Origin of the sequence: Antarctobacter sp., assembly GCF_965277915.1 — a bacterium.
Taxonomy (GTDB): domain Bacteria; phylum Pseudomonadota; class Alphaproteobacteria; order Rhodobacterales; family Rhodobacteraceae; genus Antarctobacter.
This window is the reverse complement of sequence record NZ_OZ255849.1, coordinates 1425233-1480188: the sequence shown is the minus strand read 5'-3', so window position 1 is coordinate 1480188 and position 54956 is coordinate 1425233. Positions and strand designations below refer to the sequence as shown.

The following is a 54956-nucleotide window of genomic DNA, read 5'->3' as shown; positions in this document are numbered from 1 at the left end:
TGTCTCGGATCGCAGTGGCCCGCTTCGAAACGCGACTCGATTTCTCGATCCGGGTGCGGCTGGTGCTGGATGACGGGCGCCGCATCACTCTGCCGCAGGACAGCCTGCCGCCACATCCCCGGCTGCAAAAGGCGTTGGAGACGCGGGACATCAAGACGGAGCGGCATCATTTCGGGCTGATCTGACGCCTCAACAAATCGTCGCGCAACATACTGTTTAATTGAAATAATTTCAATCTCAGCCCGCCAGAACCACATCCCCTGACCCTAGCTTTTCCAAGGACAGACAGGCCTGAAACCGGCAACGACACCCCGCTGTCTGGACCGCCGAATGGCAAGCCATCGCCGAAACCCTATGTCATGGGCGTGCACCCGCCGCAGCTGTGGTGTAAACTGCTCATGTAAGAGGCGCGCCCGTCATGGAAGTGTCACTAAATTATGATCTTGGGGCTAGAATGAAAGACCGCATCGACCCGCTGATCGCCGAACGCGCGCCCTGGTTGTTTTCCAGTTCTCCGGTTGTCCGGCCTGCCCGGGCCGTGCTGAACCGCATGTTGGGGTATGAAAAGACCATCGAGATCGGGACGCTCGTCAAGGACATGACCGCTGACCAGATCATGCAGGTCATGGCCGAGATGCTGGCCAAGGACCTGGAGTTCACGGGGCTTGAGAACGTGCCGCGACAGGGGCCGGCACTGATCGTGTCGAACCATCCGACCGGCATCGCCGACGGGATCATGCTGCATCACGTCATCGGCAAGATCCGGCGCGATACCTATTACTTTGCCAACCACGACATCATGCGCGTCCTGCCGCAATACGCCGAGATGATCGCCCCCGTCGAATGGCGCAAGGAAAAGCGCAGCCACGGCAAGACACGCGAGACGATGGCCTATACCCGCAAGGCGGTGGATGAAGGCCGGCTGGGTGTCATCTTCCCCTCGGGCCGCTTGGCGAAACGGCGCGGTCTGTCTCTGCATGAACGGCCCTGGATGGCCAGCGCGGCGATGATCGCGCGCAAGTTCGACCTGCCGGTCATCCCGGTGAACATCCGGGCCCGAAACTCGGTCCTGTTCTACCTGTTCGACCTGCTGCACCCGACGCTGCGCGACATCACCCTGTTCTACGAAACGCTGAACAAGGCCCGCCAGCCCTACCGCATCACCGTGGGCGAGGCGATCTCTCCCAAGGCGCTGCCTGCCAAGTCCGAGGACGGGATCGAGATGCTGCGCCGGGCAACCCTTGCCCTGGGGGGACCCAAGGCACCGGCGGTGTCGCTGGTGGATGCGACGCGCCGGCCCAGCTGGCTGAAGGCCTGAGCCTCAGTCCTCTGCCGGCACCGGGGCGTCCGCGACGTCCTGGACAGGGCCCAGCCCCTCGGGGCGTAGAACAGGGCGCAGTGACCGCGCAAGGCCCGTGCAATAGCTTTGCGACCGTGTCCAGGACTTGATGTCCTCGCGCTTGCGCCGGGAATGGAACGGCCCCCAATCCGCCGCCACACCCCGCATGCCGCGGCTTATGACCTTGTCGCGCGGCACGGTGACCGCCATGATCCGCAGCGCACAGGACAGGTTGTCCTCGGGGTCTTTCAACGCCGCGCCACTGCGCGCCTTGCATTTGTAGAAGCGCGCGGTTGGTGGATAGATCTGTACCAGCCCGAACCAGCGCCCGCCACCGCCCACGGCCCAGGGGCGATGGGTGCTTTCGTGCCAGGCGAGGGCCGAGATCAACCCGACCCAGAAAGCCTCTCTTTGAGTGCGGCCTGCACTGGGATAGGCCGGGCAGTACTCGGCGATGTCGCGCGGCACGAGGTCCGGCAATTGGCTGGCCTGCGCACGCAACCCCCGCAGGGCCGCGATGCTCCAGCTACGGCTGCCCTCGATATTGTCCCAGCGCGCCTTGGGCACGACGATCGTCTTGCGCGCCTTGGGCCGCAAGGACTCTGGAACCGCGAGGCGCGAAATCTCTGCCGCGGGTGGGCTGACCGGCGCATGCAGGGCAACGGCCCCGGCGGGATCGGGATTAGCGAAAGCAGCCTGACCCGCAAGGGCGAGACCGCAAAGAATGGCAGCAGCTTTTTTCATTTGTCCTGAAATGTCGCCCGGGGCGCTGAACGTTGCAAGCGTAGCTGCCGCCGCAGGGCCATGAACCACCGAAAAACAAGGCGGATCTCTGCCAATCGCCCCAGCCTTGGCGATGCACTGTTCGCCCGCCCGCAACATGTTGTCCCCCGCCCGGCACCAAAGCCCGGCCTTCGCCGGCAGAAAGACAGCGCAATTCCCGCAAGCCGCCGGATTTTGGCCGCGAATCGCGGGCAGTTTGAGGTCATGACGATACATCACCTGTTTCCCTCGGTACGCGCCGTACGCGCTCGTTTGTCGCCCCGTTTGGCGATCCCCGCCACCATCCCGGCCACGATACCCCCGGCGCCTCGGCATCCGCCGGTCCACATCCCCCTGTGCGATCCCGGCCCCGATGCGCTGGCCTGTGAGCATCTGCGCGCACGCGGGCAGTTTCTGGCCCGGCAGGAGGACTGGGAACAGCTGGCCACGGAAATCGCCACGGCAGAGGCCGAGCGGCGCCTGACTCCGGGACTGCGCTCGGCCGCGTCGATGCTGGCCGAGGGCGCGCGCCGCGACGTGACCGCGGCCATCGCCGAGGCGATCAACCGGGGCCAACCGCGCGAGGTGCAGGCAACCGTCGCCTCGCTGGACCCCTTGCTGGCCGAGATGCCCGCCTGCCCTGTGATCGCCCAGATCGTCGCGACGGTTCATGTCGAGACGGCTCGTGCCTGGCGCGCCGCCGACGATGCAACAGCCCCCGCGACCGACCGCCTCAAGGCTTTTGCCCGGCATATGGCCACCGCAACGCGACTGAACGACCGGTTCGACCCTTTCGAGCATCAGTCACCGCTCTGGGCGGTGGTGCGTTGCGCGGTGCTGGAGGCGGATCCGGCGCCGCGGGACCGCGTGGCCGACGATTTCGAGGATCTGATCGATCTCGACCCCGGCAACCCCTGGCACATGTGGCAGTTCGGCAAGGCCCTGCGCCCCACGCGCTTTGGCAGCTGGGAACAGCTGGATGCGCAGGCCCGGCGCACCGCGGCGCGGACCGGCGATCTCTGGGGCAGCGGCGGCTATGCCTGGATCTACCTTGGCGCGCTCTGCAAAGAGGCCGGCGCATTTTCCCGACTGGATGCCGAGCTCTTCGTGGAAGGGCTGCACGACATTCTGACGCGTCATCCGACGCAGGACATGGCCAACCGGATGGCCGCCCTGATCGGGCACACGCTGGGCGGGCCGACCCCGACGGGCAGCACGCGGCGCCGGGTCGCGGATTGCCTGGGCTGGATTGCGCAGGATCACCTGCGAGAGTTGCATCCCGAGATCTGGGCCAAGGTTCCTGAACGCCAGACAGGCGGAACCCCTCACCACCGCGCGGCCCATCCGGGCGAGGCGCGCGCGTTGGACTGCCTAGCAGAGTTCTATGCCCCCGCGCTGGACACGGGTCGGCGGTTACACTTCGGGCCGGATGGAATGCGGATGATCAAGGAGGACTGACGGGCGGGCCTTGCCCCCTGCCCCGCGCTGTTCTAGACCGCTCGGCAACCCGTTTTCCGATGAGGACCGCCATGCTGGATCTGACCTATGAAGCGCCCAAACCCAAGGTGATCGCCGGGGCCAAGCACGACTGGGAGCTGGTCATCGGGATGGAGGTGCACGCGCAGGTGGCCAGCCAGGCCAAGCTGTTCTCGGGCGCCTCGACCAAATTCGGTGCCGAACCCAACTCCAACGTCTCCTTCGTGGATGCGGCCATGCCCGGCATGCTGCCCGTGATCAACGAATACTGCATCGAACAGGCGGTGCGCACCGGGCTGGGCCTGAAGGCGGAAATCAACCTAGTCAGCGCCTTCGACCGCAAGAACTACTTTTACCCCGACCTGCCGCAAGGTTACCAGATTTCCCAGCTTTATCATCCGCTTGTGGGTGAGGGGGAGATCATCGTCGACATGGAGCCTGGGATCGCCCGCAAGGTGCGCGTCGAGCGCATCCACGTCGAACAGGATGCGGGCAAGTCGATCCACGACATGGATCCGCACATGTCCTTCGTCGATTTGAACCGGACCGGCGTGGCACTGATGGAAATCGTCAGCCGCCCCGACATCCGCGGGCCGGAAGAGGCCGCGGCCTATATCGCCAAGCTGCGGCAGATCCTGCGCTACCTGGGCACCTGCGACGGCAACATGCAGAACGGCAACCTGCGGGCCGACGTCAACGTCTCAGTCTGCCTGCCGGGGCAGTATGAGAAATACATGGAAACGCAGGATTTTTCGCATCTCGGCACGCGCTGCGAAATCAAGAACATGAACTCGATGCGGTTCATCCAGCAGGCCATCGACTATGAGGCCAAGCGCCAGATCGGGATTCTCGAGGCAGGCGGAGAAATCGTCCAGGAGACCCGCCTTTACGATCCGGACAAGGGCGAAACGCGGTCCATGCGGTCCAAGGAAGAAGCCCACGATTACAGGTACTTCCCCTGCCCCGACCTGCTTCCGCTGGAAATCGAACAGGGTTGGGTGGACGACATCGCCGCCAGCCTGCCGGAACTGCCGGACGAGAAAAAGGCGCGGTTCGTCAAGGACTTCGGCCTGTCGGAATACGATGCCAGCGTGCTGACCGCAGAGGTGGTGAACGCCACCTATTTCGAGGAGGTCGTGACCGCCTCGGGCGATGGCAAGCTCTCGGCCAACTGGGTCATCAACGAGCTGTTCGGCCGCCTCAAGAAAGACGACACCGAGATCACCGAAAGCCCGGTCAATCCCGCTCAACTGGCCGGAATCATTAGGCTTATCAAGTCGGATGCCATCAGCGGCAAGATCGCCAAGGACCTCTTCGAGATCGTCTATACCGAGGGCGGCGACCCGGAAAAGATCGTCGAAGAGCGCGGCATGAAGCAGGTGACAGACACCGGCGCCATCGAAACGGCGGTGGACGAAATCATCGCCGCCAACCCGGCGCAGGTGGAAAAAGCCAAGCAGAACCCGAAACTTGCGGGTTGGTTCGTGGGCCAGGTCATGAAGGCCACCGGCGGCAAGGCGAACCCCAAGGCCGTCAACCAGATCGTCAGCGCCAAGCTGGGATTGTAAGGCGTCTTTCGACCTTTGGGCCCTGTACAAAACGTACCTTTTGTACGGCGTTTTCCGCAATTTGTACAAAACATGCGACGCGGCCCACCGGGGCCGCGTTTCGCGTTTCCGCACGCCGGTCCTTGCGGGCAAGGCCCCAACCTGCCCCAAGGTAAGGAATCCCTTACTGCCGTCGCGTCAACGCAATTTGTTAACGTTCTGTTACCGGGGGTTGATAGATCTCCAGAGCGTCAGGATTGATCGGCGCGACACGCAAAAGATTGAAACGGGGGCTTTCATCCGTTTGTTGACTGAAAGTTGGGGCGCGGTCCGCAAGGACCACGCCCCTTTTCCGTTCCCCCCTGATCGTGGCGGGCCGCAGCTCAGCCGTCGAGGTCCAGCGACAATGCGTGGATTTCCGCCACAAGATCCGGCCCGAGCGCCTTGTGCACTGCCCGGTGACGGGCGATGCGGCTTTTGCCTGCCAGTTCCGGCGCGCGCAGCACGACGTGGAAATGGCTTTCTCCGCTGCCATCGTCGCCCGCATGGCCGGCATGGCGCGCGCTGTCGTTGCGCACCTCGATCAGGCTCGGCTGAAAGGCCGCCTCTAGTTTCATCTGGATTTCATCGGCTCGCGACATTTTTCGCAGGACCCCCTGTATCTCGTTCCGCGATAGTCTATGCTCCGGTGTCCGAGTCGAGAAGAGGTGCGAGATGAGCAAACCTGACCCCTTCGGTTTCGACATGTCCGTTAAGTCCGCGAAAAAGAAAAACCCACGCGGACGGAAGGGCATGACTGGCGCACAGGAGACATCCACGCGCATCTGCGACCATGACGGTTGCGAGGAACCGGGCAAATTCCGCGCGCCCAAGGCGCCTGACGTGCTGGATGATTTCTACTGGTTCTGCAAGGACCACGTCCGGGAATACAACGCCAAGTGGTCCTTCTTCGACGGCAAGACCGAGGCGGAGATGAACGCCCAGGAATCCTCGGACAAGGTCTGGGAGCGCAAGACCAAGGACTGGCGCGACCCCGAGGCCAAGGCTTGGGCGCGGCTGGGCATCGAGGACCCGCACCAGGTTCTGGGCGACAAGGCCACGCGCAACCCCGGCCGCAACAAGGCCGGCGGCGGCCGCAAGCTGCCCCCGACCGAACGCAAGGCCTTGGATATCCTCGACGCCAAGGACAACATGTCCAAGGCCGAGATCCGCAAGGTCTACAAGTCGCTCATCAAGGTGCTGCACCCGGACATGAACGGCGGCGATCGCAGCCAGGAAGAGCAGTTGCAGCAGGTGGTCTGGGCTTGGGACCAGATCAAGGACAGCCGCAGCTTCAAGTAGGCGGCACCCGGGTCGGGACGCGGGTTGGACATTTCTTTGAGTCAGAGGCTGGGTCCGGGTATTCCGGACCCATTTTCGTCGGGTTCCGGTGCTAGACTGGGTCAAACCGCCAGGAGTTCGATTCGCATGTCCGCCACCCGCCGCCGCCTGACCCTTTCGGCGCAGCACCTGCCGCTGGTTCCTTCGATTTCGATCCGGACCGGCACTCCGGCCTGCCGCTGATCGTCATCGGCCACCCGATCGAGATGGCCCAGCACATCAGCCGCAAGGGATGCCGGGCGGCGGCGCGCAATCTGCTGGCGAACAACCGGCTCCGCCACACCTGTGACACGCTGCGCGGCAATTCCGGCTCGCCGGTGATCGGCGAGGACGGTCGCAAGGTCGTGGCTCTGCATCACGCCGGGGATTCGATCAACGGCGTCAATTTTGCCGTCCCGATTGCAGCCATCGCTGAACAATCGCCTATCCTGGCCGCGCTGACCGAAGACGCGAAACCTGTCACGGCCAGGCCGCCGCGCGGATCGGAGTCACCGCCGAGACGCTGTCGCGGCTGGAACGGGGACGGCAGGCGACGCTGACCATCTACCCGGCGGCAGCCCCGGATACCCCCGTGGCGCTGCCCATTTCCCTACGCGGTTTCACCCGTACTCTGTCGGAGGTTTCCACAATGAACTGAGCAAGTCCGGCAGGCCCCTTCGACCGGGTTGCAGAATTCGCTGGACAGGAAAATTGACGCCACGTAACGTCGGATTCGGGCAATTTTTCAGCCCTTAAGACCCACCAACGGAAACGGGCGCGTGGCCCTAGTCCAGCCACACGCCCGTTTTTCTTTGTCTGCCGCGCCGCCCCGTCAGGCCGGGCGGAATTTCAGGCTGACACCGTTGATGCAATGGCGTTTGCCCGTGGGCGGCGGACCATCGTCAAAGATGTGCCCCAGATGCGAGCCGCAACGGCGACAATGGCATTCGGTCCGGGTCACGAAGAGCTTGCGATCGGGCTTGGTCTCGATGGCGTTCGGCAGGGCCTGATAGAACGAGGGCCAGCCGGTGCCGCTCTTGAACTTGGCTTCCGATGCGTAAAGCGGCAGGTCACAGCCCTTGCACAGAAAGGTGCCCTTGCGCGTTTCGTCGTTGAGCGGCGAGGTGAAGGCGCGTTCCGTCCCTTCCTCGCGCATGACGCGGTATTCCGCATCGGTCAGCATGGCGCGCCATTCCGCCTTGCTGCGGGTGATCTCGAAATTGCCGTCGGCGGCCAGGGCGCTGCGCGTGAAGAACGGCAGCACAGCCCCGGCGGCGATAAAGTTGCGTCGTTTCATCGGGGCCTCCTCTTTTGCGGGAAAGATTGCGCACCCCGGCCTGCGGGGGCAAGCACGGGGCGCGCACGATTGCGCGAGGCGCGAACTGGGGGTTGCTTTGCCACGCGCAACCGATCGCTTTACTGCTTGGGCAGCAAGACGCGGTCGATGACGTGGATCACGCCGTTCGACTGCTTGACGTCCGCGATGGTGACGGTCGCGGTGCGCCCGTTCTCGTCGGTCAGGGTGATCTCGTCGCCATCCATCTTGGCCTGCAGGGTGCAGCCGCCGACCGTGGGCACCGGGTGCATGCCGCCGTCATCGGCGATCATGCCGGCAATGGCGTCGGACATGGCGTTGGCCGCCACGACGTGACAGGTCAGGATCGTGGTCAGCTGGTCCTTGGCCTCGGGCTGCAGCAGCGCGTTCAGGCTTTCGGGCTTGATCTTGCCGAAGGCGTCATCGGTCGGCGCGAAGACGGTGAACGGGCCTTCGCCGGACAGCGTGTCGACAAGGCCGGCCGCCTTGACCGCGGTGACGAGCGTTTCGTGATCTGCCGAGTTCACGGCGTTTTCGACGATGGTCTTGTCGGGGAACATCGGGGCGCCACCCACCATCGGGTTGCCGGTATCGGAATGGCTGGCCGCAAAGGCGGCGCCGGACACGGTCACGAGGGCAACTGCTGCGAAGGTCTTGAGGGGTTTCATTTGGTGTTCCTTCCTGTTTCTTTGTCGTTTCGGGGGCTGCACCTCCTTGGTGCGGCTGACCGGAGTCACGAGACAGCGAGACGAAAGTTTCGCGCCGGACGATCACAAGCCGTTCACGGAACCGTGAGCACCCCGGTGCCAAGCGCGCCTTTGATGGACGTCATGTCGTTTTCGGCAGCGGCATCGGTGGTGAGCTGCGCTACATGAGGCGCAAGAATACAAGGAGCGCAGATGTTTCTTTCGGTCTTCGACATGTTCAAGGTGGGGATCGGCCCGTCGTCCTCGCACACGATGGGCCCAATGGTCGCGGCGGCCCGTTTCCTGGACAAGCTGCGCGCCGCGCCCTTCGCGGTTCACGGGCTGCGCGCCTCGCTGCACGGCTCGCTGGCCTTTACCGGGGTGGGCCATGCCACCGACCGCGCCACGGTGCTGGGGCTGGCCGGTTTCGTGCCGGAAACCTACGACAACGACAAGGCCGAGGCAGCACTGGCTGAGATCGCGAAAACCCACAGCGTCACGCCCGAGGGCCTGCCCGCGCTGCGGTTCGACCCGTCCCGGGACCTTGTCTTCGATTACGACGAGACGCTGCCGGGCCATGCCAATGGGATGATCCTGCGGGCCACGGACGCGCAGGGCGACGTGATCCTGCAAGAGGTCTACTACTCGGTCGGCGGCGGCTTTGTCCTGACAGAGGCGGAACTGGCCGCCGGCAAGGACACGGATGAGGGTGCCCCTGTCCCCCACCCTTTCAAGACCGCCGCGGAAATGCTTGACATGGCGAAGAAATCCGGGCGCAGCATCGCCGAGATGAAACGCGCGAACGAGGTGTCGCGCGGGTGTGCCGACAGCCTGGACAAGGGGGTGGCCCGGATCTGGCAGGTGATGGAGGACTGCATCGACCGGGGCCTGACCTCGGACGGGGTGCTGCCCGGCGGGCTGAACGTGAAACGCCGCGCCAAGAACATCCATGACCAGTTGCAGGCCGAACGGGGCATGAACCTCAGCGCGCCGCACACGATCAACGACTGGATGAGCGTCTACGCGATGGCGGTGAACGAGGAAAACGCCGCCGGGGGCCAGGTGGTCACGGCCCCCACCAACGGTGCGGCAGGCGTTGTCCCGGCGGTGATCCGCTACTGGCTGGACCATGTGCCCGGCGCCACGCGCGCCCGCATCCCCGAGTTCCTGCTGACCGCTGCGGCAATCGGCGGTTTGGTGAAATACAACGCTTCGATCTCGGGCGCCGAGGCCGGCTGCCAGGCCGAGGTCGGCAGCGCCAGTGCAATGGCGGCGGCGGGGCTGTGCGCCGTGATGGGCGGGACGCCGGAACAGGTTGAAAACGCCGCTGAAATCGCGCTGGAACATCACCTTGGCATGACCTGCGACCCGGTCAAGGGGCTGGTCCAGGTGCCCTGTATCGAACGCAACGGTCTGGGCGCGATCAAGGCGGTCTCGGCCGCCTCGCTTTCGCTGCGGGGGGACGGCACCCACCTTGTGCCGCTCGATGCCTGCATCGAGACCATGCGCCAGACCGGCCACGACATGAGCGAGAAATACAAGGAGACCTCGCTGGGCGGGCTGGCGGTCAACGTGCCCAACTGCTGATCCCGGATCGGGGCGCGGCGCTCAGCTGGTGACGCTCACCATCATGAACTTGGCGCCTTGTCCGCGATCCGTGACCAGCCGCACCTCGCCGTGTTCGCGATAGCGCAGCGAGTCCCCCGCGCCGAGATTATAGCCCGATCCGTCCAGGCTGACGTGCAGATAGCCGCTGAGCAGCACGATATGGTGCTCCTGACCGACAACCTCGGGCGATTCCTGCACCATCTCGGAATTGGGCGTCATCTTGCATTCGACCACCTCGCCAGCCAGGGCCGAGGCCGCAGGAGAGACGAACCGCTTGGCCAGCCCGGTCTCGCCATCACGCCAGACCGCCTGTTCCTCGCGCGTGACATGGGCGGAAAACCCGTCCTCGATCATGGCAAAAAGGCGGGAGAGGGACATGTCATGCGCCGCCGCCAGGCGCGAAAGAACCTCTGCCGAAGGACTGACCTCGGCGTTTTCCAGCCGCGACAGCGCCGCGCGGCTGACGCCGCTTGCAGCGGCGAGTTGATCCAGCGTCCAGCCACGGGCAGCCCGTAGCGCCGACAGGCGCCCGGCGAGGCGGACCGTCAGATCGCTCTTCATTTTTATCCCCCCGGGAAACAATCCCGTATCTCGAATTAGATACAGATTCCCGCTGAAAGGCAAGAATTGCGCGGCTTCGGTCCTGTTAGAATTGGCCATATATCCGGTAGAGCGCCCTGCCCCGAATATGCCAATTCGGGTTTTATTCAGAGTTTCCAGCGGTCAATCCGGCAAAGTTCAGGCAAGCTGTCAGGCGTTCCAGCGGATGCTGCCCAAGTCCGCGATGTCATACCCCCCCAATCGGGCCGCCTGGTCCCGGAGGGGGGCGCCTTTGCAGAAGTCGAGCAGCGCCTGCACCGGCGCCTCGAAATACTCCCGCCGGTCGATCAGCAGGTCAAAGTACTCTTCGATCAAAGGCAGGAATCGCAGACCGAAATCCCGGGCCAGCGTCTCCAGCCCGAAGGTCGCATCGGCCTCGCCCCGGGCCACGGCCTGCACGGCCTCGGTCTCGGTCCGCGACACCGGTGCCAGCGCAAGCGCCGCGTGATCCAGCCCGGCCTCCTCTGCCAGATCTCCGAACAGCTTGGCGGTGCCCGAAAGCGGTTGGCGCGGCGCGAAACGACGCCCGACAAGATCGTCCAGACCGGTGATCCCCGTCTCGTCTGGGCGCACCACCAGCCCGCGGCGTCGACGCGCAAAGGCCACCAACACCGCGTCGCGGGTCTTGTCGACGCTGGGCACGTTCCAGTCGCCGGCTTCGGAATGATAGACATGCAGGCCGCAGGCGACGCCTTCACGCGCGTTGAACCTTTCCAGCCCGTCGAGGGAGCCGTCGAAATAGGTGGCAAGACCGCAGCGGCTTTCGCGAACAGCCCAGTCCAACAGCGGATCGTGGCTGCCCAGCAGGATCGGCGGGCGGGCCACCGTGTCTTGCGGGCCCGTCGTATGCGAGTCGATCCAGGCATAGACGTCGCGCGCGGGAAACAGCAGCTTGCCGGTCGCGCGCGAACAGGGAACCCCGCCTGAGGCGGCGAGGTCGTAGATCTTGCGTTCCTTCAGCCGCAGCAGCTCTGCCAGTTCGGCGACTGTGAAATACTCGGGCGTCTTGACGCTGGACATCCGGGCCTCCTGGCCCGCTGGTCCGGTTTATGCGGGCTGCCTGGCGACTGGTCCTAGATCAATCAGGGGCGTTCGGAAAGAAGAGTTGTTGCCCGTCGACCTCGTATTCGGCAATGGCTGCCTGGCCTGCATCCGAAAGCAGCCAATCGGCAAAGGCCTGGGCGCCATCGACGTTGGCCGAAGGACACTTGTCGGCAGAAAGCGGGATGACGCCGTACTGGTTGAACAGGTCCGCATCGCCCTCGACCATGATCTTGTAATCCTGCTTGTTCTTGAAGCTGATCCAGGTGGCCCGGTCGGTCATGACATAGGCCCCCATGCCGATGCCCGCATTCAGCGTCGCACCCATGCCCGACCCTGTTTCCCGATACCAGTCGCCGGAGGCATTGGCCGGATCGACAGAACTGGCGCCCCAGAGCGAGACCTCTTTCTTGTGGGTGCCGGAATCATCCCCGCGGGAGGCAAAGAGCGCCTGCGCCGCGGCGATCTTTTCCAGCGCCGGCTGGACATCGTCCATGCCTGCCACGCCGGCCGGGTCGGCAGAGGGGCCGACAATGACAAAATCGTTGTACATCAGGTCGGTACGCGACACCCCGAAGCCGTCGGCCACGAATTGCTCTTCCGCCGGCTTGGCGTGGACCAGCAGCACGTCACCGTCGCAGTTGCGGGCATTGCGGATGGCCTGCCCGGTGCCCACCGCAACCACGTTGACCTGAATGCCCGTCGCCTCGGCAAAGATCGGCAGCAGGTGGTCGTAGAGACCCGAGTTCGCGGTCGAGGTGGTCGACTGGACCAGAATGTCGTCGGCCAATGCGGCCGAGGGCAGCGACAGGGCGCAGAAAAGCGCCGCAAGGCGAAGCGGTTTCATGGAATATCTCCTCCGTAGGGTCTTGAATGATGTCAGAGCACGAGGCCGCCCGAGACATGCGCCCGGGCCGCCGGTGTTCGGGGACCTGCAAAGAAACGGTCGGCTGTGGCCTGTTCGGCCACCCGTCCGCCGTGCAGGAAGACGATCTCGTCCGCGAGCCGGCGGGCCTGGCCGATGTCATGAGTGACAAGGATCACGCGGGTGCCATTGCGCACGGCCTTCAGCACGATTTCCTCGATGCGATTGACGGACGCCGGGTCCAGGCTGGCCGTGGGTTCGTCCAGGAACAGCACCTCGGGTTCGGTGGCCAAGGCGCGGGCCAGCGCCAGGCGCTGCGCCTCTCCCCCGGACAGCAGGCGGGCGGGCTGGCGGGCCTTGTCGCCCAGGCCAACATGGTCCAGCAGGGCGCTACGGCGGGCACGCGGCAGGTTGCGCGACCTTAGCACGAAATCCACGTTCGCAGCGACGGACCGGCGCAGCAGCACCGGTTTCTGGAACACAAGCGCCTGTCGCGAGGTGACCTGTTCGGGCGCGGTGCCATTCCAGTCTATCTCGCCCGCATCCGGCTCAAGAAGGCCGTGCAAAAGCCTGAGAAACTGCGTTTTTCCGGCTCCATTCGGACCAAGGAGGACGGTGCAGCCCGTCGGCCCCAGGTCCAGGTCCAGGCCGTTCAGGATGCGACGCCCGCCGAGGGTCAGGCACAGGCCCCGCACCCGCAGGGGAAGAAGGTTCGAGGCCGGGATGGCGCCCGCTGTCAGGGCTTCGGGCCCGTGGATTATGGCTTCACGCATGGGCTTGTCTCACGGCAGTCAGGCGCAGGCTGTGGACCAGGGCATTGACCCCCAACGCCAGGATCATCAGCACGATCCCCAGCCCCAGGGCCAGCGGCAGGTCCCCTTTCGAGGTCTCGAGCGCGATGGCGGTTGTCATGACCCGGGTCATGTGGTCGATGTTGCCGCCCACGATCATGACGGCGCCCACCTCGGCCACGGCGCGGCCAAAACCCGCCAGCGCCACGGTCAGAAGCGCGTAGCGCGCATCCCAGAGCAGCGCCTGCACGGTCTGGCGGGCACTCAGGCAAAGCGAGCGGAAGTGATCGGCATATTCCGCGTGCATATCCTCGATCACCTGGCGCGACAGCGCGGCGACGATGGGAGAAATCAGGATGGTCTGGGCGATGATCATGGCGGTGGGCGTATAGAGCAGCCCCAGAAAGCCCAAGGGCCCCGCCCGCGACAGGTGCAGATAGACGATCAGCCCCACGACCACCGGCGGCAGGCCCATCAGCGCGTTCATCACCACCAGGACCGCCCCCCGGCCGGGAAAGCGGTTGGTGGCGACCAGCGCGCCGATCGGCAGGCCAATGACACAAGCGGCGGTCGTGGCGGTCAAGCTGACGCGCAGCGACAGGGCCACGATCTCGATGAGATCGCCATCGCCCGAGAGGACAAGCGTCATGGCGACGGTAAGTGCCTCCCCCAAGTCCTGCATGCGATCTCCTGCAAAATTTCCGGCCACACGCCGCGTTTCGTACAGAAGGTATGAAAAGACAGCCCTTGCCCGCAAGAAGAAAAGCGAGACAAAAAGGCCAGCCATGGAAGAAATCATGGCTATTGGCGGGTCAGATTGACCCGCCAGCGTAAACGCATAAAATGCATGATTTTGCAGTTATCCAGGCGCGCCTTCCGGCGGCCTCACTCGCCCCAGGTCGCCACCTTGCGGTCCACGGTCTTGCGCGAAACGCCAAGGCGTCGCGCAGCCTCGGCCCGGTTGCCGCCCGACAGTTCAAGGACGTGCATGATGTGCCGCTGCATCACCAGGTCGAGGTTCTCGATGGCCTGCACCCCGGTGACCGACCCGCTGCCGGCGAAATCATCCGGAAAGCTGCCAAGGATGACCGAGCGTTCGACGAGGTTGCGCAACTCGCGCACGTTGCCCGGCCAGGGATAGCGGCTGAGCTTCAACAGGGTCTCATCGTCCAGTTTCAGTTCCGGCAGGCCCAGCGCCCGTGAAAAGTGCTGGATGAAGAGCGCGGCAAGTTCCACGATGTCCTCGGACCGGTCGCTGAGCGGCGGCATCTCGATCCGCAGCACGTTGATGCGATGGTACAGATCCGCGCGAAAGCGCCCGGCCTCCACCGCCTTGTCGAGATCGGTATTGGTGGCGAAGGTCAGGCGCAGGTCCAGCGGGATCTCGCGTTCGGCGCGGAGCGGGCGGATGCGCTGATCCTCGATCACCCTGAGCAGCGCCGCCTGCAGGGTTTCCGACATCTGCGCCACCTCGTCGAGGAACAGCGTGCCGCCATCGGCCAGCAGGAACAGGCCCGGGCGCAGTCGGTCGCCTTCGACCTCGCCAAACAGCTCGGCGGCGATGCGGTCGGGCGCGATGGCGGCGCAATTCACCGCCACGAAGGGCCGTTCCGACCGGCCGCCCATCTGGTGCAGCGTACGCGCGGCCAGTTCCTTTCCCGTGCCGGTCGCGCCGGTAAACAGCACCGGCGTCGGCAGCGGCGCCAGTTTCTCCAGCATGGCGCGCACCGCCTGCATCGGCGCCGACCGACCCAGAAGCCGGGTCTCGCCCTCGGCCTGCAGGGCGTGGCGCAACAGGCGGTTGTCGCGGCGCAGCGCTCCGCGATCCAGCGTACGCGCCACGGCGCCGATCAACTGGTTGGCGCGAAAGGGTTTCAGGACGAAATCGCTGACGCCCGCACGCAGCGCGGCGATGGCGGTTTCAAGATCGGCATAGGCGGTGATCAGCACCGTTTCGGCATAAAGCCCCTTGCGCCGCTGTTCCGTCACCCAGTCGATGCCCGACCCGCCAGGCATCTTGTTGTCGACCACGATGACGTCGAACTGCGCCTCGTCCAGGCGTTCCGTTGCCTCGCGTGCCGATCCCGCCTCGGCCACGGTCTTGACCCGCGGGCCCAGCGTCTTGGCCAGGAAGTTGCGCATGCCCGGTTCGTCGTCGACGACCAGCACCGAGGCACCGCTGAGGGCCTGTCCATAATCATCCAGTGGGCTCATGGCTGACAGTCTAACCGGGCTGCCAGATCAGTCGAGCCGGACATTGGCGCCGGACTGCTTGTCGGCGGAGGAGAACCCCATCTCGTTCAGCCCGTACCAGGCGCCGACGGCCAGCAGGATCATCGCGACGAACCCCGAGAGCATGGCTTTCATTTGCTGCTTCCTTCAGTTGCGGATTTGAGAAAGGCGATCAGGTCGGCCCGGTCAGAGGGCTGCGCGATCACCTGCATGGGCATCTTGGAGCCGGGGATGTAATGGTCCGGCCCCTCGTCGAACAGGGCGTCTATGGTCTCATCCGTCCAGGCGAAACCGGCGCCGGCCAGCGTGTCGGAATAGCTGTAGCCCGGCAGGGTTCCGGCCTGGCGGCCAAAGACACCGTGCAGGGTCGGCCCGGCCTTGCGCGACGGGCCTTCGGTCAGAGCGTGGCAGATGGAACACTTGCGCATGAACTGCCTTTCGCCGTTGGTCATGGTTTCGGGGTCGCGCAGAAAGCTGCGCTGGCCCGAGCCTTCGGGCGCGTCGAGTTCGTCCAGCAAGGCCACGGGCCAGGCATAGACGACGTCGTCCAGCCCGCCCGCAAAGATCATCCGACCATCGGGTGAAAAGGCCAGCGCCCAGACCGGGCCGTGGCGCATGGCGCGGAAATCGCGGGTGATACGCCATTGGTCGGTGTCGACCACCATGACATAGCCATGGCCGTCCCCAACCGCCAGTTGCGCCGTCTCCGCGTGCCAGGACAAGGCAAGGATCGGGCGGCGGTCCAGCGTGAAATCGGCGATCTGGTCGCCGGTCGCGGCGTCGATCACGCGGGTGCCGCCGTCCACGGCGCCATAGGCGATCCAGCCGGGACCAATGGCCAGCCGGTTGATGCCAAAGCCATGTTCGACCAGCGGCAGGGGCGATCCGCCCGTGCCGAGGTCATATTGCAGCAGCACCCCCTTGGAGGTCGCCGCATAAAGGAACCGGCCGTCCGGGGAATGGGCCACCGCATTCACGCCCGCGCCGGGATAGGGCAGCTCGCCTGCCCTGCCCGCCTCTGTCAGTGGCCAGAGCCTGATGCTGCCGTCCCAGCTGCCGCTGGCGACATGGCTGCCGTCCGGCGCGACAGAGAGCGAGGTGACCTTGCCCTTGTGTTCGCCCAGCAGGCGGTCGACCGGGCGCCATTGGCGCACCGCGAAATCGTCCCCGCCAGAGACCAGCGCGCCGCCTGCCCCCCATGTCAGCGCGGTGACCGCGGCCGCGTGCCCTTCCAGCCAGGTGGGCACGCGGCCGGCCCAGAGCCCGACGGAATTGTCGAAGCTGGCGCTGGTCACCGCGCCGCCGGGCGATACGGCCAGCGCCATGACCGGACCGCCATGCCCCTTGAGGGTGGTGAACTCCTCCGCGCCCGCGGGCAGGGCCGCGAGCGCGAGGGCGAGCAGCGCGGCCCGCATCATTCCGCCGGGGTGGCCCCGGTATCGGGGCTTTTCTTGCCGGTCCTGGCCTCGCGCGCCTTGACCTCATCGAGCCAGAGCGAGTGGTGCTGATGCGCCCAGGCCTCGTCGACCTCGCCCGAGCCCATCGCGTCGAAGGCGCCCTTCATCCCGATGGAGCCGATGTAGATATGCGCGATGATGATCGCCATGAGGACAAAGGCCACGATCGCGTGCCAGGCCTGTGCAAGCTGCATTTCCTCCTGCGGGGCCAGATCCGTCGGCAGCGCGCCGTAGCCCAGCCACTGGATGATGCCGGTGTCATTGATGATCGCAAAGGTCTTGGCAAAGAGCGGCAGCTCGAACGGAAACAGCAGCGACAGGCCCGAAAGCGAGATCGAGGCGCCCAGCAGGATGACCGACCAGAAGATGATCTTTTGCCCGCCGTTGAACTTCTTGGCCGGCGGGTGGTTCTTGCCGATGATGCCGCCCGCCTGGGCAAACCAGGTGATGTCGGTGCGGTCGGGGATGTTGTGCCAGACCCACATGACAAAGACCATCACCAGCCCCAGCATGAAGGGCCAGGCCAGGTTGTTGTGCACGAACTTCGCCGCGATCAGCAGCTGCGAGTTCAGCTCTGGCCCGAAGGTCGGCAGGATGAAAAACCGCCCGAAGAGCGTGAGCAGGCCGGAAAGGCCCAACAGCACGAAGGATCCTGCCAGCAGCCAGTGCGCAAAGCGTTCGATCGCCTGGAAGCGAGTCACGGTGCGCCCGGTCATCGGCTCGTCGAGACCGATCCGGCCGCGGACCATGTAGAAGAAGGCCAGCGCGATGATCGTGCCGATCAGCAGCCAGCCGCCATAGGTCGCCAGTGGCCCCTTGCGGAACTCGTACCAGGCCATGCCGCCATCCTGCACCAGCACCTTGGCCACGTCGCCGCCGGCAGAGACATTCACATCCGCCGCGTCATAGCGCAGCGCGCGCCACAGGTCGGGGTCCGATGCACCGCCAAGCGGGGCCAGCGCAAGGGGCGCATCCGGGTCGGCGCCCGGCTGGCCGAACTCGCGGCGAAAGCTGAGGTCGACGTCTTCGCCCCGTTGCCGGGCCAGGATGTCCTCCAGCGTCTGTGCGCCGCCGGTGGCCTTGCGGGCCTCGGCCAGGACCGCCGGGTCGGTGCCCGTCTCTGCTGGCGCGGGAGGCCGGAAAATGAAGGTCAGCACGGCAAGGCCGGCCACCAGGAGAATGAACCATCCGAAACCGCTGGAACGTTGTGACATGACTGTCCCCGTCGAAAAGACACGCCGTGGACGCGGCAACCGTGTTGGCGGTGCCGGAGGCCCGAGGCGTCATATTCTGCCATTGGTCAGAGGCCCGTGGATCACGGGCCCCTGCCATGTGATGCGATGACAGGGCGGGACAGGGCCCCGCCCACAGGTGGCGTCAGCCGCCCTTCTGGTCGTAGGCGGTGCCCCAGCCCCAGGCGCCCGAGCCGAAGCCACGGGCCACCACGCGTTCGCGGTAGATGCCCGAGACCACGTCGCCGTCACCGGCGAGCAGGGCCTTGGTGGAACACATCTCGGCGCAGATGGGCAGCTTGCCCTCGGCGATCCGGTTGCGCCCGTACTTGGCGAATTCCGCGGTCGAATGGGTTTCCTCGGGGCCGCCGGCGCAGAAGGTGCATTTGTCCATCTTGCCGCGGGACCCGAAGTTGCCCGCCTGCGGGAACTGCGGCGCGCCGAAGGGGCACGCGTAGAAGCAGTAGCCGCAGCCGATGCAGAGGTCCTTGGAGTGCAGGACCACGCCTTCTTCGTTCTGGTAGAAGCAATCCACCGGGCAGACGGCCATGCAGGGCGCGTCGGAACAGTGCATGCAGGCCACCGAGATCGAACGTTCGCCGGGGCTGCCGTCCTGGATCGTCACCACGCGGCGGCGGTTGATCCCCCAGGGCACCTCGTGCTCGTTCTTGCAGGCGGTGACGCAGGCGTTGCACTCGATACAGCGCTCGGCGTCACAGAGGAATTTGGATCGTGCCATGTCTGTTTCTCCTTACGCTGCGGTGATCTTGCACAGGGTACACTTGGTTTCCTGCATCTGCGTCACCGAGTCGTAGCCATAGGTCTGGGCGACGTTGGTGGATTCCCCAAGCACATAGGGATCCGCGCCGTCCGGGTACTTGGACCTCAGGTCTTCGCCCTGGAAGTGGCCTCCGAAGTGGAAGGGCATGAAGGCAACGCCCTCGCCCACCCGCTGGGTGACCATCGCCATGACCTTGACCTTGCCGCCCTCGGGCCCCTCGACCCAGACATCCGCGCCGTCGCGGATCCCGAGGTTGTTGGCGTCCCGCGGGTTCACCTCGACGAACATGTTCTGCTGCAGTTCGGCCAGCCAGGGGTTCGACCGGGTCTCGTCCCCGCCACCCTCGTATTCGACCAGGCGGCCGGAGGTGAGGATGATCGGGTAGTCCTGGCTGAAGTCCTGCTTCTGGATCGACGCATACATGGTCGGCAGACGGTAGAACTTGCGGTCCTCGTAGGTCGGATAGTCGGCCACGAGGTCGCGGCGGTTGGTGTACAGCGGTTCGCGGTGCACCGGGATCGGATCCGGGAAGGTCCAGACAACCGCACGGGCCTTGGCGTTGCCGAAGGGGGCGCAGCCATGCTTGATCGCGACCCGCTGGATGCCGCCGGACAGGTCGGTTTTCCAGTTGGTCTTGGGCCCGGCGATGCCGTCGATCACCGCGCGCTCTTCCTCGGTCAGGTCACCGTCCCAGCCGAGATCCATGAGCATCTGCATGGTGAATTCCGGATACCCGTCCTGGATTTCCGATCCCACCGAGTAGACACCATCGGCCAGGAGGTTCTCGCCGTTGCGCTCGACACCGAAACGCGCCCGGAACGTCAGGCCGCCCTCTGCGACGGGCTTGGACATGTCGTAGAGGTTGGGCGTGCCCGGGTGCTTCATGTCGGCGGTGCCCCAGCTGGGCCAGGGCAGACCATAGTAGTCGCCGTCGGCCGGGCCACCCACCGCCTGAAGCGTGGTGCGGTCGAAGGTGTGCTGGTTCTCCATGTGCAGCTTCAGCCGTTCCGGCGACTGGCCGGTATAGCCCACGGTCCACATGCCCTTGTTGATCTCGCGCAGCGTGTCCTCGACGTTCGGCGTGATGCCGTCATCCTCGAGCGCGATGTTGCGGAACATGCGGTCATGGAAACCGAACTTCTTGGCGAAGAGACCGATGATTTCCTGGTCGGGCTTCGATTCAAAGAGCGGATCGACCACCTTCTGGCGCCACTGGAGCGAGCGGTTGGAGGCGGTCACCGACCCGTAGGTCTCGAACTGCGTCGCCGCCGGCAGCAGGTAGACGCCATCCTCGCGGTCATGCAGCACGGCAGAGACGGTGGGATACGGGTCGACGACGACCAGCATGTCCAGCATCTCCATCGCCTTCTTCATCTCGACCATTCGGGTCTGAGAGTTCGGCGCATGACCCCAGAGCACCATGGCCCGGACCTTGTTCGGCTGGTCCATGTTCTCGGGGTCTTCGAGGACACCGTCGATCCAGCGGCTGACCGGGATGCCGGTCTCGAACATCAGGTTCTTGTCCTTGCCGTCGGCGCCCTTGAGCGTGTCGAACTGGGCCGAAAGCCAGTCGAAGTCTTCCTCCCAGACGCGCGCCCAGTGCTGCCACGACCCCTTGGCCAGGCCGTAGTAGCCGGGCAGCGTGTGCGACAGAACGCCGAGGTCGGTCGCCCCCTGCACGTTGTCATGGCCGCGGAAGATGTTGGTGCCGCCGCCGGAGGTGCCCATGTTGCCCAGCGCAAGCTGCAGGATGCAGTAGGCGCGGGTGTTGTTGTTGCCGTTGGTGTGCTGCGTGCCACCCATGCACCAAATCACGGTGCCGGGACGGTTGTTGGCCAGCGTGCGGGCCACGCGGCGCAGCTGCGAACCGGGGGTGCCGGTGACGCGCTCGACCTCTTCGGGGGTCCACTTGGCCACTTCCTCGCGGATCTGGTCCATGCCCCAGACACGGGTGCGGATGAACTCCTTGTCCTCCCAGCCGTTCTCGAAGATGTGCCACAGGATGCCCCAGACCAGCGCCACGTCACTGCCGGGACGGAAGCGGACGTATTCATCCGCGTGGGCCGCCGTCCGGGTAAACCGCGGGTCGCAGACGATCAGCGGCGCGTTGTTCATCTCCTTGGCACGCAGGACGTGCAGCAGCGAGACGGGGTGCGCCTCGGCGGGGTTGCCGCCGATGATGAAGATCGCCTGGCTGTTGTGGATGTCGTTGTAGGAGTTGGTCATGGCGCCGTAGCCCCATGTGTTCGCAACACCCGCAACCGTGGTCGAGTGGCAGATCCGTGCCTGGTGGTCGACGTTGTTCGTGCCCCAGTAGCCGGCGAACTTGCGGAACAGGTAGGCCTGTTCGTTCGAATGCTTGGCCGAGCCGAGCCAGTAGACGGAGTCAGGGCCGCTTTCCTCGCGGATCTGCATCATGCCGTCGCCGATCTCGTTGATCGCCTGCTCCCAGGAGATGCGGACCCATTCACCGTTCTCCTTCTTCATGGGATACTTCAGGCGGCGCTCGCCGTGGGCGTGTTCGCGGACGGATGCGCCCTTGGCGCAGTGGGCGCCCAGGTTGAAGGGGCTGTCCCAGCCCGGTTCCTGCCCGACCCAGACGCCGTCGCTGACTTCGGCGATGACGGTGCAGCCCACCGAACAGTGGGTGCAGACGGATTTCTTCAGCTCCACCGCGCCAAGACCGGCGGCAGAAGCGGCGCTGGCCTGTTTGACGGTGCCGCCCGTGGCGGCAATGGCGGCAATCCCGCCGATGGCCAGACCCGAGCCGCGCAGAAAGGCGCGGCGGTCAACCGAGGCATTGGCGGCCTCGGACAGGATACTTGTCCGCTGGGGGCGTCGCGCAACCCCGTTGGTCTTTTTCCTAAGCATGGTTTCTCTCTCCCTTGCGCGCCTTCTGAGGGGCGCGGGACTCTGACGATGGCCTGGGGCAGTCGGGCGTCACGCAACCAGTCGCCTTGGGCCGTTGAGTGCCTCGACCGGACAATGCCGGGCGACGCGGGCGCCGCTATCAGAAGCGGGCGGTCTCGTAGAAGGCGCGGGTATGCGCCGTGTCCTGCATCTTTTCCGATGTCAGGTCGGGTTCGGCCGGGCCGGCTTCGGCTGCCTGGCCGCTGGCGATCGCAACCGCGGCCGCAGGGGCCGAAACGCTTGCCAGCTTGAGGAAATTCCGGCGCGAGGCCTTGGATTCCTGGGTCATGAAAGTAGCTCCTTTCACGGGTTGGGGGACGGTCGCCCGCCCCGGGATGGGTGCGTCCGCGAACGCACCCGGCGAAATCCTCACTCGCCGCTCATGCGGAACCCCTCGGACTCGATCTCCATGAAGAGCCGTCCGACGGTGCCCACGGGGGCGTAGAAGACAGAGTTCTTGGCGCCTTCGAGATCGGCGTAGAAATGCCCCGCCCAGGGGCCGATGTGCTTGTTGAAGAACTGCCGCTGCGCATCGAGACTGGCGGGGGGACCGAAACGGCCGACGATCATCGCGCCCATCATCTCCATCAGCGAGGCGATGTTGTCCTCGGGTTCGAACACGTTGTCGGCGCGTTCCAGCCCCTGCCGCACCATGTCCTGCCGCAACAGGGCCAGCGGTTTCTCGTTCAGGAAACCGGTCAGGTAGTAGGAGGCGTAGGGCAGCAGCTCACCCCGGCCCAGGCCGATGAACAGCTTGTTGTATTCGCTGGTCGCGGTCTTGGGCTTTGTCACCTTGGCCAGTTTCGCCAGCGTGCCGATGGCCTGCCCCATCTCTGTCGCGTCCCCGGACAGGCCAGCGGTCTGCGCCAGCAGCATCTCGTCCGGCGGCCCGGCCAGCAACAGCCCGAGGAAATTGTAGAGATCGGCGCGCAGCCGGTCTTCTTCGGCGATCTGGCGGGTTTCGGCGGTGTTTGTCATCGGGTCCCTGTCGGTACTCATGTGCTGGTCTCGAAGCGGAAACGCATCCGGCGCGGGGCGGCGGCGCAGGCCTCTGGTTCGGATATGGGTTCGGAGTGCGCCAAGGGTGCCGGCGCGGCGGATGCGACGGGCAGCTCCACGCTGTCATCCGTGTCGGGCGCGCCCGCGTCCAAGTCCTGATCCGTGGACACGTCGATCTCATCCGTGTCGACGTTGGCGGCGCGGGCCTCGGCCTCGGCCTGCTCAACCGCCTTGTCGAACATGCCCTTGCCGACCTGGTAGAGCGATTGCAGGTTCTCGACCACGCGGGCCGCGTCGGTGAAGTCATCGCCGTAATCGACCAGCCCGTCCACGTTGGCCAGCACCGGGTTCAGCCGCCACAGCCGCCGAAGGGCGCGGGTCTTGAGCCGCTGCGGCGCCACCGCCTTGAGCAGCGCCTGCACCTGCGCGGGGTCGTCCATTTCCTCGGGCGCGGGCAGGTTCAGCTCGGCCAGGATCTCTTCGTCCGGGCGATCTTCCAGCGCGCGCTGTCGCTCGGCCTTGGCCGCGTGCTGTTCGGCCTCGGTCTCGGCCCTGTCCTCGGCGGCAACGGCGGCGCGCCGGCGCGACCAGAAATCTGCGGGGGTCCGGCTCAATTCATCCGCCTCCGCTGTTGCGCGGGCGACGCATAGACATCTTCCAGCTTGCCGATACGCGGATCGCCCACGCCATCCTCGACAAGGTCGATGCGCTTCTTGTCCCGCTTGCGCTTGATGAACACCTCTTCCTCGTGGAACTCCTCGACGAAGTTGGCCACCAGCGCGTGCAGCGCGGGCGGCATCGGGACCTTCTCGATGATTTCCTCGCCGCTGTCCGAGTAGTCCTGCGCCTCGTAGGGCGAGGCGGTCACGGTCAGCACCTCGAGCGGGGCCTCACCCTCTGTGGTTTCACGCAGGATGACGTAGACGCTGGGCTGCTGCGCCGAAAGCTCGTGCAGGTAGGCATCCGTATCGGCGCCGTGCAATTCCAGCGGCAGCGTCGTGGCATGGTATTCCGTCACCTCGCCCTCGCTGCGCAGCACGCGCCAGTCGGCGGCGCCGGCACCGGGCATGACGGCGGATGCAGTCCAGACCCATTTCGCCCATCGAGTCACGCCAGGGGCGCGTCTCAGCACGATGCCCAGCGGCATGGTCCGGTACGCTTTCGGATTGTGGATCACGGTGCTTCCCCCTTGACAGGAGTTTGATCCGGCAACCTTGCCGAACGAAAGCGAAAAACGGCGTACCGCGGTATTCCGCGCCCGAAACGGTCATTTTGGGCAGCCGCGTGAGGGCCGCCACCGGGCCACGGACGTTTTGTCCAACCTGACATTTTTGCTCGGAAAAGAGGCAGTTTGTGAATGCCCGAATCAGCCGCGGCGCAGCATCCCGGTTGCGCCCGTTCCGGTGCTTTGGCTGACCGGGATAAACGGTTGTGGAGGGCTGCGAATCATGGCTAGGCTCCACCGGCAAAGCGCGAAACCGGCACCGTCAAGCGTGCTTTGAGGGGAGAGCAAGACAATGGTCAAGTCATTGATAACATGTGACTGTCTGGGAACGCAGCAGATCGATTCACAGGCCCTGTCACGCACCACCGGGCTGGAGGTGCGCCCCCCCTGTTCGGCCCTCTGCACCAGCCAGATCGACCGGGCCGCCACCGCCCTTCAGGGGGGTGACACGATTTTTTGCTGCACCCAGGAGTCGCGGGTTTTCGAGGCCCTGGCCGAGGAACTGGCCCTGCCCGCCCCGCCGGTGCTGGATCTGCGGGACCGGGCCGGGTGGAGCGCGGATTCCGCCTCTGCAGTACCCAAAATGTCCGCCCTGATCGCCGAGGCCCTGTTGCCGGCCGCGCCGGAAAAGACGCTGGACGTGATTTCCGAGGGGCTGTGCCTGATCCTCGGCGACCCCGATATCGCCCTGCCCGCCGCCGAACAGCTGGCGCCGCACCTGGGTGTGACGGTGCTCTTGCCCGAGGGATCGGAGGTGCCCGACAGCCGCGCCTATGACGTGGTCACCGGCCGCCTGCGGCAGGCACAGGGCGCGCTGGGGCAGTTCCGCGTGGTGATCGACGCCCTGCGCCAGGTCGAGCCGGGCGGACGCGGCGCCTTTGCCCTGACAGAGCCGCGCGACGGCGGCGCCTCGGACTGCGACGTGATCCTGGACCTGCGCGGCGACAGTCCGCTGTTCCCCGCACATGAAAAGCGCGAGGGCTACCTGCGGGCAGATCCGGCGCATGCGCCTTCGGTCGCGGCGGCGGTCATGGCCGCCTCGCACCTTGTCGGCACCTTTGAAAAGCCGCTTTACGTCCGGACGGAGTCGCTGCTCTGTGCCCATTCGCGGGCCGGGCAGACCGGCTGCACCCGCTGTCTCGACCTTTGCCCAACAGGCGCGATCATGCCCGAGGGGGATCATGTGACGGTCGACCCGATGATCTGCGCCGGGTGCGGCGCCTGTTCGGCGGTCTGCCCCTCGGGAGCGATCAGCTATGACGCGCCGCCTGTCGACCTGACCTTTCGCCGGGTGCAGACACTGGCCAAGGCCTACCTGGATGCGGGCGGCAGCGCACCGCGCCTTCTGGTCCATGACGCCCAAGGCGCCGAGATGATCCGCCTGTCGGCCCGCCACGGGCGCGGGCTGCCGCGCGACGTGATCCCGATGGAACTGCCAGTGGTCGGCGCCTTCGGCCATGCCGAGGCGGTGGCCGCACTGGCGGCGGGCTTTGCCTCCGTCACCTTGCTGCCGGGGCCGGGCGCGGATCGCGATGCGCTGGAGGCGCAGCTGGCGCTGGCCGGAGCAATTGCGGGCGAAGACCGGGCCCGCCTTCTGGATACGTCCGACCCCGACGCGATGAGTGACGCGCTCTATGACGAAGCCGCCCCCGCCCCGGTGGCAGAGCCGGTGCGCCCCCTTGGCACCCGGCGGCAGGTGACGCGGCAGGCCGCCCGCGCGCTTCATGGGGACCAGGCGCAACTGCCCCTGCCCAAGGGCGCCCCCTATGGCGCGGTGCTGGTGGATACGGATGCCTGCACGCTCTGCCTGTCCTGCGTCTCGCTCTGCCCTTCCGGCGCGCTGGGGGACAACCCCGACATGCCGCAACTCCGGTTCCAGGAGGATGCTTGCCTGCAATGCGGGATCTGCGCCACGATCTGCCCGGAGGACGCCATCACGCTGGAGCCACGTCTGGACCTGACCGAAACGGCCTTGCGGCAGGAGGTCCTGAACGAGGAAGAGCCCTTTGCCTGCGTCGAATGCGGCACGCTTTTCGGCTCGAAATCCGCCATCGACCGGATCACCGAGAAACTCTCGGGGCACGCCATGTTCCACGACCCGGACAAGCTCCGGATGATCCAGATGTGCGACGATTGCCGGGTCAAGGCGCAGATGGGGGCGACGGACAATCCCTTTGCCATGGGCGAGCGGCCCCGGGTCCGCACGACCGAGGACTACCTGTCCAAGCGTCGGGATCATTGATCGTGACGGAAACCACCCTGCCTCGGGCGCTACTGGAATTCCAGCGGCGCGCCCAGATCCGCGGCCTCCATCGCCGCGACATAGGCGACGATGGCCTCGACCTCGTCCAGCGTCATGCGGACCGGCGCGATGGGCGAGGGCCGGTTGTCCGGAAAGGGCAGAGTCAGGCCTTCGATCACGGTGAAAGCCGGGTGCGGGTTCAGGACATAGAAGGAGTAGAACCGATCCTCCCAGTCCGGCAGCGCCCGCAGCACCATGAAGCTGGGGGTCGAGCCGATGCCGAAGCCGCGCGTCGCCTCGTCGATGACATGGCAGCGGACACATTTGGCGCGGCTGACCTTGTGTCCCAGTTTCGCGTCGCCGTCGATCACCACGGTCTCGACCTCTTCGGTCGCGTCCGGCGGCGGGCCGAACAGCGTGGTACCGTCCGGCGCAAAGCTTGCCACCGTGTTGAGGCCCACCTCCGAGGTCAGCCAGTCGGCGAAGCGGCCGGTGCCGGCGTGATCCGCCGATGTCACCTGCAGGTGCCAGACCCGTTCCGGCCCCGCGAACAGCGGCGCCCCGGTCGCACCCAGCGCGATGTCGGCCTTTTCCGGGTCCTCGACCAGTTCCACCCGCACCCGCGTCTTGAGCGTGAAGCGTGGGAGGATATGTTGGACAAGACCGCTGTCGACAAGCGCCGCCGGCGCATGCAGGCGGACAGGGCGCGGATCGTCCTGGGCGACCAGCGCGAGGGGAACGAGCGACAGGCCAAGCGCCAGTGCGCTGGAAATGAGTGAAAGACGCAGGGTCATCGGGTCATGCTAGGCCCCTGCCCTGCCATGCGTCAAATGAAAGGGACCAGACCATGAGCGAAGACTTCAACATGTCGATGCGCAAGTTTCTGAAGCAGGTCGGCGTGACCTCGCAGCAGGCCATCGAAGAGGCGATGCGCAACACCGATACCGCCGGCAAGAGCTATGCCGTCAAGGCTGTCGTGACGATCCCTGAACTGGGCCTGACCCATGAGGTCACCGGCGAGATCAAGGGCCAGGAATGACCCAGGTAACACTTGGACGCGACGCCGTCCTGGACGTGCTGAAGACCGTCGCGGATCCGGTCGCGGGCGGCGACATCGTGGCCAGCGGCGTGATGCGGGCGCTGAATGTCGAGGGCGGCAACGTCCGCTTCGTCATGGAAATCGCGCCGCAGCACGCCGAGGCCTACGGCAAGGTCAAGGCCGAGGCAGAGGCCCGGCTGGGCGCGCTGGACGGGGTCGAAAAGGTCGCCATCGTGCTGACCGGCCATTCGGAGAAGGCGCCGCCGGACCTTGGCATGAAGAAAAAGGCCGAGCCGCAGGGCCCGCAGAAGATCCCCGGGGTCGAGCACATCATCGCCATTGCCAGCGGCAAGGGCGGCGTGGGCAAGTCCACGGTCTCGGCCAACCTTGCCTGTGCGCTGGCCGCGCAGGGGCGGCGCGTGGGCCTGCTGGACGCGGATGTCTACGGCCCCTCGCAGCCCCGGATGCTGGGCGTGTCCGGCCGCCCCGCCTCGCCCGATGGCAAGACCATCCTCCCCCTGCGCAACCACGGCGTCACCATGATGTCGATCGGCCTGATGACCAACGAGGACCAGGCCGTGGTCTGGCGCGGGCCGATGCTGATGGGGGCGCTGCAACAGATGATGATGCAGGTGCAATGGGGGGCGCTGGATGTGTTGCTGGTCGATCTGCCGCCGGGCACCGGCGACGTGCAGATGACGCTCAGCCAGAAGGCACAGGTCGATGGGGCGATCATCGTCAGCACGCCGCAGGACGTGGCACTGCTGGACGCGCGCAAGGGCATCGACATGTTCCGGCAGCTAAATGTCCCGATCCTTGGTATGATCGAGAACATGAGCACGCATATCTGTTCCAATTGCGGACATGAGGAGCATGTCTTTGGTCACGGCGGCGTGGCCGCAGAAGCGGCCAAACTGGGCGTGCCCCTGCTGGCCGAGGTGCCGCTGGACCTGCAGATCCGGCTGGCCTCGGACGGTGGCGCGCCGATCGTGACCTCGAAGCCCGACGGCGCCCAGGCGCAGGCCTTTCACGCCGTCGCCAGCGCGCTGGTGGCCGAGGGCGTCGCATGAGCGGGACCACCGAGCCGCTGACCTTTCCCCCCGCCATGAGCGGCGAGGAGGTCGGCGGCGATCCCTTTGACGGCGCGGTCATGCGGGCAATCCGGGGCTGCGACGCCGGCCTCGTGTGCCATCGCATCGCCGCCGACCGCATGGGCGCCGCGCTGGTCATGACGCCAGAGGTGCCGCTGAAACAGGCGATGGTGATGCTGCCGCTCTGCGGCGTGGGCCTGCAGAACGCGCTTGGCGCGCTGGCCCCGCCAGAGGTGGCGGTGCACCTGGCCTGGGCGGGCGGTATCCTGATCAACGGCGCCGCCTGCGGGGCCTTCCGCGCCTGCGCCTCGACCCAGGACCCGGAAGAAATCCCCGACTGGCTGGTGGTCGGGTTCGAACTGCCGCTGACCCTGGCCGCCGTGCCCGGCGAAGTGCCCGACCAGACCGCCCTGTTCGAGGAAGGCTGCGCCGAGGTCGCGCCAGATCGGCTGGTCGAAGCCTGGGCGCGGCACACGCTGAACTGGATTGCCCGCTGGGAAGACGAAGGCACCAAGGCGCTGCACGCGGAATGGCGCGGCCTGGCGCATGGTCTGGGTGAAACCGTGGTGCAGGACGGCTGGCCCGGCACCTTTCTCGGCGTGGACGAGGACTTCGGGATGCTCCTGCGCGACAGCGAGACCACCCACCTCATCCCCTTGACGACCCTTCTGGAGGAGGCCCCATGAAACTGGCCCGCGCCATCCATTTCGACGAAAGCGACCAACACGTCTTTGCCAGCCCGGCGCGCACCGGCGAATGGTGCATCTCCGGCGGGTTCGAGTTCTCAAACTGGACCGAAGGCGACCTGGCCGGCAAGGCCCGGCAGGCCTTTGCCAACGGCTGGTTCGGGCTGGAAACCGGCGGGCGGGTGACATTCGTCGCCGTGACCGAGGCAGAGCCGGCAGAGATCAATGCACTGACCGATCTGCTGGCCCAGCATTTCGTGACCTATTACGGCGCGCCCTCCATCGAGGCCGCGCGTCCCGTCGCACAGGACGAGATCGCCCACATGGCCGAACTCTGCGAGGACCACCCGGCCAACACCCTGCTGACCGTGGCGCGGGAACTGACCGACTCCGGCGTGCGCGAGGCCTATCGCGTGATCGAGGCACAGGCCGCCGGGCTGGAACAATTCGCGATTCATGGATCGCTCGACGAGTGAACGGCCAAGGCGCGGGCGCGTGCCCGCGCTGTCGGTGCGCCTGCGCCTCTTGGTGCTCGCGCTGGCACCGCTGACGGTGCTGATGCCGCTGTTGCTGGTGCTGGGCATGACGCGCTGGACCAGCGACTATGACGAACTGCTGATCGCCAATGTCGAATCCGACCTGCGCATCGCCGAGCAATACCTTGCCCGCATCATGGAAACGACCGGCGACGAACTGACCGGCGTCGCCGAGAGCGCCGAGTTCGGGCGCGTGCTGGCGGTCAGCGGCCCCGCGCTGGACAGCTACCTGGCCGAAAAGCGCGAGGCGCTGGAGCTGGATTTTCTCTACTACCTGCCGGAAGAGGCGACGCTGGGCGATGCCTCGCGCTGGCCGGTGATCGTGGCGGGGCTGAATGGCCGCCCCTCGACCGAGATCGACATTCTTTCGGGGGCCGACCTCGCCGCCCTGCCCGGTCAGCTGGACGCGCGCGCCCGCATCCCGCTGATCGAGACAGAGGCCGCCGTGCCCACGGAACGCGAGGTCGAGGATCGCGGCATGGTGGTGCATTCCGCGGCGCCTGTCCTGCTGGACAGCCACCACGGCGTGCTGGTGGGGGGCATCCTCTTGAACCGCAACCTGCAGTTCATCGACACGATCAACGCGCTGGTCTACCTGAACGCGGTCACCGGCGGCGAACGCCAGGGCACGGCGACGCTTTTCCTGGACGATGTGCGGGTCTCGACCAACGTGCGGCTGTTCGAGGACGTGCGCGCGCTGGGAACGCGGGTTTCGGCGGTGGTGCGCCAACAGGTTCTTGGCGAGGGCAAGACCTGGCTGGACCGCGCCTTCGTGGTCAACGACTGGTATATTTCCGGCTACCTGCCGCTGACCGACAGTTTCGGCGAGCGCGTGGGGATGCTTTACGTCGGCTTTCTCGAGGCCCCCTTCACGGCGGAAAAACGCGACGCGATCCTGTGGATGCTGGCGGCCTTCGTAGGTGTGCTGGTCCTGTCCGTGCCACTGTTCCTGACCCTGGCGCGCGGCATCTTCGCGCCGCTGGAACGGATCACCCGCACGATGCAGCGGGTGGGCCGCGGTGACCTTTCCGCCCGCTACGGCGATGTCGGCGCGCGCGACGAGATTGGCCAGGTGGCCGCGCATCTCGACGATCTTCTGGGCCAGGTGCAGGAACGCGACGCCCGCCTGCGCGCCTGGGCGGACGAGCTGAACCAGCGTGTCGAAGAGCGCACCGCCGAGTTGCGCGAGGCCAACGCCAAGCTGGAGGAAACCTATCGCCAGCTGGTCATGAACGAGAAACTTGCCTCGATCGGCGAGATCACTGCAGGTGTCGCGCATGAGATCAACAACCCGGTGGCGGTGATCCAGGGCAATGTCGACGTGATCCGCGAGACGCTGGGCGACAAGGCCGACCCGGTCAAGACGGAACTGGACCTTGTCGACCGGCAGGTGGCGCGCATCGACGCGATGGTGGGCAAGCTGCTGCAATTTGCGCGTCCCGGAGAGTTCCACGCCTACGAGGATGCGGTCATGCTTGGCCCCTTGGTCGAGGATTGCCTGCTGCTGGTCGAACACGTCCTGTCGAAGAGCGCCATCCGGGTCGAGACGCAGCTGGGCGACGCGCCAGAAGTGAAAGTCGATCCCGGCGAGATGCAGCAGGTCATCATCAACCTCGTCATGAACGCCGCGCAGGCGATGGGCCACGACGGCAGGCTGACCCTGACCCTGAACGCCGAAGAGCGGGACGGACGGCCCGGCGCCTGCCTGAGCGTGCAGGATAGCGGGCCGGGCCTCTCCGAGGGCGCGCAGGAGGCGGTCTTTGATCCGTTCTTCACCACCAAGCAGGGCGAAGGCACCGGGCTGGGCCTGTCGATTTCCCAGACGCTGGTGCAACGGGCCAGCGGGCTCATCACCGCGGCGAACGCCCCCGAGGGCGGAGCCCTGTTCCGGGTCTGGCTGCCCGCGGCATGAGCCCGGGGGATTTCACCAAGGCGGCCCCTTTCGGCCCAGACGCTGCCACTTTCCACCGGCATTCCCCGACAAGGACTTGCGCAAAGACCATCGGATGACAGGACAGGCCAGCCTTCCCCAAGGCACCTTTCCGGGTGCAACCAGCCCCGCCGGGGCGCTGGCCGCCGACCTGCGCACCCTGACCGCCTTTCGCTTTTTCGCCGCCTTCTGGGTTTTCCTTTTTCATGTCCGCGTGCGGATCGAACCGGGCACGGGGCTTGGCTGGGACATCGTCGAGAACGGCGCGCGGGGGGTGGATTTCTTCTTTATCCTGTCGGGTTTCATCATCGCCCATGTCTACGAAGGGCAGATCGCCTCGGGACGGTTCTCGTTGCGGCGGTTCCTTTGGAAACGCTTTGCGCGCATCTACCCGCTGCACCTGGTGATGCTGCTGATCTTCCTGGCCCTGGCCGTGCTGGGGAACAACCGGCATGACGGGGTCATCGCCTCTCTGCTGATGCTGCACAGCTGGGCGCTGACCGACGGTCTGGTGCTGAATGGACCCAGCTGGACGATCTCGGCCGAGATCTTCGCCTATCTTCTCTTTGGCGTTCTGGCCGTCCGGCGCCACCCGACATGGGCGTTGCTGGTCGCGCTGGCAGTCACTGCGGTCGGCGCACATCTCCTTGCGCTCGGCCTGGGCAAGTCGGCCTTCTTGCACCTGACCTGGGATTTCGGCGCCCTTCGCATCCTGCCCCTGTTCATCCTGGGGATGGTGTTGCGCCGGATCGCGCCCCTGGCGTCGATGCGGTTGGGACTGGCGATCGGGACGGTGGGGCTGCTGGCGCTGCCCCTGCTGGCGGGACAGCACGACCCGGGGTACGAGGTGCTCGTGCCCTTCTGCCTGCTGATCGTTGCGGGCGCCCGCCTCTCCGAGGCCTCCTGGCTGCCCACCAACAGCCGGGTCATGGTCTACCTCGGAGAGATCTCCTACTCGACCTACATGATCCACGTCCTGGTGATCAAAGCCTGCTACGACTACGCACCCAAGCTGGGGTTTGCGGCACCCGGATGGCCGCTGGTGGGGGTGATCGTGATCGCCGGATCGGCCCTCAGCTATCATCTGGTCGAACGCCCCGCGCGCCGGTTCCTCAACCGTTTGCTCTGAACGCTGCCGACGGGCTGCCGCTGCGGAAACCGCGGGGATTCCGGCAGGTTGCGCGCACGCCCTTATCCGACAAAATTTGTCGGATTGACAAACCATACAGAAATAGTCAGCTTTGGATCATTCCAGCCAGCCCCTCGAATCCGGGCCAAGCCAACGATGAAATCCGGCACGCGGAGACCCATGATGCTGAACGTCAGCGACATTGCCGCAGATCCCCGAACGCCCGGCGAGGGCGACCGGCGGCCCGTGACACTTGGCTTTTCCACCCTGTTTTCCCTCGAACGCCTGTTCGACCGGATCGAAGGCAAATCGGAGGGACGGACATGGGCCTGAGCACAGCGACCGACAGCGGGCAGGCCGACCCCCTGCCCGTCTATGACGCCCGCGACCTGACCGAGGGCGGTGATCTGGCCCGCATCCGCCTGGCCGACCAGCTTTACATCCTGCGCATCACCCGCGCCGGCAAACTGATCCTGACGAAATGAGCGGCATGGTCGAAAGAGGCGGTGCGCCGGTGGGTTACCTGTCCGAACTTGGCCCGGTCGAGGCGGGGGCGGTCCTGTACCTGCGGCTGTGGAACGACGGCGATGCCTCCCGCAGCGAGGTCTGGAATGATTTCGCCCGCCACCTTGGAGCCGCCGAAGGCCGCCAGGCCCTGGGCGCCTTCGAGGAACTCTGTGCGCTTTGCGCGCGCCATTGCCGGCGCCCGCTGATGCGCCACCACGTCACCTGCAAATGCCTGGGCGCCGACGAGTCCTGCTTTGCCACCTTCATCGGATACGCCAGCGAAGGCCAGCGCGAGGATGCGCTGTTGCTGGCGATGACATTGGTGCGGCCCGACATGGCCCCGATTCTGGCCGGGCTGGCCGAGGATTTCGGCCTCGCGCTGCGCCGCATGACCTGCCGAACTCCCGCCGGGACATCGCGCAAAGCGGGCCCGAACACTCCGCGGACACTCCACTAGCAAACGCCAAGAGGACAAAGACAGTGAAGATCAAGACCACCCGGACCCTTGCGACCAGCGCGCTGGCGCTGACCCTCGCCGCCGGTTCCGCCCTCGCCGAGGTTTCCAGGGCCGAGGTTCTGGACAACTATGCCGACATCGCCGAGGCGATCTATGGCGACAGCCTGATTGCCGCCCAACGCCTGCAGACGGCCGTCGACGCGCTGATCGCGACCCCTTCGGCGGAAACCCTGCAAGCAGCGAAATCCGCCTGGCTGGCCGCCCGTGTCCCCTATCAGCAGAGCGAGGTCTACCGGTTCGGCAATGCCATCGTGGACGACTGGGAAGGCAAGGTGAATGCCTGGCCTCTGGACGAGGGCCTGATCGACTATGTCGACATGACCTATGGCGGCCCGACCGATGAAAACGCGCTGGCCGCGCTGAACGTCGTCGCCTCCCCCTCGCTGACCATCTCGGGCGAGACCGTGGACGCGGCAGAGATCACCCCCGCCCTGCTGTCCGACACCCTGCACGAGGCGGACGGGGTCGAGGCCAACGTGGCCACCGGCTATCACGCCATCGAGTTCCTGCTCTGGGGGCAGGACCTGAACGGTCACGCGCATGGCGCCGGCAACCGCCCCTGGACCGACTATGCCCAGGGCGAGGCCTGCTCGAATGACAATTGCGACCGCCGCGCCGACTACCTCAAGGCGGCGACCGACCTGCTCGTTTCGGACCTGGAATGGATGGCGGCCCAATGGGCCGAGGGCGGCGAGGCCCGCAGCACCCTGATGGCGGACGAGGCCGCTGGCATCACGGCGATGCTGACCGGCATGGGCTCGCTCTCCTACGGGGAACAGGCGGGCGAACGGATGCGCCTGGGCCTGATGCTGAACGATCCCGAGGAAGAGCACGACTGTTTCTCGGACAACACGCACAACAGCCATTACTACGACGGGCTGGGCATCCAGAACGTCTATCTGGGCGAATACGTCCGCATCGACGGCTCGCTGGTCAGCGGCCCGTCCCTGGCCGACCTCGTCGCCGAAGCCGATGCCGCGCTGGACGCCGAAATGCAGGACAAGTTGGCGCAGACCATGAAGGCGCTTGGCCGGATCAAGTCCGCCGCCGAGGCCGGGTTCAGCTATGACATGATGCTGGAACGCGGATCCGAAGCCGGTGAGGCGCTGGTCATGGGCGGCGTCAACGGTCTGATCGACCAGACCCGCAGCATCGAACGCATCGTCGCCCTGCTGGGGGCCGAGGGCACCGCCATCGAAGGTTCGGACAGTCTCGACGACCCCGACGCCGTCTTCCAGTAAACCCAACCGGATCCGCCGCCATGATCATCTGTCATTGCCAGAACATCACCGATCACGACATTCATTCCGCCATCGACTGGATGCGGGCGGCGGACCCTGAGACCCTCATCACACCAGGCAAGATCTACCACGCATTGGGCAAGGCCGCGGATTGCGGCGGATGCATGCCGCTGTTCCTTGGCACCATGCGCAAGAATCAGAACTTGGAAGTCCCCATGCACCTCCGTAACCTCCGGGGCGGAGCAACACAGGAAACCCGACCATGCAAGGCGACCCGAAAGTCATCGACTACCTGAACCGCGCATTGCGCAGCGAGTTGACGGCGATCAGCCAGTACTGGCTGCACTACAAGCTGCAAGAGGACTGGGGCCTTGGCCACATGGCCAAGAAAAGCCGCGAGGAAAGCATCGAAGAGATGAACCACGCGGACAAGCTGATGGAACGGATCGTCTTTCTCGAAGGGCATCCCAACCTGCAAAAGCTGGATCCGCTGCGCATCGGCCAGACGCCCAAGGAAACGCTGGAATGCGATCTTGCCGCCGAACAGGAGGCGCGCGCGCTCTACAAGGAGGCCCGCGAATACTGTCACGAGGCCGGCGACCACGTCACCAAGGAGCTGTTCGACCAGCTGCTGGCCGATGAAGAGGGTCATATCGACTTTCTCGAAACCCAGCTTGACCTGCACGATCGTGTCGGCGCCGAGAACTATGCCCACCTCAACGCGTCGAAGATGGATGAAGCCGAGTAAACTGGCCCTTATTGCCGTCCTCATGGGGCCCGCCGCCGTGGCGGGCCCTCTTGATGAACCGCATCTGAACATCACCCCCCGCACCCCGGCCGAAACCGCGCGCATCGCCAAGGTGCTGGCGCCGCCCGCGGGTTTCGATACGCCCGAACGGTTCGAGGACAAGCCCGCCGGCGCCGCCACCGTGCGCGTGACGCCGGATGCAAATGCCTTTTCCCTGCCTTCCGCCAGTCTCGATTTCGAGGGTGAACTGACCTTCAAGGTCGGCAACGGGCTGTTTCGCAAGATCTGGGTGTCGTCGCCCTCCTCCACCCTCGCCTCTGACGGCTTGGGGCCGCTGTTCAATGCCCGATCCTGTCAGCGCTGCCACATCAAGGACGGGCGCGGCCACCCGCCTGATGGGCCGAGCGACAAGGCGATTTCCATGTTTCTGCGGGTCTCGGTGCCCGGCGGGCCCAAGGACATGATCCCCGAGATCGAGGACTATATCGCCAGCGCGCCCGAGCCGACCTATGGCACGCAATTGCAGGACTTCAGCCTGCCGGGCCATGCGCCCGAATACCGCCTGCAAATCGACTACGAGGAAATCACCTTTCCCCTGTCGGGCGGCGAAACCGCCAGCCTCCGCAAACCGACCTATACCGCCGCCGACCTTGGCTATGGTCCGCTGCACCCGGAGGCCATGCTTTCGCCCCGGGTGGCCCCCCAGATGATCGGACTTGGCCTGCTGGAGGCGGTCCCGGCAGCGGATATCCTGGCCTGGGCCGACCCCGACGATGCAAATGGCGACGGTATTTCGGGCCGGGCGAATGTCGTCTGGTCGGTGGAGTTCGACATGCCGATGCTGGGCCGTTTCGGTCACAAGGCGGGCAACCCGACGATCCTGGAACAGACGGCGGCGGCCTTTGTCGGCGACATCGGCATATCCAGCCCGCTGTTCCCGGCGGGCGCGGGCGAGTGCACCGACCTGCAGGCCGACTGTCGGGCCGCGCCGCATGGCGACGGTGACGCGCGCGGTTTCGAGGTCGATGCCGAGGGGCTGGAACTGACCGCCTTCTACAGCCGCAACCTGGGCGTTCCCGCGCGCCGCAACCTGGACGACCCGCAGGTGCTGCGCGGCAAGCAGGTCTTTCACGACAGCGGCTGCGCCGATTGCCACAGGCCGAAGTTCGTCACCCATCGCCTGCCCGACCGGCCGGAACACAGTTTCCAGCTGATCTGGCCCTATACCGACATGCTCTTGCATGACATGGGCCCCGGTCTGGCGGACGGGCGGCCAGAGGCACGGGCCACGGGCCGGGAGTGGCGCACCGCGCCGCTTTGGGGGATCGGTTTGACGCAGCAGGTTTCGGGGCATACCACGTTCCTGCACGATGGCCGCGCGCGCTCTTTGCTGGAGGCGATCCTCTGGCACGGGGGCGAGGCGCAGCCCAGCCGCGACGCCGTCACCCGGATGCCGCCGCCCGACCGCAACGCCCTGATCGCCTTTCTGGAAAGCCTCTGACATGCGCAACAGCCTTTTCGCCCTCGTGTTTGCCGCCTCTCCGGCTCTGGCCCAGGCGCCCGACGTGGGCGCCATCGTCGACGCCCATGTCCTGCCCGGCTACCAGGCGCTGGCCGAGAGCACGGCCGCGCTGGCCACGACGGCGGAACAGCATTGCACGGCAGGCGACCCCAAGCTGCAAGAGGCCTATGGCGCGGGTTTCGATGCCTGGATCGCGGTCAGCCACCTGCGGTTCGGCCCTTCTGAAAAGGGCGACCGGGCCTTTGCTCTGGCCTTCTGGCCGGACAGCCGGGGCGCGACGCCCAAGGCGCTGGGACAGTTGATCCGGGACGAGGACCCGGCGGTCGAAAGCCTGGACAGTTTCCAGAAGGTCTCGATCGCGGCACGCGGGTTCTACGCGATGGAGTTCCTGCTCTACGACGACCAGTTCAGCACGGCGGGGAGCGAGGCCTACCGCTGTGCGCTGGTGCAAGTCATGAGCGCCGACATCGCCGCGACCTCGGCGGCGATCCTCGCGGATTGGGAAACCGGATATGCCGACCTGATGCGCCATCCCGGCAACGACACCTACCGCACGGCGGACGAAGCGGCGAAACAGTTGTTCACCGCCCTGTCGACGGGATTGGAATTCACCGGGGACACGCGGATCGGGCGCCCGATGGGCAGCTATGACCGCCCCCGCCCGATGCGCGCCGAGGCGCGCCGCTCTGGCCGCTCGCTGCGCCATGTCATGCTGTCGCTGGCGGCGCTGCGCGACCTGGGCACGCGGCTGTCCGGAGGGGACACCGCGCTTGACACCGCCTTTGCCCGCGCCCTGACCCGGGCCGACATTCTGGAGGATCCGGTCTTTGCCGGGGTCAGCGATCCGATGGGCCGCATCCGCATCGAAGCGCTGCAACAGCGCATCTCCGAGATACGCGAAATCGTCGCGCAGGATCTTGGCCCCCGCCTGGGCATCGCGGCCGGGTTCAACTCGATGGACGGGGATTGAGTTGGCCAGCCGGCGCCACTTTCTGGCCGGTCTTCTGGCTGCCACGGCCTGCCCGCGCCCGACATGGGCCGAGGCCGGATCGCCCGCCTTCCTGTCAGCGGCGATGACCCGCGACGGGCGGTATCAGCTTTGCGGGCTGAGCGCCGCAGGCCGGATCACCTTTGCCTGCCCCCTGCCTGACCGGGGCCATGCTGCCGCAGCCCATCCGTCACAGCCCATTGCCGTGGGGTTCGCCCGCCGTCCGGGGCGTTTTGCGGTGGTGCTGGACTGCGTGACCGGCCGTGAAATCACCCGGTTCGACGCCCCCGAAGGGCGGCATTTCTATGGTCACGGTGTCTTTTCCCCCGATGGCACGCGGCTCTACACGGCGGAAAACGACTATGCAGCCGCGCGCGGCGTGGTCGGGGTCTGGTCTCTGGACGGCAAGCGGCTGGGTGAGTTCGACAGTCACGGCACCGGCCCGCATGACATCCGCCTGATGCCGGACGGCGAAACGCTGGTGATCGCCAACGGCGGGATCGAGACGCATCCCGATTCCGGCCGGACCAAGCTGAACATCCCGCTGATGGCGCCGTCGCTTGCGTTCCTGTCGCCGGAGGGCGCGCTGCTGGACCAACAGCGGCTGGCGCGCTCGCTGCACAAGAACTCGATCCGACACCTGGCGGTCGGGCCAGATGGCACCGTGGCCTTCGCGATGCAATGGCAGGGCGATCTGTCCGAAGATCCGCCGCTGATCGGCGTCACGCGACAGGGCGGCACCCCGCGCCTGTTCACCGCCCCGCCCGAGCAGGCCGCCCGGATGCAGGGGTACGCGGGCAGCGTGGCGCTGCTGGCCGACGCCCGAGAGGTTGCCATCACCTCTCCTCGTGGCGGGCTGGCGCAGGTCTTTGACCTTGGCAGCGGTGCGCTCAAACGGAGCATCGACATGGAGGACGTCTGCGGCGTGGCCGCCGGCGGCGCGGGCTTCCTGCTGACCTCCGGTACCGGAGAAGTGCGCGGCGAGAGCCATGTCACCCATGACCTGCACTGGGACAATCATCTGGTCCCGATCTGATCGGGGTCAGCCAGCCCCTTGCTCCATCGCGGCGCGGGCGATGGCCAGTTGCTCGTTTGTCGGGATCACCAGTGTCCGCGACATGTCCGATCTGATGACCAACAGGCCCAGCACACCCGAGCGGCGGTAGAGCAGCCCTCACATCGACGCGCCATTGCCCAGGTGCGCAACGACCACCCGGCGTTCAGGGCCGGCGCATGCGCCCTCACCCTGTTCCCGTGATGCGCGCATGGTGCAGCGCCGCCACCGCACAGGAGGCCAGCCGAGACATGTCATCGTCGGCGCGGCTGTTGAGGATGATCGGCACCCGCGCGCCCAGCACCAGCCCCGCTGCCTCGGCGTGGCTGATATAGGTCAGCTGCTTGGCCAGCATGTTGCCCGCGTCGATGTCCGGCACCACCAGCACCTCTGCCCGGCCCGCAACCGGCGAGAAAATCCCCTTTGTCCGTGCTGCGGCGATATCGACCGCATTGTCCATCGCCAGTGGGCCGTCCACCAGCCCGCCGGTGATCTGCTTGCGCTCGGCCATCTTGGACAAGAGCGCCGCATCGACCGAGGACGGGATGTCGGGGTTCACCGTTTCCACCGCCGACAGCACGCCGACCTTGGGTTCCTCGATGCCGATGCTGATTGCCAGGTCGACGGCATTCTGGACGATGTCCTTCTTGGCCTTCAGATCGGGCGCGATGTTGATTGCCGCGTCCGTCACCAGCAGCGGGTGCGCCAGCCCGGGCACGTCCATCACGAAGACATGGGTAAAGCGACGCCCCGCGCGCAGGCCGGTCTGCTTGTCCAATGCCGCGCGCAGCAAATCGTCGGTGTGCAGATGGCCCTTCATCAGCGCAGCCGCCCGCCCCTCTGTCACCAGCGCCACGGCGCGACGGGCGGCGGCGACGTGATCCCGTTCGGTCACGATCTCGACCCCGTCGAGGCTCTGCCCCAGGTCTTCTGCCGTGGCCGCGATCCTGTCCGGGCAGCCGACGAGGATCGGGGTGATCAACGTGTGATCGCGCGCCAGCAGTGCCCCGCCCAGCGAGTTCGGCTCTTCCGGTGCGATCACCGCCGTCACCAGCGGCGGCAGGGGGGCGGCTTTGGCCAGCAGCTTCTCGAAATGCCGATGACGCTGGACGATGAGCCCCGGCAGGTCATGGCTGGAATAGCTGGTCTTGCGGCGCGGTGCCTCGACTTCGGCCACACCAGAGAGGATCAGCGCGCCATCCGCCGGTCGTGTGACCTCTGTCGCAAGCGTCACGATGCCGGTCTGGTCGTTGCGGTCGGTGACGGTGACGCGGCTTTCCAGTTCGTCTCCTGCATGGGCGCGGTTGTGAAAGACAAGGCTTTGCGCATGATACAGCGTCCCCGCCCCGGGCAGCATGTTGCCCAGCACCGCGGAAACCAGTGCCCCCACGAACATCCCCGGCGCCACGGCCTCCGGTTCGCCGTCGCCATCGCCGTCCACGTTGAAGACATGCATCGGGTTGTGATTGCCCGAGACATTGGCAAAGACGATCAGGTCGTCCTGCGTGCACAGGCGCCGCAGCGCGGCGGTGTCCCCCGGTTTCAGTTCGTCGAATGTCCTGTTTTCAATCTTCATGGCCTGCAACCCCTTTCCCCGACCCGCCCACGGACATGCCCAGCCCTACAGGACGGGGCGCCCTGCGACATGACCCAAGTCAATACCCGCCCAGTGTGACGAGAGTTCCTGCGGCCGTGCACCCAAAGGCGCGCATGAAAAAGGCCCGGCAAGCCGCCGGGCCTTTCCATCGTCTTTGGCGTTTGAATTATCGCAGGTCGCCGGGCAGCAGGGCGTCGGGGAGGTTCTGGTAGCAGACCGGGCGCAGGAAGCGGCGGATGGCCAGGGTGCCCACCGAGGTCGCGCCGAAGTTGGTCGAGGCCGGGTACGGCCCGCCGTGGACCATCGCGTCGGCCACCTCGACCCCGGTCGGAAAGCCGTTCACCAGCAGCCGCCCGGCCTTGCGCTCCAGCACCGGCATCAGGCGTTGCGCAAGCCCCGTGTCGCCCTCGTCCATGTGCAGCGTCGCCGTCAGCTGGCCCTCGAAACCGCGCGCCAGTTGCTCCATCTCGTCGGGGCCGGATACCCGCACGACAAGACCCAGCGGGCCAAAGACCTCTTCGCCAAGCGCATGATCCTGCAGGTAATGCTCGGCGTCCGTCTCGTAGAGATTGGGCGAGGCATTGCGGCCGTCGCTGTCGGTGGTCAGCACCGGGCGCACCGGGTTGCGCGTGTCGAAGCGCTGTTTACCGTTCTTATACGCCTCCGCGATACCGTCGGTCAGCATGCATTGGGTCGCGACGCCCTTCAGCGCCTCGGCGGCGGCGCTGACAAAGGCGTCGCCGGCCTCGCCCATCTCGACCACGGCGATGCCGGGGTTGGTACAGAACTGCCCGGCCCCCATGGTCAGCGAGGCGGCCCAGCCTTCGCCGATCTGCGCGCCGCGCGCCTTCACCGCCTGCGGAAGCAGGAACATCGGGTTGACGCTGCCCAGCTCGCCGAAGAAGGGGATCGGCTCGGGGCGTTGCGCGCAGAGATCGAACAGCGCCCGGCCGCCGCCGAGCGAGCCGGTGAAGCCCACCGCGCGGATCAGCGGGTGCTGCACCAGCGCCTGGCCCACGTCGCGCTTGCCGCCCTGGATCAGGCTGAAGGTGCCGGGATGGACGCCGGTCTTCTTGATGGCCGCATGGATGGCCTCGGCGACGATCTCGCCGGTGCCGGGATGGGCCGAGTGGCCCTTGACCACCACCGGGCAACCGGCGGCCAGCGCCGATGCCGTGTCGCCGCCGGCGGTGGAAAAGGCCAGCGGAAAGTTCGAGGCGCCGAAGACCGCGACCGGCCCGATCGGGCGCTGGACCATCTTCAGGTCCGGGCGCGGCAGCGGCTGGCGGTCGGGCAAGGCCGTGTCGTGGCGGCGATCCAGGTAGGCACCGTCGAGGATGTGGCTGGCGAAAAGGCGCAGCTGGCCGGTGGTGCGGCCGCGCTCGCCCTGCAGGCGGGCCTCGGGCAGGCCGGTTTCCTGCGTGCCGATCTCGGTAATCTGCTCACCGCGCGCCTCGATCTCGTCGGCGATGGCGTTGAGAAAGGCGGCGCGCTCTTCGCGGCTCGTGTAGCCGTAGGACCAGAAGGCCGCCTCGGCCGCCTCGCAGGCCCGGTCGATCAACGCCGGCGTGCCGACGGAATAGTCATGCGCCGGGCCATGCGCCGGCTCCGAGGTGAAGGTCGTCTCTCCGGAGACCCACTCTCCCGCGATCAGATGACGACCGTGGGGGGTGAAGCTGCTTTTGTCCAGCATGTCGAGAACTCCTTTACTTGCCCCATTTCAGGGCGATGAGGTCGAGGTCGCCCGCGAGTTGCAGCAGGCGCTCCCGCGTGCGCGGGGTCATGGGTTTCAACGGGTGGCGGACGTGATCGGATCCAATCACGCCGCCTTCTTTCATCACCACCTTGCAGGCGCGCAGCCCGCACTGGCGGTTCTCATGGTTGATCAGCGGCAGGCACTTCGTCCATTGGGCCAGAGCGGTGTCCTTGTCACCCGCAAGATAGCTGCGGATGATGACACCAATGTGCTCGCACTGCAGGCCCGAGGTCATGGTGCCGGTGCACCCGGCGTCGAGGTCGGCCAGCAGCGTCACCGCCTCCTCGCCGTCGAAGGGGCCGATGATATCCTTGCCCCCGGCCTCGATCAGCGCCGCCAGCTTGTCGGCGGCAAAGGGCATTTCCATCTTGAAATAGCTGACGTTTTCCAACTCGCGCGCCATGCGCGCCAAGAGCGGTACCGACATCTGGCAGCCCGACAGGGGCGCATCCTGCACCATGATCGGGATCGAGGTCGCGTCGGAAACGGCGCGGAACTGCTCGTAGATCCCGGCCTCGGACGGAACCAGCCCGACCCCGTGATAGGGCGGCATCATCATCACCATCGACGCGCCCAGCGACTGCGCGGCCTTGGCCCGGTCGACGACGATTTCGGTGCTGAAATGGCTGATCGTGACAATCACGGGGACGCGGCCCGCGACATGCTCCAGGCTGATGCGCATGAGCGTGGCGCGTTCCTCGTCCGACAAGACGAACTGTTCCGAGTAGTTGGCGAGGATGCAGATCGCATCCACGCCCTGGTCGATGATGCAGTCCAGAACGCGGCGCATCCCCTCTTCGTCGACGCGGCCATCATCGTGGAAGGGGGTGGGCGCAACGGGGAGAATGCCGGTCAGGGGCGTTTTCATGGCAGGTCCTTTCTGGGTATCGGATGCGCGCAAGCGCTTATTCGTGGAAGGGGGCAACGGTCTCGCGTCGGCCCAGCAGGAAGGCATCGGCCACATGGCGCATGGGCGACAGATCCACGTCGCTGCCGCCCGTGGCGACAAGCTCGGCCATGCGGGCGTAGAGGCGCGGGTATTCACCGTCCAGCGCGGGGCCATCGGCGGTTTGCTCGACACCGTCGATGACCATGCGCGCGCCGCCGTCATGCAGGTCCAGCCGGCCCTTGTCGGTCTCGGCCGCGATGGTCCAGATCTGGTCGCCGTCCTGGCGCCAGTCAAAGACGGCGCCGACCTCCGCACCCGCCGGGTGAGCAAAGCGCAGGCTGGCCGCGATCGGCCCCTGCTTGTTCTCCGGCACTTCCAGAGTGGCCTCGCTCAGGTGGATGGCGTCGGGAAGGATCTCCGTCAGGATCGACAGCGCGTTGATGCCCGGATCAAAGACACCGAGGCCACCCGGTTCCCAGATCCAGTCCTGGCCGGGATGCCAGCGGCGCACGTCCTCTTTCCAGGTGATCTGCAACCGGCGGAGGGTCTTGTCCGCCAGCCAGGCCTTGGCCGCGCCCACCATCGGCGCCTCGCGCGAATGCCAGGTGGCAAAAAGCGAGACACGCTGCGCGCGCGCCATGTCGATCAGCCGGTGACATTCCGACAGGGATGCGCCGGGCGGCTTTTCAAGCATGACATGGCGACCCGCCGCGATGGCGGCGGCGGCATAGTCAAAGCGCGGCACCGGCGGCAGGCAGAGCGAGACGACGCGAATGTCGCTCCGCCGCTCCAGCAGTTCGGCGAAATCGGTGAAGCTCTCGACCCCCTCGACGCTGCCCTTGCGCGAGACGGTGGCGGCAAGATCCCAGTCCTGCGAGGCGGCGATGGCCGGTACGTGCTGATCCAGGGCGATCTTGCCGATGCCAACAAGTGCGATTTCCATCAATGCGAGTCCCTTCCCACCGGGGCGCCGCGGCAGCCCTTGAGAAAATCCAGGTCGGCGCCGGTGTCGGCGCCCTCGACATGCTGCTGGTGCAACCAGGCATAACCACTTGCCGGGCGTTCATGGGTCGGCGTCCATTCTGCCAGGCGGGCCTGCAATTCTTCGTCGGTGACATCCAGGTGCACGCGTCGCGCGGGCACGTCGACCTCGATCATGTCGCCGTTTTTCACCACCGCCAACGGTCCGCCTGCCGCTGCCTCGGGCGAGGTGTGCAGGATCACGGTGCCATAGGCGGTGCCGGACATGCGGGCATCGGAAATGCGGATCATGTCCTTGATGCCCTTTTTCAGAACCTTGGGCGGCAGGCCCATGTTGCCGACCTCGGACATGCCGGGATAGCCTTTGGGCCCGCAGTTCTTGAGCACCATGATACAGGTCTCGTCTATGTCCAGGTCGTCGTCGTTGATCTTGGCCTTGTAGTCGTCGATGTCCTCGAAGACGACCGCCCTGCCCCGGTGCTGCATCAGGTGCTTCGAGGCGGCAGAGGGTTTCAGCACCGCCCCCTTGGGGGCCAGGTTGCCCTTGAGCACGGCAATCCCGCCCTGGTCGGTCAGCGGCTTGTCGACCGGCAGGATCACATCCTCGTTCCAGTTCCTGGCGTCCTTGACCTCGTCCCAGATCGTGCTCCCGGACACGGTCAACGCGTCCTTGTGCAGCTTGCCGCCCTCGCCCAGCCGTTTCAGCACCACGGGCAGGCCGCCGGCGTAAAAGAATTCTTCCATCAGGTATTCGCCCGAGGGCTGGAGGTTCAGGATCGTGGCAATGTCGCGCCCGCAGCGGTCCCAGTCGTCCAGCGTGATGTCCACGCCGACACGGCCCGCAATCGCCAGCAGGTGCACCACCGTATTGGTAGAGCCGCCCACCGCGCCATTGGTGCGGATCGCATTTTCAAAGGCTTCGCGGGTCAGCACGTCCGAGGGTTTCAGATCGTCCTTGACCATCTGCACGATACGCCGGCCCGTCAGCTGCGCCATGACGCGGCGACGGCTGTCCACCGCGGGGATCGCGGCATTGCCGGACAACGCCATGCCCAGCGCCTCGCACATCGACGCCATCGAGGAGGCCGTGCCCATGGTATTGCAGGTGCCGGACGAGCGGGTGACGGCGGCCTCGGCCTCGAGGAATTCGTCCTGCGTCATCTCACCGGCCTTCACCGCCTCGGAGAACCGCCAGAGGTGGGTGCCCGCGCCGACGCGTTCGCCCTGGAACCAGCCGTTCAGCATCGGCCCGCCGGTCACGACGATCGAGGGCAGATCGCAGGAGGCCGCCGCCATGAGCAGCGAGGGCGTGGTCTTGTCACAGCCCACCATCAGCACGCAACCGTCCATCGGCTGGCCGCGGATCTGTTCCTCGATCGACAAGGCGGCGAGGTTGCGGAACATCATCGCCGTGGGCCGGAAGGTGTTTTCCGAGGCGCTGAACACCGGCACCTCGACCGGGAAACCGCCGGCCTCCCAGATGCCTGCCTTCACCTTTTCCGACAACTCGCGCAGGTGGCCGTTGCAGGGCGTCAGGTCAGACCATGTGTTCAGGATGCCGATGATCGGGCGCCCGTCGAACAGGTCCTCGGGATAGCCCTGGTTCTTGAGCCAGCCGCGGTGATAGATCACGTCCTTGGTGCTGCCGCCGTACCATTCCTGGCTGCGCAGTTTGCGGGGCCATTCTGCCGGTTTGAACGCCATCTGCTTGCCTCCTTCGCTTGGGGAGATGCGCCCGAAGGCGCACCGTCACCCCTGTTTCGATTTGTTGTAGACGTCGAAGATCACGGCAGCGAGCAGGACCAGCCCCTTGATCACCTGCTGATAGTCGATGCCGATGCCCATGATCGACATGCCGTTGTTCAGCACGCCCATCAGGAAGGCGCCGACCACCGCGCCGACGATCTTGCCGACGCCGCCGGACATGGAGGCCCCGCCGATGAAGACCGCCGCGATCACGTCGAGTTCCAGCGCGAAACCCGCCTTTGGCGTGGCCGAATTCAGGCGCGCCGCAAAGACCATGCCCGCGATCCCGGCCAACACGCCCATGTTGACGAAGGCGAGGAAGGTCAGCCGCTCGGTCTTGATCCCCGAGAGCTTGGCCGCCTTTTCGTTGCCGCCCAGCGCATAGATGCGCCGGCCGGTCACCGTGCGCCCGGTGAAGAAGGCATAGATGATGGTCAGCACGCCCATGGTGATCAGCACGTTGGGCAGCCCGCGGAAGGTCGACAGCTTGAACAGGATGAAGATCAGCGCAATCGCGACAATGCCGATGCGGGCCACGAAAAAGGCCTGCGGTTCGCCCGCCATGCCATAGGCCTTGTTCTGGGCGCGCGCCTTGAGTTCCATCCAGACGATCAGCCCGGCGGCGACAAGGCCGGTGCACAGCGCCAGCACGTTGACCCGTTTCTGGCCCAGCAGGTCCGCGACGGCCTGGGACACGCCTTGGGGGAAGATGTCCGGCACGAACCCGTTGGCCAGCATCTGGAATTCACGCGGGAACGGGCCCAGCGACTGACCTTCGAGCAGCCACAGGGACGCGCCCCGGAACACCAGCATCCCCGCCAGCGTCACGATGAACGAGGGGATCTTCCAGTAGGCGATCCAATAGCCCTGGGCGGCACCGATCAGGCCCCCGGCGACAAGGCAGGTGACCATGGTGACCGCCGTGGACATTTCCCATTCCACGATCATGACGGCCGCCAGCGCGCCGACGAACCCCATGACGGAGCCGACCGACAAGTCGATGTTGCCCGAGACGATGACGATCAGCATCCCCAGCGCCATGATGACGATATAGCTGTTCTGCAACAGCAGGTTGGTGACGTTCACCGGCTTCAACAGCGTGCCGTCGGTGACGATCTGGAAAAAGGCCATGATCGCGATCAGCGCGAACAGCAGCCCGTATTCGCGCAGGTGCCGGACGAGGTATTCGCCGATCCCCTGCTTTTCGGGCGCCTCGGCCCCATGCTCTGCAAAGTCCATCACAGGCTCCCTTATTCGGTCACGATGAGCGACATGATGCGCTCCTGGCTGGCGTCCTCGGCACTCAGTTCGCCGACGAATGCGCCCTCGTTCATTACGTAGATGCGGTCACACATGCCCAGGAGTTCGGGCATTTCCGAGGAGATCATGACCACGCCCTTCCCCTGCGCGGAGAGGTCGTTGATGATCCCGTAGATCTCGAACTTGGCGCCGACGTCGATGCCGCGCGTGGGTTCATCCAGGATCAGCACCTCGGGCTTGGCAAACAGCCATTTCGACAGGACAACCTTCTGCTGGTTGCCGCCCGAAAGGTTCATCACCCGCTGAAAGACGCCCGGCGTGCGGATGTTCAGCGCCTTGCGATAGTCCTCGGCCACGCGGGTCTCGGCGCTTTCGTTCAGCACCTGGCCGCGGGCCACCTCTTCGAGGTTGGCCATCGTGATGTTGCGCTGGATGGTTTCCTCGAGAATGAGGCCCAGCGACTTGCGGTCCTCGGTGACATAGGCCAGCCCGGCCTCGATCGCCTTGCTGACGGTGCCGACGTCCACCGGCTTGCCGCCGATCTCGACACGGCCCGAGATGTTGCGCCCGTAGGAGCGGCCAAAGATGCTCATGGCCAGTTCGGTGCGCCCGGCCCCCATAAGGCCCGCGATGCCCACGACCTCGCCCGCGCGGACGGCCATGTTGACGTCATGGATCACCTGGCGGTCGGCGTGCAGCGGATGCCAGACGTTCCAGTCCTTGACCTCCATCAGCACCTCGCCCGCGCGCCGTTCCCGCGCCGGGTAGCGGTGCGCCATGTCGCGGCCCACCATGTCGCGCACGATGGTGTCCTCGGTGATGTCCCGGGTCCGGGCATCCATCGTGGACACCGTGGAACCGTCTCGGATCACCGTCACCGAGTCCGCGACGCGGCGAACCTCGTTCAGCTTGTGGCTGATGATGATCTGCGTGACACCCTGCTGCTTGAGTTCCAGCATCAGGTCCAGCAGCGCCTGGCTGTCGCTTTCCGACAGCGCCGCCGTCGGCTCGTCGAGAATCAGCAGGCGCACTTCCTTGGACAGGGCCTTGGCGATCTCGACCAGTTGCTGCTTGCCCACGCCCAGCTTGTCGACCAGCGTGCTGGGCGGTTCTTTGAGGCCGACCTTGCGCAACAGGTCCTCTGTGCGCCGGTTGGTCTCACGCCAGTTGATGATGCCGCCGCGTGCGCGTTCATTGCCCAGAAACAGGTTTTCCGCAATCGACAGCAGCGGCACAAGCGCCAGTTCCTGGTGGATGATGATGACGCCCTTTTCCTCGGAGTCCGAGATATCCGCGAACTCGGCCAGCGCGCCGTCATAGTGAATTTCGCCGTCGTAGCTGCCCGCCGGGTAGACCCCGGACAGGACTTTCATCAGGGTCGATTTGCCCGCGCCGTTTTCCCCGACCAGCGCGTGAATCTCGCCTTCCCTTACGGTCAGGTTGACCGAGTCCAGCGCCTTGACCCCAGGAAACTCCTTGGTGATCCCGCGCATTTCCAGTAGCGCCGTCATCCCCACTCCCCAATTTTCTGGTGGTTGCCAAGGCCCGCCCGCCGCGCATGGCGCCGGACGGACCCCGGGAGTAACCTGTTACTGGACCTGGTCCATCGTGTAGTAGCCGGAGCCGATGATCACGTCTTCCCAGTTCGACAGGTCGACCGAGACCGGTTCCAGCAGGTAGGAGGGCACGACCTTGACGCCGTTGTCATAGGTGGTGGTGTCGTTGATCTCGGGCTCGCCGCCTTTCAGCAGGGCCTCGACCATGCCCACGGTCACGCGCGCCAGTTCGCGGGTGTCCTTGAAGACGGTCGAATACTGCTCGCCCGCCAGCATCGACTTGATCGAGCGGATCTCGGCGTCCTGGCCGGTGACGATCGGCATTTCCAGGTCGCCCGAGCCATAGCCCACGCCCTTGAGCGAGGAGATGATGCCGATGGACAGACCATCGTAGGGCGACAGGACACCGTGCACGCGCTCATCGGTGTAATGAGCCGACAGCAGGTTATCCATGCGGGCCTGTGCCACCGCACCGTCCCAGCGCAGGGTGCCGACCGTGTCCATGCCCATCTGGCCCGACACGATGTTGATGGTTCCGTCCTCGATCAGTGGCTGCAGCACCGACATGGCGCCATCGTAGAAGAAATAGGCGTTGTTGTCGTCCGGAGAGCCGCCGAACAGCTCGACGTTGTAGGGGCCGTCGCCGAAACGCTCTTCGAGGCCGTTCACGAGACTGGTCGCCTGCTGCACGCCGACCTTGAAGTTGTCGAAGGTGGCGTAATAGCTGACATATTCGCTGTCGCGGATCAGCCGGTCATAGGCGATGACCTGGATATCTGCGTAATAGGCGTTTTCCAGAGCGCTCGACAGGGTGGTGCCGTCGATGGCCGCGATCACCAGCACATCGACGCCGTTGGTGATCATGTTCTCGATCTGCGCCAGCTGGTTGGGAATGTCGTCCTCGGCGTACTGCAGGATGGTGTCATAGCCTGCGGCCTTGAACTGTTCGACCATCGACTCGCCGTCAGAGATCCAGCGCGACGAGGATTTCGTCGGCATCGCGATGCCAACGGTTTCGGCAACGGCGCCATAGCTGGACAGCGCCACTGCCGCCGAAGCGAGCAGAAGTTTCATGTTCATTGGTAACCTCCCAAGGTCGGCGTGCCCTCCTGCGGCGACGCCTTATCTGTGTTTCGGACCCAGTGGATCCGAGCGCGACCGTAAATCGAGACTGTATACCTGTAAAATTCCGATTATGCTGTACTGCATATCAAAAATGTTATGAGCGAACGTGATGGACATTGCCCGGCGGATCAAACCCGCGCACCTGGACCTGGTGCTGAAGATCGCAGAGACACAGCAGTTGCAGCTGGCCGCACAGGCGGTCGCGATCTCTCAGCCGGCCGCCTCGCGCATCCTGGCCGAGATCGAAACCAATATCGGCAGCCCGCTTTTTGTCCGCCACCCCAAGGGCATGGTCATGTCGCAGGCCGGAGAGGTCTTTGTCCGCCACGCACGGGTGATCCTGGCCGAGGTGCGCACGCTGGAGGACGAGTTGCGCCACATCCAGTCCGGCGCCCTGGGCGAGGTCCGGGTGGGCTCGGTCACCGGACCGGCTGTGGGCGTCCTGATGCCTGCCGTGCAGGCGGTGCATCAGGACAGCCCAGATCTGGAAATCAGCGTTGACGTGGCACCCTCACGCGTGCTGATCCGCGACTTGGAAGAGGGGCGCTACGACTTTGTGCTGGGGCGCATTCCACCGGGCCATGACAGCCGGTTGTTCCACGTCCACCCCGCCCGGACCGAAGTCGTCGCCCTGCTGGTCCATGACACGCATCCCCTGGTATCGCGCCAGAACGTCGAAATGTCCGAGCTGATCGGCTATCCTTGGGTGATGCAGGAACGCGGCATGCCGATCCGCGAGTCGGTTGAATCCGCCTTTCACACCGCCGGGGTTCCGATCCCGCCAAGGGTGCTGAACAGTTCATCGCTTCTGGTGGCGCTCGCGCAGGTCGCGCGCGTGCAGGCCATCCTGCCGCAATCGAACGAGGTCAAGGAACTGCTGGTGCATTCCGACATCGGGGCAAACCTGACCGCCCTGAAAATGCGCCGTTCGATCGTCGTGCCGCCCTATTTCGTCCTGCGCGACGGCAGCCGCAAACTGTCGCGCGCCGCCGAGCGTCTGTTGCAGGAGGTGCTCTCCCGGATCTGACCCGGAAACGCCAAATACCCCAATGTTGACATCCACCGGCCCAGACGCGACGACTGGGTCAAAGTGAATGGAGGCAATATCTTGGCCAGTTTCAAAGCAGGATTCAGTCAGCAATATTCCGGGACCAGTGGCGTCGTATCGAGTGATTCCTACAGGCCCTACAACGAAGCCCTCGATGACGGCGAAGGCGATGGCACCTTCGAAGCGGGCGACTCGATCTGGGGCACCACCAATCCGTTTCAGGGAACCGTCGAGGTCGCTCTTGTCGCGGGTGGGACAATGCGTCTGCCGGTCAGCAACAGCTCTATTGCCGGCGTTACCCGTCTCTGGTTTCCCGAGTCGATGTCTCCCCACGACTTCGTCATTCCGGCCACGCTCGATTATGCGACGTTCAACACCTCTGCTTACCCGACATGCTTTCTTGAGGGGACGGCAATCGACACGCCGGATGGTGCCATCGCCGTGCAGGACCTGGACATCGGACAGATGATCGACACACCGACCGGGACGACGGTTGTCAGATGGATCGGTCGCCAGACCGTCTTTCCCCGGTTCAATCCCGCGGAGCGGGTCCGCCCGGTGCAGATCGCGGCAGGGGCGCTTGGTTCCGGATTGCCGCGGCGCGACCTGCTCTTGACGGCGGATCATGCCCTGCATCTCGATGGAATGCTGGTCAATGCCTCGGCCCTAGTCAACGGCGAAACGATCCGCTGGGAGCCGATCGAAACCGTCGGAGACCGCTACACCGTCTATCATGTCGAGACCGAGGGGCACGAGTTGATCCTTGCGGAAGGCGCCGAGGCCGAATGCTACATCGATTACGTCGCCCGCCGCGCTTTCGACAACTACGATGAATACCTGGCCCTCTATGGCGAGGACGCGTCGATCACCGAAATGGAGAGGCCCCGCATCTCCTGCGCACGGCTCTTGCCGCAATCCCTGGTCGACCGGTTTTCCGGCACCTCCCTGGCCGCCTGAGCCGATCCGGCGACTGCGGACGGTTCTGCGCATGCAGGACCGGCCGACCTTCCCCGGCCAGTCCGGTTCCGTGTCTGGCTGGCGAAAACAGGAAGGCCGCCCAAGGCAGCCGATATCGAGCGCCACGCGACAGCATGCTGAGGCGCAAAGGACAATGTCAATTCAGGAGAGAATGGTGCGGTCGAGAAGACTCGAACTTCCACGGGAGTTACCCCACAGCGACCTCAACGCTGCGCGTCTACCAATTCCGCCACGACCGCACTGTCTTGACTTGGTGGGAGGGTCTCTAGCGAAGCGCGTGGACGATGTGAAGAGGAAAAACGACAAAAATCCATTCCGCGCGCCAACGCGCCTTGCCCGGCCCGCTGGTGGCGCTTTGCATCGAATGGCATTATGTGATCATCCACACCGCGTGGCGTTCCGGATGGACTTGGTGGCCACCTCGGGGCCTGTTGTGCGCGTGGCGCTTGACGTCGTTCGACCAGGGTGCTCAGCGGTCAAGTCGGATGTTGTGGCCGTCAGGCGGTCCTGACCGTGACAGGCAGGAAACGAACCGGTCAGCCGGGCGGATCTGCCCGGTTTTGAAGGAGGCGGGGGACGTGCCCCGTTGACAGGAATGGAATGGAAGATCAGCGAGGAACTGGTGCCCTACGAAGAGGCGCTTGCCTTCATGGAGGACCGCGCCAGTGCCATCGCAGAAGGGCGTGCGGAGGAGTGTATCTGGCTGCTTGAGCACCCGCCGCTCTATACCGCCGGCACCTCGGCCAGGGTCGAGGACCTGAAAGACCCCGACCGCTTTCCGGTCTACACCTCCAAGCGCGGCGGACAATACACCTATCACGGCCCCGGCCAGCGGGTCGTCTATGTCATGCTGGACCTCAACAAGCGGGGCCGCGACATCCGCCGGTTCGTGCAGGATCTCGAGGCCTGGGTGATCGCCACGCTGGCAGAGTTCAACCTGGTCGGTCATATCCGCGAGGGCCGCGTCGGCGTCTGGATCGAACGCCCCGAGAAACCGCCGCTGGCGGACGGACGCATGGCGGAGGACAAGATCGCCGCCATCGGCATCCGCCTGCGCCGCTGGGTCAGCTTTCACGGCATCTCGATCAACGTGGAGCCCGAGCTGGAGCATTTCGAGGGCATCGTGCCCTGCGGAATCAGCGATTACGGTGTGACCTCACTGGTCGATCTCGGCCTGCCGGTGACGATGGATGACCTGGACGTGGCGCTCCGGGCGCAGTTCGACGCGGTCATGGCGCAGCCCGCCGAAGATCCGGCCTGATCGGGCAGACGCACCTTGCGGACGAACGGATCCGCGGGATGACGCGGACAAGGAAAAGGGGCAAGGACCGCTGTCCTCGCCCCTGGGGGCAGATCAAATTTCCCCCGCCAATGTCTTAAATGTCCAGGTGCTTGCAAATCGTTCCACGGTCCGGGCTATGGTGGCAGCACGCCCGGACCGGCAGTCTCAGGGCTTGCCCGAAAAGACGTGGAGCAGGATGTCTTCGCGGGCGATGCCTCGTTGTGTCAGTTCGGCGTCCGACAGAGCGCGCAACGCGTCGATGCGGGCGGTGCGCTGGCGATAGCGGCGATCAAAAGGGGTCTCAAGGGCGCGCGCCAGGCGCTGGCGTAGGGTGGCACGGCTGGAAACGAAACTGTTTTCGAAATAGGCCATTTGAATTTCGCCCTCCGGGTGCGGCAGATGCCCCAAACCTAGAACAAAACGCGGCCTCCAGACAGTCTGGTAAGCCCCACCTAGGGAATTCCCGACCCGATCTCTGGCCGAGCGCGCAGGGCGGTCTTCGCCGCACGATCCCACCGCCAATTCCCTGATTTTGATTGGGATCAAGGCCGGGTCCCACCGCGTCCCGCAACCTGTTCTCAGTGTCGAAGAGGAGGTTCAAAATGAAAACGATCGTGACAGCAATAATCGCCGCCCTGCTGGCTTACCCGGCCCTTGCCGCTGACATCACATCCAGCGTCACCGCGGCGGATGTGCCGGAAAAGGAAAGGACCAAACTGGGTCTCTACCTGACCTCTCAGGAAGCCGCGACGGCGCTTTCGGCAAATCCGGACATAGTCTTTGTCGATGTGCGGGATCCGGTCGAGGTGATGTTCGTCGGCCATCCCGATCCGGTCGATGCCGTGGTGCCCTTTCGCTTTGTGTCCTACACCTACAACGCCAAGCGCGGCGCCTACGGCATGGACCCCAATCCCGCCTTCGTCGATGAGGTGAACGCGGTGATGGAGCGACTTGGCCGCAGCCCGTCCGATCCGGTCTTCGTCAGTTGCCAGACCGGCGGTCGCACCGCGCGCGCGGTCGATGCACTTGCCGCTGCGGGATATATACAAGTCTACGCCCTCTTCGAAGGGATCGAAGGCGACCTGAACGCCGAAACCGGCCGCAGGGACATCAACGGCTGGAAAAATGCGGGCTTGCCATGGTCGTACAAGCTGACGCCCGAGGTGGCCTGGCACCCGCCGAAATAACGCGCGCGGATCACGGCCCGACTGTCCCGATCCTCAACCGTGCAGGCGAGGTCATGCTCAAGCCACACGGGTTCCAGGGGGCGGCGTCAGTCCGCG

General features: G+C 65.6%; 56 protein-coding genes, 1 tRNA gene and 1 pseudogene (1 of these 58 cut by a window edge). 28 read left to right on the top strand and 30 right to left on the bottom strand.

Annotated elements, in window-relative coordinates; translation table 11 throughout:
- A protein-coding gene (locus ACQY5B_RS08030; RefSeq protein WP_305971122.1) for a hypothetical protein crosses the window boundary here: on the top strand, window positions 1–185 show its final stretch. The gene continues 247 nt to the left of window position 1, outside the view; 185 of the gene's 432 nt are visible here — the last part of the coding sequence; its start codon lies off the left edge, out of view; its stop codon occupies window positions 183–185.
- 269 nt (window positions 186–454) lie between these two features.
- Window positions 455–1318, top strand: coding sequence for a GNAT family N-acetyltransferase (locus tag ACQY5B_RS08025; protein ID WP_305971121.1), 864 nt, complete (start codon window positions 455–457; stop codon window positions 1316–1318).
- 3 nt (window positions 1319–1321) lie between these two features.
- Here the strand turns inward: ACQY5B_RS08025 and ACQY5B_RS08020 are convergent, their stop codons facing one another.
- A complete protein-coding gene (locus tag ACQY5B_RS08020; RefSeq protein WP_420325675.1) occupies window positions 1322–2083 on the bottom strand; it encodes a transglycosylase SLT domain-containing protein in 762 nt (253 codons plus the stop codon).
- Window positions 2084–2326: 243 nt separating this feature from the next.
- Between ACQY5B_RS08020 and ACQY5B_RS08015 the strand changes: the two genes are divergently transcribed.
- Together ACQY5B_RS08015 and gatB are read left to right on the top strand one after the other, a co-directional pair.
- Complete coding sequence (locus ACQY5B_RS08015; protein WP_420325676.1) at window positions 2327–3559, top strand: hypothetical protein; 1233 nt, start codon at window positions 2327–2329, stop codon at window positions 3557–3559.
- Window positions 3560–3630: 71 nt separating this feature from the next.
- On the top strand, window positions 3631–5145 hold the full coding sequence (gene gatB, locus ACQY5B_RS08010; RefSeq protein ID WP_420325677.1) for an Asp-tRNA(Asn)/Glu-tRNA(Gln) amidotransferase subunit GatB: 1515 nt from the start codon (window positions 3631–3633) through the stop codon (window positions 5143–5145).
- Window positions 5146–5507: 362 nt separating this feature from the next.
- On the opposite strand, the gene ACQY5B_RS08005 is transcribed toward gatB, so the two are convergent.
- Complete coding sequence (locus ACQY5B_RS08005; protein ID WP_305971117.1) at window positions 5508–5765, bottom strand: BolA family protein; 258 nt, start codon at window positions 5763–5765, stop codon at window positions 5508–5510.
- A 73-nt stretch (window positions 5766–5838) separates the two neighbouring features.
- Between ACQY5B_RS08005 and ACQY5B_RS08000 the strand changes: the two genes are divergently transcribed.
- The 3 genes from ACQY5B_RS08000 to ACQY5B_RS07990 all read left to right on the top strand — a co-directional run bounded on the left by ACQY5B_RS08000 (window position 5839) and on the right by ACQY5B_RS07990 (window position 7141).
- Window positions 5839–6465 carry a J domain-containing protein gene (locus tag ACQY5B_RS08000; RefSeq protein WP_420325678.1) on the top strand — a complete coding sequence of 209 codons (627 nt, stop codon included), beginning with the start codon at window positions 5839–5841 and terminating at the stop codon, window positions 6463–6465.
- Window positions 6466–6710: 245 nt separating this feature from the next.
- Window positions 6711–7043 (top strand): trypsin-like serine peptidase, encoded by a 333-nt coding sequence (locus ACQY5B_RS07995; protein ID WP_420325679.1) that lies wholly within the window; start codon window positions 6711–6713, stop codon window positions 7041–7043.
- On the top strand, window positions 6986–7141 hold the full coding sequence (locus tag ACQY5B_RS07990; protein WP_371931802.1) for an invasion associated locus B family protein: 156 nt from the start codon (window positions 6986–6988) through the stop codon (window positions 7139–7141). Before ACQY5B_RS07995 ends, ACQY5B_RS07990 begins: the two co-directional genes overlap by 58 nt.
- 174 nt (window positions 7142–7315) lie before the next feature.
- Here the strand turns inward: ACQY5B_RS07990 and msrB are convergent, their stop codons facing one another.
- Together msrB and ACQY5B_RS07980 are read right to left on the bottom strand one after the other, a co-directional pair.
- Entirely contained in the window at window positions 7316–7780 is a 465-nt protein-coding gene (gene msrB, locus ACQY5B_RS07985) for a peptide-methionine (R)-S-oxide reductase MsrB (protein WP_420325680.1), read from the bottom strand.
- A gap of 119 nt (window positions 7781–7899) precedes the next feature.
- Window positions 7900–8466, bottom strand: coding sequence for a fasciclin domain-containing protein (locus ACQY5B_RS07980; protein ID WP_371931800.1), 567 nt, complete (start codon window positions 8464–8466; stop codon window positions 7900–7902).
- A gap of 231 nt (window positions 8467–8697) precedes the next feature.
- Between ACQY5B_RS07980 and ACQY5B_RS07975 the strand changes: the two genes are divergently transcribed.
- Window positions 8698–10071 (top strand): L-serine ammonia-lyase, encoded by a 1374-nt coding sequence (locus ACQY5B_RS07975; protein WP_420325681.1) that lies wholly within the window; start codon window positions 8698–8700, stop codon window positions 10069–10071.
- Between the two features lie 21 nt (window positions 10072–10092).
- Here ACQY5B_RS07975 and ACQY5B_RS07970 read toward each other — a convergent pair whose 3' ends face one another.
- The 15 genes from ACQY5B_RS07970 to ACQY5B_RS07900 form a co-directional block, all read right to left on the bottom strand.
- Window positions 10093–10653: a helix-turn-helix domain-containing protein gene (locus ACQY5B_RS07970; RefSeq protein ID WP_305971113.1), complete on the bottom strand. Its 561-nt coding sequence runs from the start codon at window positions 10651–10653 to the stop codon at window positions 10093–10095.
- Between the two features lie 189 nt (window positions 10654–10842).
- On the bottom strand, window positions 10843–11712 hold the full coding sequence (locus tag ACQY5B_RS07965; protein WP_420325682.1) for a substrate-binding domain-containing protein: 870 nt from the start codon (window positions 11710–11712) through the stop codon (window positions 10843–10845).
- A 58-nt stretch (window positions 11713–11770) separates the two neighbouring features.
- A complete protein-coding gene (locus ACQY5B_RS07960; protein WP_420325683.1) occupies window positions 11771–12580 on the bottom strand; it encodes an ABC transporter substrate-binding protein in 810 nt (269 codons plus the stop codon).
- 32 nt (window positions 12581–12612) lie between these two features.
- Window positions 12613–13371, bottom strand: coding sequence for an ATP-binding cassette domain-containing protein (locus ACQY5B_RS07955; RefSeq protein ID WP_305971110.1), 759 nt, complete (start codon window positions 13369–13371; stop codon window positions 12613–12615).
- Complete coding sequence (locus tag ACQY5B_RS07950; protein ID WP_420325684.1) at window positions 13364–14071, bottom strand: ABC transporter permease; 708 nt, start codon at window positions 14069–14071, stop codon at window positions 13364–13366. The genes ACQY5B_RS07955 and ACQY5B_RS07950 overlap by 8 nt, the downstream gene beginning before the upstream one ends.
- A 203-nt stretch (window positions 14072–14274) precedes the next feature.
- Window positions 14275–15603, bottom strand: a complete 1329-nt coding sequence (locus tag ACQY5B_RS07945; RefSeq protein WP_420325685.1) for a sigma-54-dependent transcriptional regulator — start codon at window positions 15601–15603, stop codon at window positions 14275–14277.
- A gap of 27 nt (window positions 15604–15630) precedes the next feature.
- The gene (locus ACQY5B_RS07940) at window positions 15631–15756 is read right to left on the bottom strand and encodes a hypothetical protein (protein WP_420325686.1); all 126 of its coding nucleotides are present in this window, start codon (window positions 15754–15756) and stop codon (window positions 15631–15633) included.
- Window positions 15753–17036 carry a c-type cytochrome gene (locus ACQY5B_RS07935; RefSeq protein WP_305971152.1) on the bottom strand — a complete coding sequence of 428 codons (1284 nt, stop codon included), beginning with the start codon at window positions 17034–17036 and terminating at the stop codon, window positions 15753–15755. Before ACQY5B_RS07935 ends, ACQY5B_RS07940 begins: the two co-directional genes overlap by 4 nt.
- Complete coding sequence (locus ACQY5B_RS07930) at window positions 17036–18292, bottom strand: formate dehydrogenase subunit gamma (protein WP_420325687.1); 1257 nt, start codon at window positions 18290–18292, stop codon at window positions 17036–17038. The genes ACQY5B_RS07935 and ACQY5B_RS07930 overlap by 1 nt, the downstream gene beginning before the upstream one ends.
- Window positions 18293–18455: 163 nt before the next feature.
- Window positions 18456–19049, bottom strand: coding sequence for a formate dehydrogenase FDH3 subunit beta (gene fdh3B, locus ACQY5B_RS07925; protein WP_305971105.1), 594 nt, complete (start codon window positions 19047–19049; stop codon window positions 18456–18458).
- A 12-nt stretch (window positions 19050–19061) separates the two neighbouring features.
- Window positions 19062–21962, bottom strand: a complete 2901-nt coding sequence (locus ACQY5B_RS07920; protein ID WP_305971104.1) for a formate dehydrogenase subunit alpha — start codon at window positions 21960–21962, stop codon at window positions 19062–19064.
- 139 nt (window positions 21963–22101) lie between these two features.
- Window positions 22102–22290, bottom strand: a complete 189-nt coding sequence (locus tag ACQY5B_RS07915) for a twin-arginine translocation signal domain-containing protein (protein ID WP_420325688.1) — start codon at window positions 22288–22290, stop codon at window positions 22102–22104.
- An 80-nt stretch (window positions 22291–22370) separates the two neighbouring features.
- Window positions 22371–23000, bottom strand: coding sequence for a TorD/DmsD family molecular chaperone (locus tag ACQY5B_RS07910; RefSeq protein WP_420325689.1), 630 nt, complete (start codon window positions 22998–23000; stop codon window positions 22371–22373).
- A complete protein-coding gene (locus ACQY5B_RS07905) occupies window positions 22997–23614 on the bottom strand; it encodes a DUF3306 domain-containing protein (RefSeq protein ID WP_420325690.1) in 618 nt (205 codons plus the stop codon). The genes ACQY5B_RS07910 and ACQY5B_RS07905 overlap by 4 nt, the downstream gene beginning before the upstream one ends.
- Window positions 23611–24147, bottom strand: a complete 537-nt coding sequence (locus ACQY5B_RS07900; RefSeq protein ID WP_420328681.1) for a DUF3305 domain-containing protein — start codon at window positions 24145–24147, stop codon at window positions 23611–23613. The genes ACQY5B_RS07905 and ACQY5B_RS07900 overlap by 4 nt, the downstream gene beginning before the upstream one ends.
- 370 nt (window positions 24148–24517) lie before the next feature.
- Here ACQY5B_RS07900 and ACQY5B_RS07895 point away from each other — a divergent pair, with 370 nt between their 5' ends.
- Window positions 24518–26467 (top strand): 4Fe-4S binding protein, encoded by a 1950-nt coding sequence (locus ACQY5B_RS07895; RefSeq protein WP_420325691.1) that lies wholly within the window; start codon window positions 24518–24520, stop codon window positions 26465–26467.
- Between the two features lie 29 nt (window positions 26468–26496).
- Here ACQY5B_RS07895 and ACQY5B_RS07890 read toward each other — a convergent pair whose 3' ends face one another.
- Window positions 26497–27261 (bottom strand): hypothetical protein, encoded by a 765-nt coding sequence (locus tag ACQY5B_RS07890; protein ID WP_420325692.1) that lies wholly within the window; start codon window positions 27259–27261, stop codon window positions 26497–26499.
- A 53-nt stretch (window positions 27262–27314) separates the two neighbouring features.
- Between ACQY5B_RS07890 and ACQY5B_RS07885 the strand changes: the two genes are divergently transcribed.
- The 15 genes from ACQY5B_RS07885 (at window position 27315) to ACQY5B_RS07815 (ending at window position 39437) form a co-directional block, all read left to right on the top strand.
- Window positions 27315–27506: a DUF6494 family protein gene (locus ACQY5B_RS07885; protein WP_305971099.1), complete on the top strand. Its 192-nt coding sequence runs from the start codon at window positions 27315–27317 to the stop codon at window positions 27504–27506.
- Window positions 27503–28576 carry an Mrp/NBP35 family ATP-binding protein gene (locus ACQY5B_RS07880; RefSeq protein WP_420325693.1) on the top strand — a complete coding sequence of 358 codons (1074 nt, stop codon included), beginning with the start codon at window positions 27503–27505 and terminating at the stop codon, window positions 28574–28576. Before ACQY5B_RS07885 ends, ACQY5B_RS07880 begins: the two co-directional genes overlap by 4 nt.
- The gene (locus tag ACQY5B_RS07875) at window positions 28573–29283 is read left to right on the top strand and encodes a biotin/lipoate--protein ligase family protein (protein ID WP_420325694.1); all 711 of its coding nucleotides are present in this window, start codon (window positions 28573–28575) and stop codon (window positions 29281–29283) included. Before ACQY5B_RS07880 ends, ACQY5B_RS07875 begins: the two co-directional genes overlap by 4 nt.
- Window positions 29280–29759, top strand: a complete 480-nt coding sequence (locus ACQY5B_RS07870) for a DUF6505 family protein (RefSeq protein ID WP_420325695.1) — start codon at window positions 29280–29282, stop codon at window positions 29757–29759. Before ACQY5B_RS07875 ends, ACQY5B_RS07870 begins: the two co-directional genes overlap by 4 nt.
- On the top strand, window positions 29740–31731 hold the full coding sequence (locus ACQY5B_RS07865) for a sensor histidine kinase (protein WP_420325696.1): 1992 nt from the start codon (window positions 29740–29742) through the stop codon (window positions 31729–31731). Before ACQY5B_RS07870 ends, ACQY5B_RS07865 begins: the two co-directional genes overlap by 20 nt.
- A 94-nt stretch (window positions 31732–31825) precedes the next feature.
- Entirely contained in the window at window positions 31826–32878 is a 1053-nt protein-coding gene (locus tag ACQY5B_RS07860) for an acyltransferase family protein (RefSeq protein WP_420325697.1), read from the top strand.
- Window positions 32879–33061: 183 nt separating this feature from the next.
- Window positions 33062–33211 (top strand): hypothetical protein, encoded by a 150-nt coding sequence (locus ACQY5B_RS07855; RefSeq protein WP_420325698.1) that lies wholly within the window; start codon window positions 33062–33064, stop codon window positions 33209–33211.
- The gene (hemP, locus tag ACQY5B_RS07850; protein ID WP_305971092.1) at window positions 33202–33363 is read left to right on the top strand and encodes a hemin uptake protein HemP; all 162 of its coding nucleotides are present in this window, start codon (window positions 33202–33204) and stop codon (window positions 33361–33363) included. Before ACQY5B_RS07855 ends, hemP begins: the two co-directional genes overlap by 10 nt.
- On the top strand, window positions 33360–33842 hold the full coding sequence (locus ACQY5B_RS07845) for a hypothetical protein (RefSeq protein ID WP_305971091.1): 483 nt from the start codon (window positions 33360–33362) through the stop codon (window positions 33840–33842). The genes hemP and ACQY5B_RS07845 overlap by 4 nt, the downstream gene beginning before the upstream one ends.
- Window positions 33843–33871: 29 nt before the next feature.
- Window positions 33872–35143: an imelysin family protein gene (locus ACQY5B_RS07840; RefSeq protein ID WP_420328682.1), complete on the top strand. Its 1272-nt coding sequence runs from the start codon at window positions 33872–33874 to the stop codon at window positions 35141–35143.
- A gap of 20 nt (window positions 35144–35163) precedes the next feature.
- Window positions 35164–35439 (top strand): (2Fe-2S)-binding protein, encoded by a 276-nt coding sequence (locus ACQY5B_RS07835; protein ID WP_371931798.1) that lies wholly within the window; start codon window positions 35164–35166, stop codon window positions 35437–35439.
- Window positions 35406–35891, top strand: a complete 486-nt coding sequence (bfr, locus tag ACQY5B_RS07830; protein WP_043143194.1) for a bacterioferritin — start codon at window positions 35406–35408, stop codon at window positions 35889–35891. Before ACQY5B_RS07835 ends, bfr begins: the two co-directional genes overlap by 34 nt.
- A gap of 22 nt (window positions 35892–35913) precedes the next feature.
- Entirely contained in the window at window positions 35914–37392 is a 1479-nt protein-coding gene (locus ACQY5B_RS07825; protein WP_420328686.1) for a di-heme oxidoreductase family protein, read from the top strand.
- 1 nt (window position 37393) lies between these two features.
- A complete protein-coding gene (locus tag ACQY5B_RS07820) occupies window positions 37394–38383 on the top strand; it encodes an imelysin family protein (protein WP_420325699.1) in 990 nt (329 codons plus the stop codon).
- A 1-nt stretch (window position 38384) separates the two neighbouring features.
- Window positions 38385–39437: a DUF1513 domain-containing protein gene (locus ACQY5B_RS07815; RefSeq protein WP_420325700.1), complete on the top strand. Its 1053-nt coding sequence runs from the start codon at window positions 38385–38387 to the stop codon at window positions 39435–39437.
- A 205-nt stretch (window positions 39438–39642) separates the two neighbouring features.
- Here ACQY5B_RS07815 and ACQY5B_RS07810 read toward each other — a convergent pair whose 3' ends face one another.
- From ACQY5B_RS07810 to chvE, 8 genes and pseudogenes are all read right to left on the bottom strand, one after another.
- Window positions 39643–41031: a bifunctional enoyl-CoA hydratase/phosphate acetyltransferase gene (locus tag ACQY5B_RS07810; RefSeq protein WP_420325701.1), complete on the bottom strand. Its 1389-nt coding sequence runs from the start codon at window positions 41029–41031 to the stop codon at window positions 39643–39645.
- A gap of 187 nt (window positions 41032–41218) precedes the next feature.
- A complete protein-coding gene (locus tag ACQY5B_RS07805) occupies window positions 41219–42745 on the bottom strand; it encodes an aldehyde dehydrogenase (NADP(+)) (RefSeq protein ID WP_420325702.1) in 1527 nt (508 codons plus the stop codon).
- Window positions 42746–42758: 13 nt separating this feature from the next.
- Window positions 42759–43676, bottom strand: a complete 918-nt coding sequence (locus ACQY5B_RS07800; RefSeq protein WP_420325703.1) for a dihydrodipicolinate synthase family protein — start codon at window positions 43674–43676, stop codon at window positions 42759–42761.
- A 37-nt stretch (window positions 43677–43713) separates the two neighbouring features.
- Window positions 43714–44640 (bottom strand): Gfo/Idh/MocA family protein, encoded by a 927-nt coding sequence (locus ACQY5B_RS07795; protein ID WP_420325704.1) that lies wholly within the window; start codon window positions 44638–44640, stop codon window positions 43714–43716.
- The gene (gene araD, locus ACQY5B_RS07790) at window positions 44640–46382 is read right to left on the bottom strand and encodes an L-arabinonate dehydratase (RefSeq protein WP_420325705.1); all 1743 of its coding nucleotides are present in this window, start codon (window positions 46380–46382) and stop codon (window positions 44640–44642) included. Before araD ends, ACQY5B_RS07795 begins: the two co-directional genes overlap by 1 nt.
- A 45-nt stretch (window positions 46383–46427) precedes the next feature.
- Window positions 46428–47663, bottom strand: coding sequence for a multiple monosaccharide ABC transporter permease (mmsB, locus tag ACQY5B_RS07785; protein ID WP_420325706.1), 1236 nt, complete (start codon window positions 47661–47663; stop codon window positions 46428–46430).
- Between the two features lie 11 nt (window positions 47664–47674).
- Window positions 47675–49150, bottom strand: a pseudogene (gene mmsA / locus ACQY5B_RS07780) (multiple monosaccharide ABC transporter ATP-binding protein); the annotation flags it as partial.
- Window positions 49151–49273: 123 nt separating this feature from the next.
- Complete coding sequence (gene chvE, locus ACQY5B_RS07775; RefSeq protein ID WP_420325707.1) at window positions 49274–50320, bottom strand: multiple monosaccharide ABC transporter substrate-binding protein; 1047 nt, start codon at window positions 50318–50320, stop codon at window positions 49274–49276.
- Between the two features lie 154 nt (window positions 50321–50474).
- Here chvE and ACQY5B_RS07770 point away from each other — a divergent pair, with 154 nt between their 5' ends.
- Together ACQY5B_RS07770 and ACQY5B_RS07765 are read left to right on the top strand one after the other, a co-directional pair.
- On the top strand, window positions 50475–51392 hold the full coding sequence (locus tag ACQY5B_RS07770; RefSeq protein WP_420325708.1) for a LysR family transcriptional regulator: 918 nt from the start codon (window positions 50475–50477) through the stop codon (window positions 51390–51392).
- Window positions 51393–51473: 81 nt separating this feature from the next.
- A complete protein-coding gene (locus ACQY5B_RS07765) occupies window positions 51474–52370 on the top strand; it encodes a Hint domain-containing protein (RefSeq protein ID WP_420325709.1) in 897 nt (298 codons plus the stop codon).
- Between the two features lie 173 nt (window positions 52371–52543).
- Here ACQY5B_RS07765 and ACQY5B_RS07760 read toward each other — a convergent pair.
- Window positions 52544–52630, bottom strand: a tRNA-Leu gene (locus ACQY5B_RS07760).
- 356 nt (window positions 52631–52986) lie between these two features.
- Between ACQY5B_RS07760 and lipB the strand changes: the two genes are divergently transcribed.
- Entirely contained in the window at window positions 52987–53652 is a 666-nt protein-coding gene (gene lipB, locus ACQY5B_RS07755; protein WP_305971850.1) for a lipoyl(octanoyl) transferase LipB, read from the top strand.
- A 186-nt stretch (window positions 53653–53838) separates the two neighbouring features.
- Here the strand turns inward: lipB and ACQY5B_RS07750 are convergent, their stop codons facing one another.
- Window positions 53839–54045: a hypothetical protein gene (locus tag ACQY5B_RS07750; protein ID WP_420325710.1), complete on the bottom strand. Its 207-nt coding sequence runs from the start codon at window positions 54043–54045 to the stop codon at window positions 53839–53841.
- A 230-nt stretch (window positions 54046–54275) separates the two neighbouring features.
- On the opposite strand from ACQY5B_RS07750, the gene ACQY5B_RS07745 reads away from it, so the two are divergent.
- Window positions 54276–54860, top strand: coding sequence for a rhodanese-like domain-containing protein (locus ACQY5B_RS07745; RefSeq protein ID WP_420325711.1), 585 nt, complete (start codon window positions 54276–54278; stop codon window positions 54858–54860).
- Window positions 54861–54956: the final 96 nt, after the last annotated feature.

Excerpts from the sequence above, each read along its gene's own strand:
- ACQY5B_RS08025 (WP_305971121.1), top strand. The coding sequence starts at position 455 with ATGAAAGACCGCATCGACCCGCTGATCGCCGAACGCGCGCCCTGGTTG.
- ACQY5B_RS08020 (WP_420325675.1), bottom strand. The coding sequence starts at position 2,083 with ATGAAAAAAGCTGCTGCCATTCTTTGCGGTCTCGCCCTTGCGGGTCAG.
- ACQY5B_RS08015 (WP_420325676.1), top strand. The coding sequence starts at position 2,327 with ATGACGATACATCACCTGTTTCCCTCGGTACGCGCCGTACGCGCTCGT.
- gatB (WP_420325677.1), top strand. The coding sequence starts at position 3,631 with ATGCTGGATCTGACCTATGAAGCGCCCAAACCCAAGGTGATCGCCGGG.
- ACQY5B_RS08005 (WP_305971117.1), bottom strand. The coding sequence starts at position 5,765 with ATGTCGCGAGCCGATGAAATCCAGATGAAACTAGAGGCGGCCTTTCAG.
- ACQY5B_RS08000 (WP_420325678.1), top strand. The coding sequence starts at position 5,839 with ATGAGCAAACCTGACCCCTTCGGTTTCGACATGTCCGTTAAGTCCGCG.
- ACQY5B_RS07995 (WP_420325679.1), top strand. The coding sequence starts at position 6,711 with ATGGCCCAGCACATCAGCCGCAAGGGATGCCGGGCGGCGGCGCGCAAT.
- msrB (WP_420325680.1), bottom strand. The coding sequence starts at position 7,780 with ATGAAACGACGCAACTTTATCGCCGCCGGGGCTGTGCTGCCGTTCTTC.
- ACQY5B_RS07980 (WP_371931800.1), bottom strand. The coding sequence starts at position 8,466 with ATGAAACCCCTCAAGACCTTCGCAGCAGTTGCCCTCGTGACCGTGTCC.
- ACQY5B_RS07975 (WP_420325681.1), top strand. The coding sequence starts at position 8,698 with ATGTTTCTTTCGGTCTTCGACATGTTCAAGGTGGGGATCGGCCCGTCG.
- ACQY5B_RS07970 (WP_305971113.1), bottom strand. The coding sequence starts at position 10,653 with ATGAAGAGCGATCTGACGGTCCGCCTCGCCGGGCGCCTGTCGGCGCTA.
- ACQY5B_RS07965 (WP_420325682.1), bottom strand. The coding sequence starts at position 11,712 with ATGTCCAGCGTCAAGACGCCCGAGTATTTCACAGTCGCCGAACTGGCA.
- ACQY5B_RS07960 (WP_420325683.1), bottom strand. The coding sequence starts at position 12,580 with ATGAAACCGCTTCGCCTTGCGGCGCTTTTCTGCGCCCTGTCGCTGCCC.
- ACQY5B_RS07955 (WP_305971110.1), bottom strand. The coding sequence starts at position 13,371 with ATGCGTGAAGCCATAATCCACGGGCCCGAAGCCCTGACAGCGGGCGCC.
- ACQY5B_RS07950 (WP_420325684.1), bottom strand. The coding sequence starts at position 14,071 with ATGCAGGACTTGGGGGAGGCACTTACCGTCGCCATGACGCTTGTCCTC.
- ACQY5B_RS07945 (WP_420325685.1), bottom strand. The coding sequence starts at position 15,603 with ATGAGCCCACTGGATGATTATGGACAGGCCCTCAGCGGTGCCTCGGTG.
- ACQY5B_RS07940 (WP_420325686.1), bottom strand. The coding sequence starts at position 15,756 with ATGAAAGCCATGCTCTCGGGGTTCGTCGCGATGATCCTGCTGGCCGTC.
- ACQY5B_RS07935 (WP_305971152.1), bottom strand. The coding sequence starts at position 17,036 with ATGCGGGCCGCGCTGCTCGCCCTCGCGCTCGCGGCCCTGCCCGCGGGC.
- ACQY5B_RS07930 (WP_420325687.1), bottom strand. The coding sequence starts at position 18,292 with ATGTCACAACGTTCCAGCGGTTTCGGATGGTTCATTCTCCTGGTGGCC.
- fdh3B (WP_305971105.1), bottom strand. The coding sequence starts at position 19,049 with ATGGCACGATCCAAATTCCTCTGTGACGCCGAGCGCTGTATCGAGTGC.
- ACQY5B_RS07920 (WP_305971104.1), bottom strand. The coding sequence starts at position 21,962 with ATGCTTAGGAAAAAGACCAACGGGGTTGCGCGACGCCCCCAGCGGACA.
- ACQY5B_RS07915 (WP_420325688.1), bottom strand. The coding sequence starts at position 22,290 with ATGACCCAGGAATCCAAGGCCTCGCGCCGGAATTTCCTCAAGCTGGCA.
- ACQY5B_RS07910 (WP_420325689.1), bottom strand. The coding sequence starts at position 23,000 with ATGAGTACCGACAGGGACCCGATGACAAACACCGCCGAAACCCGCCAG.
- ACQY5B_RS07900 (WP_420328681.1), bottom strand. The coding sequence starts at position 24,147 with ATGCCGCTGGGCATCGTGCTGAGACGCGCCCCTGGCGTGACTCGATGG.
- ACQY5B_RS07895 (WP_420325691.1), top strand. The coding sequence starts at position 24,518 with ATGGTCAAGTCATTGATAACATGTGACTGTCTGGGAACGCAGCAGATC.
- ACQY5B_RS07890 (WP_420325692.1), bottom strand. The coding sequence starts at position 27,261 with ATGACCCTGCGTCTTTCACTCATTTCCAGCGCACTGGCGCTTGGCCTG.
- ACQY5B_RS07885 (WP_305971099.1), top strand. The coding sequence starts at position 27,315 with ATGAGCGAAGACTTCAACATGTCGATGCGCAAGTTTCTGAAGCAGGTC.
- ACQY5B_RS07880 (WP_420325693.1), top strand. The coding sequence starts at position 27,503 with ATGACCCAGGTAACACTTGGACGCGACGCCGTCCTGGACGTGCTGAAG.
- ACQY5B_RS07875 (WP_420325694.1), top strand. The coding sequence starts at position 28,573 with ATGAGCGGGACCACCGAGCCGCTGACCTTTCCCCCCGCCATGAGCGGC.
- ACQY5B_RS07870 (WP_420325695.1), top strand. The coding sequence starts at position 29,280 with ATGAAACTGGCCCGCGCCATCCATTTCGACGAAAGCGACCAACACGTC.
- ACQY5B_RS07865 (WP_420325696.1), top strand. The coding sequence starts at position 29,740 with ATGGATCGCTCGACGAGTGAACGGCCAAGGCGCGGGCGCGTGCCCGCG.
- ACQY5B_RS07860 (WP_420325697.1), top strand. The coding sequence starts at position 31,826 with ATGACAGGACAGGCCAGCCTTCCCCAAGGCACCTTTCCGGGTGCAACC.
- ACQY5B_RS07855 (WP_420325698.1), top strand. The coding sequence starts at position 33,062 with ATGCTGAACGTCAGCGACATTGCCGCAGATCCCCGAACGCCCGGCGAG.
- hemP (WP_305971092.1), top strand. The coding sequence starts at position 33,202 with ATGGGCCTGAGCACAGCGACCGACAGCGGGCAGGCCGACCCCCTGCCC.
- ACQY5B_RS07845 (WP_305971091.1), top strand. The coding sequence starts at position 33,360 with ATGAGCGGCATGGTCGAAAGAGGCGGTGCGCCGGTGGGTTACCTGTCC.
- ACQY5B_RS07835 (WP_371931798.1), top strand. The coding sequence starts at position 35,164 with ATGATCATCTGTCATTGCCAGAACATCACCGATCACGACATTCATTCC.
- bfr (WP_043143194.1), top strand. The coding sequence starts at position 35,406 with ATGCAAGGCGACCCGAAAGTCATCGACTACCTGAACCGCGCATTGCGC.
- ACQY5B_RS07825 (WP_420328686.1), top strand. The coding sequence starts at position 35,914 with ATGGGGCCCGCCGCCGTGGCGGGCCCTCTTGATGAACCGCATCTGAAC.
- ACQY5B_RS07820 (WP_420325699.1), top strand. The coding sequence starts at position 37,394 with ATGCGCAACAGCCTTTTCGCCCTCGTGTTTGCCGCCTCTCCGGCTCTG.
- ACQY5B_RS07810 (WP_420325701.1), bottom strand. The coding sequence starts at position 41,031 with ATGAAGATTGAAAACAGGACATTCGACGAACTGAAACCGGGGGACACC.
- ACQY5B_RS07805 (WP_420325702.1), bottom strand. The coding sequence starts at position 42,745 with ATGCTGGACAAAAGCAGCTTCACCCCCCACGGTCGTCATCTGATCGCG.
- ACQY5B_RS07800 (WP_420325703.1), bottom strand. The coding sequence starts at position 43,676 with ATGAAAACGCCCCTGACCGGCATTCTCCCCGTTGCGCCCACCCCCTTC.
- ACQY5B_RS07795 (WP_420325704.1), bottom strand. The coding sequence starts at position 44,640 with ATGGAAATCGCACTTGTTGGCATCGGCAAGATCGCCCTGGATCAGCAC.
- araD (WP_420325705.1), bottom strand. The coding sequence starts at position 46,382 with ATGGCGTTCAAACCGGCAGAATGGCCCCGCAAACTGCGCAGCCAGGAA.
- mmsB (WP_420325706.1), bottom strand. The coding sequence starts at position 47,663 with ATGGACTTTGCAGAGCATGGGGCCGAGGCGCCCGAAAAGCAGGGGATC.
- chvE (WP_420325707.1), bottom strand. The coding sequence starts at position 50,320 with ATGAACATGAAACTTCTGCTCGCTTCGGCGGCAGTGGCGCTGTCCAGC.
- ACQY5B_RS07770 (WP_420325708.1), top strand. The coding sequence starts at position 50,475 with ATGGACATTGCCCGGCGGATCAAACCCGCGCACCTGGACCTGGTGCTG.
- lipB (WP_305971850.1), top strand. The coding sequence starts at position 52,987 with ATGGAATGGAAGATCAGCGAGGAACTGGTGCCCTACGAAGAGGCGCTT.
- ACQY5B_RS07750 (WP_420325710.1), bottom strand. The coding sequence starts at position 54,045 with ATGGCCTATTTCGAAAACAGTTTCGTTTCCAGCCGTGCCACCCTACGC.
- ACQY5B_RS07745 (WP_420325711.1), top strand. The coding sequence starts at position 54,276 with ATGAAAACGATCGTGACAGCAATAATCGCCGCCCTGCTGGCTTACCCG.